The following is a 47,874-nucleotide window of genomic DNA, read 5'->3' on the forward strand; positions in this document are numbered from 1 at the left end:
GTCGCTTCTGGAGCGTCTTGATCTGCTGCGCGAGTTCCTTGCACTGGGCGATCGCGGAGTCCGCGCGCTGCTCGGCGCGCTCCAGGCGCTTCGCCTCGGCCGGGGTCATGCTCATGCGCCGTCGCCGAGGAGGAATCCACCGCCGGTGACGATGATCTCCGCGATGACCAGCAGGTTGCGGTGGGTGCCGTAGCGGATCTGCAGATCCTGCGAGACGAACGCGCGGCGGGCGCCCTGTCCCTCGTCGACGGTGCCGCGTGCCTCGGGGTCGCGGGCGAGCATGCCGATCGCCTGGTCGACGAGCGCGGCCTGGGCTTCGGTGAGGGCGCGGTACTCGTCTCGGGCCTGGACCGACAGCAGGGCTTCCAGGGCGGGTGAGGGTGCGGCAGCGTTCATGGGGTGCAGTCTCTCAGATGCCGCGAGGCTGGTGTCACGGTCGGCGATCGTCTTCACGTGGTACATGCCGGCCGGCTCGTACAGGCCACCGTGTTTCGCACGTACCCGCTCCGCGGCTTGCTCGGGGAGTGCGCCCACGACCAGTGGGGGAGGGTGGCGACCTGGGGTGGTGAGGGCCGGTACGGTGCGTGACGAGCAGGTATCTGGTCACGCAGTTGCTGTTCATGGGATGCGGCCCTGGGTGAGCTGGTCGAGCTGGGGCCGCATGGACTGCAAGGCCTTGATGACAGCGGCCATACCGTCACGGTGAACCGGCACGTAGCGGTGACGTTGAACTCTCGGGCCGGGATAATGGCGTCGGCTCCACGCTGCTGCCTGCTCTGCGGGGTCTTGGCGCGTCACGCGATCCAGTGGGGCTTGTACGAATCCGTCCCATTATTTACCGAAGGCGACGCTTTCGTCACTCTATGGCAATACAGATCGGTGCAGTGCGACACCTCAGGCGCCGCGGCGGCGCTCTCTATTCTTCGCCGCGTGTCGTCTTCGCCCGTTTCACGGGATCCTGCGGCGTGGTCATCAGGGCGATCACCTGCCCGACGCCTCCTGGTACCGCGGCTTCGGGGGCTTCTGCCCTCCGCCTTCGCCGCGAGGATGTCCTCGCGGGCCTGCGTGTAGGCGCGACTGCTCACAGCTTGACGTCGTTGTTCTGCCCGTCTGCGAGCTCGTTCAAGAGGTCTGCCAGGTTCCCCTTCCGCCGCCCTTCGGCGTAGCGCGCGAGCGTCACGACGAGTTCGAGGAGATGTCGTTCTTCCAGGTTCCGGTCGAGGAGTTGCCCGATGGCCGCAGGGTCGTCGTACGGCAGTACGGAGGAGGTGCGGTCGCCGATGACATCCTCGTTCTCGTCATGGGGACGCTGTGTGAATGGCTCCGTGTCGACAGGCCGGGCAGTGTCGGCCGCGGCATGGCCGGTGGCCACAGTGCCGGCGATGCGGACGAGGGCGTCGCCAATGTGGCTGCGGAGCGTCTCCGCGCGTTCGGCATCGTGGTCGGTCGCACGCTGCACGGCCTGTTTGGTGAGGCGGCGATTGATCGCCTGGAGGTCGCTGAACGCTGCTGCCATGCGGCGCAGGTCGCTGCCGGTGCTGTCGTGGTCCGGGGAACGCGGGGGCGGCGCGCCTGGTCCTGCCGTTGGCTCTCCAATTGGAGAGCTGGCCGTGCTTGAGCTGCTGGAGGGCTGTGAGGTGGCCGTGGCCGGGTGCTCGGGCGCCGCTTGCTTGTTCTCCGGAGTCTTGTCTTCGGGAGCGGCTGCCTCGTCGTGGGGGCCGGTCAGGATTTCTTTGACGAGGCTCTGGATATCGGCAGGTTGGGTGGGCTGGGGGAGGGCAGGGAGTTGCCGGACGACGTGGTGGAGGATCTTCGCGGTCACTTTGCCGGTGCGTGCGACCGTGTCGTAAACGGCGACTGCGGCCTGTTCCCCGAGTTCGGTCAGCTCGCGGACCTGTGACTCGCGTGGCCGCCACCCGAGTTGGGACAGGGACTCGCCGATGGGCCACGCCTTGATGAGGCGGTGCATGTTCGGCTCGGAGATCTCCCAGTTCGTCCAGACGAAGTCGGCGAAGCTGGTGAACCCTTCGTTGCGGTGGAGGTTGCCGCGTGCCATCGTCTCGAGGCTCTTGCCGGCGACCCAGAAGGCGTTCTGCAGGTTGTTCATGCCTGCTTTGCAGGCGGTGAGGGCTTCCTGCTCATGCGGAGCGAGGGCTCCGTCCCCGGAGGGCGATTGCGGAGCGGGGATTGATTCCAGGGTCGTGCCGACGGGTGCCTGTACGACGACGGAGGCCTTTTGTCGGACGGCGGGGATGCCACCGCCGAGCAGGCCGGTGCCGGCTGGCAGCAGCTGTCCCGTATCGGTGTCGTCGTCGAAGCCGGTCATGGAGCTGCCCTTTCGCAGGAGTTGAGGATCTCGAGGTTGAGGCGCCGCATGTCGGCAGCCAGGGACACGATCGATTCCGGGACGACGTCAGCGACGGTCGCCCGGCCGGCGGCGACGTCGTAGCTCTTCGCGCTGGACGCGAGGAGCTCTTCGTACTCGGGGAACAGCAGGCCCTTCTTGCGGGCGTTGCGGGCCGGCTTCTCTCGGTAGCCGACGACCGTCGACAGGATCGGTGTCGACTGCCCGAGCTCCCGGCGTATGTCCTCGTGGACTTCCGTGTGCATCGACGTGGCGGTGGGGTGCGAGGCGTACAGGAACGCTCCCGCCACCCGCAGTTGTGGGTTCACCTGCCGGCGCACGGCCTTGTAGTTGCGAGAGATCCGCCGGATGCCCTTGATCGACGATTCGTCGGAGCGGGTCGGCACCACGAGGTGACGAGAAGCGCCGAGGGCCAGTTGCTCCAGGGAGTCGTTCTCTGGTGCGCTGTCGATGACGATCCGGTCGTACCACGGCGCCAGCGGGGCCAGTGCGTGTGCCAACGACAGCACCACGGACGTGCCTTCGGTCATGATGCGGTGCATGAGTAGGGGGACGAGCTCGCCCACTGCCTCGCCGCCTGGCACCACGTCGAGGTTCGGACGTACTTCGCGGATGGGCGCCAAGGGGAGGCGTTCGCTGATGGACCGGTACAGGCCGCGGCCGTCGAGGACACTCGGGCCCTCCGGGTGAAGCCCCCGGTCGAACTCCGTGATCCCGAGGTCGTCGTCATCCTGGCTCGTGACGCACACGAACAGGGTGCGCATCCCGTCGGCCGCACAGTGGCCAGCAAGGTGCGCGCCGATCGTGCTTTTACCGACCCCGCCCTTCCCCGTGCCGACCATGATGCAGTTCTGCGGTGGCTCACTGGGCTCCACGGCGTCACTCAGCACCGGCCCCTCCTTCCGGTCTACTCAACTCTTCACTCTCCAATTGGAGAGGTTGGGAGCGAGCTTCATCTCTGCGGAATCCTGGCATACGCCCATACCTGCACGAACGGTCAGTCTGGGCTCTCCAATTGGAGAGCCCGAACCGACGCGGCCGAGGGCCAGGGCGAGCGCAAACTCCCTCCAAGAGGCGGCGCCCAGTGGGCGGGGCCGGCGTTACCGGAATCCGGACCGGACAACCACCGCCAGCCGCTGACCCGCCATCGAATCTGCTGACCCACTTGCTGACCCAGAGCCCGAAACCACGGGCCAGGCCGAGCGGACTGCCGTTGGTGTCGCTCGGGTCAGCGGCGCGCAGCCTCCAACAGCCGGAGGGTCTCTTCGGTCTCCGCGTCCATGGAGGCGCCGAGGTCCAGGAGGAGCGCCTCGAGGTCACGGATGGCCTGCTCCAGCTCCTCCTCGGCTCCGAGGAGGGACAGCGCTCGCAGCCGGATCCGCCAGAGACTTTCCACCTCACGTGCGGCCTCCAAGCCGCGCGTTGCCGCCCACAACGCTCCCCTGGGGTCCCGGTCGGCCAGGCGCCGATCGCCGAGTGCGGTCGCGGCGTCCACGATCTTCTCGATCATGTCCTGAGTGAGGTGCTCTGCCCACACGTAGCGACGGGGCGGGACCCCGGCGAACGGGCGGCCGCGTACCAGCTCCAGCGCCTGTCGCAGTAGCCGTTCCACCGGCGCGTCCGGCGCTTCGGCCTCGGACCGTAGGCGCTGGAACTCGTGCCAGTCGCAGTCGACACCGGCGAAGCGCAGCCGCTTGTCCGGCTGGCTGCTGATGTGGGGGAGATAGTGGGCGCCGTCGGGCCGGGTGCCGAGCCAGCGCCGCACGTCGGCGACCCGGGTATTGCGGGTGTCCCGCTGGACGCGGCCGCCCGGAGCGAGGACCTCGTCGATCTGGTGCCGGTCGGCACCCGGGTGGAGAGCGAGCCACGCGGCCAACTCCAGTGCCGTGCCGTGCCGGTTGGAGGCGATGGTTCCCTCGGCGCCGTCGAGATCGACGGGCCCCAGCAGCAGCACCATTGGTGCGGGCGCCGTCTCGTCTCGGTCTGGTTCGGGCCTGCCATCGGTGGCGTCGTGTCCGGCCAGTAGTCCGTCCACCGGTGTCTCGTGTGGTGTTTCGTCTGCGTCGGGCTCGGGGACCCGTGCGCTGACGCGCGGCGGGGTGACGAGTGCCGGCAGCACGGTGTCGGACGCTGATGCCCCTGCCGGTCGGCGGCTGGCAGGTGGGGCGAGCGCACTGTCGGTAGGGCCCGGGGGAGTGGAGTCCGTTGCTTCCTCGAGGAGCTTGCCCGCTGAGTCATCGGCAACAGGCTCGTCGGTCGGCTCGCTGTATGGGGCGAGGGGAGCGGACGCGTGGTCTTCACCGTCCGGCACTTCGACCAGGTCGTCGTCGAGGTCGACGAGTTCAGCCAGAATACTCGGGGGCCGAGGCTCCTCCTTCGGCGCCGGCACGAATGCCACCGACTCCGCCCCACTCTCCTCTGCGTCCTCGGGCAACGCCGTGTCCTCGCGATCGACCGGCGGTCCGAACCGCTTGTCATCCGGGAACGCAGGCCCCGTCACCGTGAAGACCGGGCGTTCAGGCGGCGTCGGCGAGGCTGCGGCGGGAACGTCGGTGGGGGAGTCGGCAGTGAGGGCAAGTTCCATCACGTCCGCGTAGTCGTCGTCCGAGCAGGCGGCCAGGTGGCAGGTCAGCGTCGTAGCCGGCACGGTCACGGACGGGGAGTCGGTGTCGACCTCCCACACGCCTGCCCCGTCACCCGCGAGCGGTCCCATGCCGCTGGTGACGATCGCGACCGCCGAGCGCGGTGTCGCGCCGAGCAGGTCGAGTAGACGCGTCGAAGCCTCGGGGTCCGCACATCCGTCGAGGTCAGCGAGGACCACCATCGGCCACAGTTCACCGACTTCGTCGTCGGGCCGGGCCGCCGCCAGCCCGTCGGGCCCGAGAGCCGCCAACACTTGCTGCTGCTCGTCGTGGTGAGCGGCCACTGCCTGCACCGCGTCGCCCAGCGAACTGTGCAGAGCCACCCGGTCCGGGGCCAGGATCGTCATGCCTGGCGCGGTGTCATCGCCGGCGACCAGCACGTCCATCTCACCGGCGAGCGGCGACAGCGTCAGCGCGATGCCGAGCGTGCGCAGGACCTGCTCACGCAGGCTGCCGGTGAGGTGGATCGCCCCGACTTGCTCGAGGTCGACCAGGACGATGCCGCCGTCGCCGTCCTCGCCCAGCGCGACGAGGGCCGGGAACGGCGGGTCAACGTCCCGTAGTTGGGCCTCGTCCAGCAGTTCGGTGCCGTCGGCTGGGCACCACCACACCTGATGCTGCTCCGGCTCGGCGGTGAACGGCGCTACCGGCGGCAGCGGTTCGGTGAGGTGGAGGCGGGCACCTTCGGCGCCGAGCTGCACGGCCGCCAGCTCCGGGAGCGGCCGCGCGTCCTCGGCGAGCTGCAGGGCAGCCGTGCGCAGAGCAGCGTCCAGGTGCTCGAGCTCGGCGTGAGCATCGATGCTGCGCAGCGCGCGTTCGGTGTGGGCGGTACGGCCTGTCGGCATGGGGATGGAGCGGCCAGGGCGGCGGCGCCGCTGCTGCATGATGCGGCGGCGGGCCAGCATCAGGACGATCGCCCCGGCGAGCACGCCGGCGCCGGCGAGGGCGACGATCCCGGTCGTTGATGAATCCTCGGTCTCGGAAGCGGTGTTGGCGGTGCGGGGGTCGCTGTCCGACTTCTCGGTGCGCGGTGGAGCCGATGCATCCGGGGACTGCGATCCCTCCGGCGGCGCGGTGGCGGGCGGAGAGCTAGCTTCGGGCGTCGCCTCCGCTCGCGGAGGCGACGCATTCTCGGCCGGTGGAGCATCCTCCTCTTCCTCAGGCTCCCCTTCCTCGGCGGCGCTGTCCTTGTCCTGCTCCCCGCTTTCGCCGCCGTCGGATGGCGGCGTCTCAGGGGCCTCGTCTGTGCCGTCGGTGCCGGAGGGGTCTTGGCGTTCGTCAGCGGGGGCGTCCGGGCTGTGCTCGTCGCCGCCGGCGGGTGTGGGGACGACGAGCTTCTCGCCGGGATAGATGAGATCGGGGTCTTCGACGACGTTCTTGTTGGCGTCGGCGATGTCCATGTACCGGGTGGGATCGCCTATTTCGCGGTCGGTGATGTCCCACATCGTGTCGCCCGGCTTCACGACATACGTCTGGTCCGATTCCTGGCTGCTTGCTACGGGCGTCTCCTCGAGGAGCCGCGGGTCCTCGGCGTTCTGCGGGGCCGGCCCACTCTCATGTGCGGCGGCCGGAGTTTTCCCGCTGGTGCGGGCGTCCGCGGGCAGAGTGATGTGGGTCCCCTCGGGTAGGAACTGGTCGCCTGCGGCGAGTTGCGGGACGCCGGGGTTGAGCGCGGCGATGTCCTTCCACCGGGTGCCGTCACCGAGGTACTGCTCGGCGAGGTCCCAGGGCAGTTCCGAGGGGCCGGACACCGTGTGTGTCGGCAACTGCGCCGCTCGGCTGTGGCCCGCAGCAGCAGTGTCCTTGCCGGTCCCGGCAGCGTCGGAGGTGGCGGACTGGCCGACGGTCTGCTCGGCGGTGGCGGCGACGGCCGGTCCGGCGGTCGTGGCGGACGCGGTCGCCGGCGCGAGGAGCACGATCCCGCCGATGAGGAACGAGGCGACGGACTGCATGCCGCCCAGCCCTTTGAGTCGGGGTGCGGAACGGCGGCGGAGCACGGCGACGAGTTCCACTAGCACGGAGAGCGCGAACGCTCCCCATGCCGCCCATCCGATGCACGTCAGGACGACGAGGAACAGCGATCCGTCGTCCTCCTTCAGTACCAGGTCCAGGCCGCCGGACAGTTCCGTCGGCTGATGGCCGACCGCCAGCAGCAGGTAGGGAACTCCGCCGACGAGCGCGGCCAGGACGGCGAGGCCCAGGAGTCCGCGCGCGAGGTTGCCCAGGGTGCGCAGCACGGTGGGGGAGTGTGGGGCCATGGGGTCAGCCTCCGGCTTCGGTCTGCAGGGTGGCCGTGGCGGTGCCGGTCACGGTGATGGTGGCCTTGCCGACGAATTGGGCGAAGGAGGTGTCGTAGGTGTCGGTCACGGTGACGGTGAGGCTCTGCCCGCCGTCGGTGATCTCCGCGTCGCCCTGGACGCCGGCGTTGGCGAGGTAGTCCTGGGCGGCGCCGACGGCGGCGTCCGGGTCGATGGTGATGGCGGTGCCTTCGACGGCCTGGCCGGGGTCGATCTGCTGGCCGGCGGTGCGGGCGGCTTCCTGCGCGAGAGAGGTGGCCCGGTTCGCGGTGTTCAATGTCCCGCCGCCGTCGACGAGGAGGCCCATCACCATCAGGATCGCGACGGACGACAGGGCGAAGAACGTGGACATGGACCCGCGATCCGCCGACAGTTGTGCCCGGAGCCAGGCTTCCGCCCGATGTGTCCTGGTGATCACCCGCGCCCCCGGTAGGTGTCGATCGGGCTCGTCCACGACGCGGTGAGCGTCTTGGCGCCCGGCAGCCCCGGCAGGCCGATATCGGTCAGGTCCGCGGTGCAGTCGATCGTGGCTTCGACGTTGGCGTCCACGCCGAGGTCGAGCGCATAGCCGGAGGTGTCGACGACGACGCTGGAGGTCTGGCAGGTGATGCCTTCGCCCTCGAGACTGCGGTCCGCCGCCGCTTGGGCCTCGGCTTCCGCGGCGCCGGCGTCGCGTTCCAGGGAGGCCGCTCGGGCGGCGGCGCGCGCGGCCGCGTCGACGGCGCCCTCGGCGTCGGTGACCCGCCCGAAAGCGATCATGAGGAGCAGCAGGGCGATCATGACGGGAGCGAGGACGGCCGTCTCCACCGCGTAGGAGCCGCGGTCCGCGTGAAGCGCGGCGGTGCGCCGCCGGAAGACGTTCACGGGGCGGTCCAGCGTTCGACGGGACCGTCGGCGTGCTGGACCACATCGAGGGTCAGTCCGGGCACCAGGGTGGCGACGCTCCCGCGCACGGTGATGCGGACCTCCTGCGCCGTACTCCCCTCGGGAGACACGTTCGCGCCCCGCACACTGCCGCCGAAGCGGTCCAGGAACGTCTGCGCCTGAGCGACGCCGTCACCCGGACCGGAGCCGAACTGCCGTCCATTCTCGACGCCTTGACGGGCGGCGGACTGGGCGACCTTACGCGCGTGGAAATACAGGCCGACCTGGACCGTGGTGAGGATCAGGGCGAGGACGACGACGGCCAGCACCGCGAACTCGACACTCCCGAACCCCCGGTCCGAACACCGCGACCTGCGGTGCAGCCACACGGCGCGTCTCCGCCACGGTTGCAGCCCCACGTCCCCCCTCTCCTTCCCTGCTTCTGTGACGCCAGCGCTGGTTCAGGCGCCGTCGATGATCCCGATCTTCTCCAGGAGCTTTCCTCTGATTGCGCCCACCAGGACTGCGGCCATGAGGAGCACGCCCCCGGTGATGATCGCGAGTTCGGTGGATGCCATACCGGCGTCCTTGGCGGCCTTCAACTGCGCCATGCGCCCCTGCACCAACGTGATCATGGTCTGGATGTCCACGAGCGAACCTTTCAGCTTCCGAGGATGGTGATCGTGACGGGGATCATCACGAACGTGAGCATGAGGATGACTCCGGCGGTCACCGGCAGGACCATCGCGGCACTGGCCGCGTTCGCCTGCGCTTTCGCGTCCGACAAGATGGCGATCCGCAACTGCCGCGCCTGTGCCTGCAGCGTGGTGTAGACGGCCGCGCCGTCCCCGGCGAGCGCCAAAGTGTCGGCGGGGCGGGTGAGTTCGGGGATGTCGAGTTCGTGCCCGAGGCGGCTCAGGGCGTCCCAGACGGTGACCCCGGACAGGTCCGCTTCGTGGAACACCTGCCGCATCCGCACGAAGATGAACCCGTCACCGACCTCCGCGGTCTCGGTCAAGGCCTGCGCGGCACCGGAGTTCGCGATCCGAGCGAGCGCCACCCGATCGAGGTAGGAGGCCACGGCATGCCGTACGACGAGTCGTGCGGCGGCCGCATCCCGGGCGACGTCCTGGCCGGGCCAGAACCAGAACAGCACCGCCAGCGCCAGCGACACCACGACCGGTACCGCGAACGGGAACGGCGCACCGGCCAGCGCCGACAACGCCTGCAGCAGCTGCGGGAACAGCAGCCCGTACAGGGCGAACAGGAACCGCTTGCCGAGGTGCGCGGCAGGGCTGATACCGAGCAGGTCCAGGTCCCTAACCGGCAGGGTGATGCGGTGACCGATCTCGGACAGCAGCCGTGAACCGACGCGTTCCTGGAACCCGCCCTCCGCGACCGGGCTCGCACCGGGCCGGGAGAGGCTGGCGCCCGTGGTGCCGGCGTCCAGATGGTCCAGGACAGTGGTCAGGTCACGACGGGCCGGCAGCGCCGCCCATACCGCCAGGCCGATCAGCAACCCGGCGACAGCAGCCGGCACAACGGCTTCGACAGGAACGGCGATCATCGGGCGGCTCCCAGGGCAGTGCGGGTACCGGCCGGCAGCGGGTCGATCAGCCGGGGATCGGGCCGGGTACGGGCGATACGCCGCAGCCACATCAACGTCCAGCCGAACAGGCCGCCGAGGACGGCCAGAACGATCTGCCCGACCGGTGACTGGTACCAGCCGGACCACGCCTCGTTGAGCATGCAGCCCATCACCACCACGCAGATCACGACCGACACCATGCGCGACGACTTACGGACCTTGGCCCGGTCCGCCTCCACATCACGCGCATCCGCGGCCTGCTGGTGAATGGTCGCCGCCATCGCCTCGAGTGCCGCCGACAGCCCCGGCCCCTTGTACACGGCGTGGCTCTGGAACAGCAGCACCACATGGTCGCTGACACCGTCCGCGAGTTCGTCCGCGAACACCGCGAACGCGTCGCTGGCGTCCATGTCCGAACGCAGCCGCCTGCCGAGTCCGCGCACGTTCACCGAGATCGGAGCCGGGGCCGCCTTCGCCGACGCCTGGATCGTCTGCGGCAGACTGACACCGGCCTGATGGACGCCCGCCAGGTGGTTGAGCCATTGCGCGAGCGCTTCCAGCCGCTCGATGCGCTGCGCCGCAGCGGTCCCGGGATTGAGGATGAACGGCAGCGCCAGCACGGCGGATCCGGCGAGGAGACCGTGCACCGGCCACCCCGTCCACAGCCACACGCCCAGCGTGACCAGGCCCGCCGCGGCGACCATGTGCCGCCACCGGCGCTGCCATTGCTCCGGCAGCTCCGCACGGGCCCGCGCCAGCCGCCCCGACAACCGGGACGCCGGCGCCGACGGGTCTACCACGCGCCCCCGGGACTCCCGTGCGACGGCCACACAGGCCACCACCACCAACACAGCGCAGCAGGCAGCCACCAGAGCGAGTTGAGACGTCGTCATCGGCCCCCCACCGTCTGCATCGGACCGAGCCACGCCCCGAACGGGTTGTCGGCGAGCCACTGCCGGTTGAACAACCCGGTGCGCTCCAGGTCGTCGACGAAGGACGGCATGTGCCGGAACACGGCACGCGGTTCGCCGCGCTGCGGGCAGAACAACTCGGTCGTGACCGGGCGCCCGCCCTCACCGACGACGTCGTGGACCTCGTGGATGTGCGAGACGTACCGGTGCTTGCGGCCCCCGAGCGCGGTCTCATCCAGGTAACCGAGGTAGACGATCACGTCGATCGACGAGGCGATCAGGTGGTGCGCGGCCTCGGTGGCCATACCGGCATCCGTGCACAGCTCCACCAGCCGGCTGATGATGGCGTGCGGCCTGCGCACATGCAGCGTGCACATCGACCCCGACCCGCCCGCGGACATGGCCTGCAGCATCGGCTTGATCTCCTTGCTGCGCACTTCACCCACGATCACGCGGGTCGCGTTGTACCGCAGGGCCGTGGCGAACATGTCGGAGAGCGTGACTTCGCCGGCGCGCTCGCCGGCACGGACCTCGCCGTTGGACTGCCGTGCCTCGAACGCGAACGTGACCGGCCCGGGCTTGGGGCCGGGCTCGTCGAGGTACAGCTCGCGGTCGGACTCCAGGGTGACCAGCCGCTCGGAGGAGGGGATCTCCCGGCCCAGACTCCGCAGCAGCGATGTCTTGCCGGCGCCCATGTCCCCCACGACCAGCATGTTCATCCGGGCGTGCACGCACGACGTCAAAAACCGCTCCAGTATCAGGTTCAACGACCCCCACTCCACGAGTTCGTTGATGCCGGTGTTGCGGATGCGGTGCTTGCGGATGATGACCGACGGACGGCTGGTGAGCAGCGATGCCGTCACCCGGGACCCGTCCGGCATACGGAAGCCGACCATCGGGGTGGCCTGGGTCAGGGCGCGCTCACCGTGACCGGACAGCCGGGACATCCGGTTGACCCACGCGACGAGTTCCTCGTGGCTGTCGGCGACCCGCTCGATCGTGCGCCGCGGCCGGTCGTAGTACTCCACGTGGGCGCGCAGCCCGTCGACCATCACGTCCTCGACACCGTCCTCGTCGAGGAGAGTCTGCAGCCGGCCGCCGCGGAACATGCTGTCGAAGACCGCTGTCGCGATCGCGATCTCCTGATCCGCGGTCAACGGCCGGTTGCCCTGCGCATACAGCGCCGCCCAGTCGGCGACCGCATTGCGGGCCAACGACCGTGCCAAGGCCCGCCGGTCCGGATCCTCGTACAGCTTGTCCGGGTCCTGGGCACTCAACTGCTTGGACACCGCGGCCTGGATGTCCTCGATCACGTCCCACCCGACCGGGATCTCACCGGGCATACCCGCCAGTCGCGGAGCCGGCACTGCCGACGGGCCGGGCGCCGCAGGGGCAACGGGCCTCGACGGCGGGGGAGTAGCGGGCACCGCGGGCGGCTGGTCGGTGCGCGGGCGCTGCCCGATCCGGCCCGCGAGGAGACCAGCGATGTCGACGGGACGGCTCGTGCCATTGGCGCCGGTATGACTCTCAGCCACGTGCGCCGCCCTTCTTGCTCAACTGGTTCAGGAAGCCCGCCAGGTACGGAGTCGTCGGCCGCGGCGGGTACTGCTGCTGGACCTGACGCCGCGCCGTGAACGCCTCGACCTGCTCGGTCGCGGTGCGGGCACTGCGCATCAACGCCCCACGGGTGAACCCGCGCGGCGGCCGTCCCCCAGACGCGAAATACGAGGCCGCCGCCTCATCGCCCGGCAGCGACGCCAACACCGGCGCCTTCAGCGCCTCGGTGACCTGATGCGCGCGATGCGGGCCGTCCCCGATCAGGAGCAGCCCCAGCGCATCCGCACCGGACCCCCGCTCGGCCAGCTCGGTACGCAGCGGATCGATCACGTGGCGGGCCAGGGTGAGGGACTGCTCCGTGCCGCGCACCACGAGCAGCACCAGGTCGGCCTGTTGCACCACAGCAGCCGGCGTCAGTGTGCCGTGCAGACGGCCCTCCTCGAGCGCGATCCGGCCGGCATCGACGTAGATGTCGTACCCGGCCTCGTCCGCGAGGACATGCAGCACGTCCGACAGCACCGGCCAGGTCCGGCTCAGCGCGCCGGCCTGGGCCGGATCGGTCAACCCGGGCAGCAGCTTGCGCTGCCCCTCCAAGTCCATGGACCACAGGTGGTGCGCGAAGGCGTTGGCGAGCGCATCGTGCCCCGTCCGCTCCGCAGCAGCCAGGTAGTACAACCCGAAGCCGGCGCCGACCTGCCCCTCCAGGAACCCGGCGCGCACGGTCCCGCCCGCCGGGTCGCACTCGGCCAACAGGGAGGGACGCTTCGACGCCAACGTCAGGGCGAGTGCGCTGGTGGTGACGCCGCACGACTTCGCGGACACAAGAGCGGTGACGGGCACGACTACTGCCCCCGCGGTTCACGCACGAGGGCGATACGGCCCTGCGCTGCCAACGTCGCCAACTGCGGCCCGTTCCCGTCCCCGACGGCGAGATTCACAACCACAGTGCCGGAAGCGTCGGGACGGGACACAGTCACCACCGACGCCTCGAACGGCGTCGTCTGGTCATCCCCGCCGTCCTGCCGGGACGAGGACGCCCCCTGGCCCTGAGCGGGTGTGGTGACCGCGAGTACAGCGTCGCCCGGCGCGAGTGTCCCGGCCGGAGCTTGGCCGCGCTTGATCTGGACACCGACCTGCTGCTCGTCATCGCCCAGGCCCGTTCCGGACGCCAACTGCGACTCGATCAGCAGCCCGCCCTTACGCAGATCGACCGCCGGACGCTTCCCGACCATCGACGCCTTCCGGTCCGCCGGCACCGGCGCCAGCGCAGAGTCCGCAGACACCTCCGCGGTGACCAGGTCTGCATCCGTCAGCGCCCGCCCGGCCGGAACATCCCGCGCGATAGCCAGCACTCGCGTGCGGTCGCTCGCCGAGGTGACGGCCGCTGCCGCGCCGAGGCCGGCCACGACGGCCAGCACCACGCACAGCGCGACTACCGACCAGCGGCGCTGAGTTCGGGCCGGCGCAGGGGTGGTGATGGGAACGTCAGGGCGCGTGGGTGCAGCCGGGCGTGGCACCGGCGGCGCGGCGGGGGAATCCATGCTGAATTGCCTCTCGGGGGTTGGACAGGTGCTAGTTGAGGACCTGGACCTCAGCGACGTTGATGTCCACGGCGTTGTCACGGACCTCGGTCAACTCACCGGCTTCGCCACTGCCCGTGACCTGCCAGTCGATCGACCAGGTGGACGTCGCCGTGACATGGAACTTCCCGGACGCGGTCGAAGACGACGGCTGCTCGTACCGGTGCCCGCAGTCAGGCGACGGCTTCTTCCCGTACGCGGTCTTGTAGGGCGTGCCGGCCGTGGTGCACGTGACCGTCTTGCCGTCACCCATGTCCCAGTCGATCCTCGAGACCTTCGCGGTCGCCGTCACGGTGACACCGCCCGCGGAAGCGGTCGCGACGTTCGGCCCGTACGTCTCCGGCCCCGTGTCGGTCCACAGATAGACCGGCATACCGACCACACCCTTGCCACCCGGCTTCGGTGTGATCCCGATGTCAGCGCCCCGCAACAGCATCTTGTCGACGGCCTGTTGAGCCAACTGCGCCGGGTCAACTTCCTCCTCGGGCGCTCCAGCCGCCCAGAACGCGGTCGGCGGGGGCACACCGATCTGCCCTGTGGCGTACATCGCAGGGCAGACACGGTTATAGATCGCTCCATCGCCGGGCTTGTGCCCATCCCATACGTCACTGCCGGCGGGAGGCTGAGGGTCGGCTTTTAGCACCGCGCACGGCGGCGGAGCCGCCTTTCCCCTCCCTTTAGCCTTGCTCGGCTTTCCAGGTTGAGCGGCTTTCTCGGGGGGAGCTGCTTCTTCCTCGGCGTCACACACGATGAACGTGTCTTGCGCGTTGCAGCCGCCCCCTTCAGGGGGAGCGGCTTGAGCGGAGCCGACGGGCACCGTCAGGGACAGACAGAGAGCGGCTGACAGCGAGCCGACTGTGGTCAGCAGGCGCGCTGGTGCGGCGTGACGCGCAGAATCATCCACTTCTTTCCCCACTTCTCCGCCTTCACCGTCGTCTCATAGCGCTTGAGTTGCGCATCGGGCAGCGGCACGTTCTTGCCGCTTTCTCGGTACACGCGAGTCCATTTGGCGGTGTCCAGGCAGTCCTTGACGTCTGCGCGCGGGACCTCGCGGGTCATGTCGATGCGCGTCACCGATGCATCGCTGCTCGGCTGCCCTTTGGCGACGACACCGCGGTCACGCATTCCCATCAGGTCGCTTTCGGCGCGGGCGAGGGCGTCGAGCGTTGCGTACTTCTTGAGCTTCGTGCCCTTGCTGGTGCCTTGCTGGTATGCCCTTGCCTGCTCGACCCACATCGCCTCGTACGCGTCCAGGACCGCCTTCTTGTCGGCCGCGTTCGGGTCGCTGCTCTTCGACGGCTCCGCCGGGGCCGCGGATGCTGACTTGGTGGGTGGCTTCGAAGATTTGTCGTCCTGCCCGGAGTCCTCGTTGCTGCATGAAGTGAGCGCCGCGACGGCGCTGCAGACGGCTGCCAGGCTGATGACCTGAGCCTGGATGCGACGGCGGCGAAGACCACCGTGATGATTCGTGTGGTGACGCCACATGGTGTGCCTCTCGGGGGTTGGGCAGGTGCTATTCGCGGATCTGGACCGGGGTGACTTTCCTGTCGGTGTCTGCCTTGGACGCGTCATTCGCGTGGGATCCTGCGTCGGCTGCGAGGCCGTGTCGGCGTCGTCCGATCGAGGTGTGAGGTCAGCACTTGACCTCCTAGTTCTTCTCCTCGAGAACCATCCACCCGTACTTCGGCCACTTCTCGGCCGTGACAACGGTGATGTACCGGAGGAAGCGGCCTTCGGGCAGGTCGGCTTCCTTCTTCGTCTTGCGATCCAGGAGCTTCCAGTCCGACACATCGGAGCAGAACTTCGCCGTGGCCTTGGGAACCGTGCGGTCGAGGTCGAACGACGCATTTTCCAGCTCCGCTCTGGGGGTGCCCGACGTGCTCTGTCCGGCCTTCTGCAGGACCCGCATCTGGCCCTGTGTCGTGGCGAACGCGACGCCGGTGGCGTAGAGATTCACCTTCGTGCCCTTGGTGCTTGCCTTGCCGTAAGCCTTCGCGAGCTCCTCCTGGTACGCGTCGTACCTCGCCGAAAGCTCGCGCTTGGCTGTGTCTTCCGGGCTCGTGGGCGTCGGCGAAGCCTGGGGCTTCGTCGCCTGTGGGGTCTTGGAGGGGGCTTCCTTCGAATCTGCGGAGTTGCCTAGGTCGTTGCTGCAGCCGGCGATGAGGAACACCGTGCATGAGGCTGCGGCCATAGCCGTTGCTCGACGTGTTTGCAGGTCTCGTTTGCGAAGTGTGTTGCTACGTGGGCACGCCTGCGCGGCCATCGTCCCTCCCCGTTTCGCAAGTGCCGTGGTGAATGAGTGCGCGGGTGTTGCCTGCTGTCGTGTGTCGGTGTGTTCTCACTGGTCCCACGCGGTTTCTGTCGCCCCACAGGCTACGCGTGGATCTATCAACACCACAGCCTGTGCAGGGAGTTCACCGCATTGTGACGGGCGGGAACCTGTGCATTCTGGGGCCAATCGATCTCGTTGGTCGACGAAGTCGGCCAGCATTTGAAATGCAAACAATCGAATACCCTTCTTACGTGATGCTCGAGTCCTTGACCGCCTGGTGATGTCCGCGGCTTCACGTTCCGCAGCACGGCCGCCGTCTCGCCCGGCGACCCTCCCGTGAGTGACGGAGCTTGCAGGCCACTTCCCGTCACCTCTTCGGAGCGCACCGCTGGCGGACTCGGCGGGCGATGTGTCACCCACACCAGGGATCGGCACACCGGACCGCATCCTGCTGTCCGCGCGTTGTGGGTTTCGGCGGGAAGACCGGTATACGCATCACTGCTACCTCGTGATGTCGGGGCGGCATGCTGCCGCGTTCACCTACCGCAAGGACCCCGGAGCAGCGAAACGTGACAGCGGCGCGCAGGGAAATCTGCTCATGGCCAGACCTTCGTCGTTGCGGAGCGGTCCCGCAGGTCACAGGCACCGTTGCTCAGCGGAACCGGGAGCCGCGGCGCTGCTCGAGGATGGCGAACAGGGCGAGCATGAGCGCGGTGGCGGACAGTGCTGCGGCGGCGAGGACGATCCACGAGATGGGCTTCGAGGCTGAGGCGGCGGGGACGGTGTCTGGTGTCTCGTCTTTCGCTTTGCTGGCGGGCTGCTTCGAATCGGTGTCGGTGATGGGGACGTTGGGTGTGCCGGGCTTGAAGGGCTCGGCTGGTTCGGGGGTGACGCCGGTGCCGGTCTTGATGGTGAGTTTCAGTGGGAGGACGGTGCCGCGGCCGGGGTTCTTGGAGGTGATGCCGGCCTGGATGTAGTAGGTGCCGGACATGTTCGTGGGCTTGTCGCGGTCCTGCAGGGTGCCGGCCGAGCAGTCCGCAGTGACGTTGCCGCCCTTGCGGGAGGATTGGAGGTGTTTGTAGATGGCGGCCTTGTCGTGGTCGGCCTTGCACTGGTCGGGTTGTCGGGCCGGGTTGTAGATGCGTACGCCGAGGTGGTCGGGCTTGTCGCCGATGTCGTAGCCGGCTGGGAGCGTGGTGGCTGCCGTTACGGTGAGGGACTGCCCCGCCTTGAGGTGGATCTTGTAGAAGTACAGGTCTCCGACGATCAAGTCGCCTTCGAGGGTGCCCGGTTGGATGGCTCGAGCTGAATTGAACGAGGCTCCGCCACGGAGTGCTTCGCTGTCCTCGGCGCTGACGGCCGGGGAGGCGGCCGTGCCGAGCATGAGCGCGGCGGCGAGGCTGGTCAGGGCTGCGCGGGCCCCGGTCCGGGTCGGTGTCACGGGGTCCTCCGGCGGGTGACGGCGGGGCGGATGAGAGCGGCGAGCAGCAGACCGCCCAGGACCGCCGCGGCGATCGGGAGCGGCCGCATCAGGCTGTCGGAGGACGCGCCGGCGTTGCGGGCATCCGAGGCCGACGTGTCCGGCGTGCTCTTTCCGGCCTCGGCTCCTGCGTCTGTGGCGGGTTTCCCATCGGGGCCGACGGCCTGGCCTTCGACGCCGACGGAGAGCTCGACGGGGTGCTTCTTGGCTGCTGCCTGGACGTCGTTGACGACCTGTGCGCACACGAGCGTGGAGGCCTTCTTGTCGGGCATCTGCCCCCACGTCATACGGTCGGTGACGACGCCGGTCGAGATCACGTTCGCCCAGAACGACTCCATCTGCTGCTCGTCGGCGAACGGCCGGCTCTCGCCCGGCAGATGGAGCCGGGCCCGGACGTAGGAGGCGTTCTCGTACGGGCCGTCCGGGATGACCGCGGAGCTGAAGCGCAGTGCCTGGCCCGGCCGCACGCGAACCTTGTACCAGTGGGACTGCCGGTATTCCATGGCGTCCTGGTACTGACCGGGTTCCAGGACCGGCGCCGACTCGCATGACTCGGCGCCGTGGACCTTGGTGCCGGACACCGCGTACGGCGTCAGTGCGCGTTTCACTGACCCGGCCAGTTCGTCGCCGAGTTCGTCGGCGTCGCCGGCGTCGACGTACTCGCCGCCGGTGGCCTTCGCGATGCACCGCAGCTCGGCCCGTGCCTTCGCGCCGACCTTGAATCCGACGGTGTCGACCGTGAGGTCGATGCCTGCTCCCTTCAGGTCTCGGGCGACGTCGCAGGCTGTCGGGGGCGCGCAGGTGTCCTCTCCGTCCGAGACGAGGATGATGCGGCGCGGCCCGCTGTCTCCGAGGTCCTTCGCGGCGGTCTTCAAGCTGCTGCCGATCGGTGTCATCCCGACCGCTTTGATCCCACGGACTTCGGATTTGGCCTTCTGCCGGGCTGTGTCGTCCATCTTGGCGACGGGGGAGAGGAGTTGGGTGTCGCGGCAGCCGGACCCGGTGTCCTCGCCGGGATATGTGGCGCCGTAGACCCGCAGCCCGAGAGCGGTGCCCTCGGGCACGTCATCGAGCAGTCCGGTCACTGCCGACTTGGCCGCGGCCAGCCGAGACTGCCCGCCGGCGTCCCGCTCCTTCATCGACCCTGATGCATCCAGCACCGTCATGATCTGCGGCTGCGGCTCCTCCGCCGCGACCGCTGAACCAGCCGCCAACGGCAGCCCCAGCAGCGTGGCCAGGGCTATCAGTGCGATGCGTACACGCCGTGCCTTCACTGGGCACCGCCGAAGGGTTCGTGCGGCTCGTCGGCTGCGGGCCCGGTTCCGGGGCGAGGCCAGACGGTGATGACGTCTCCGTCCAGGGTCACCCGACGGCCTGGGAAGGCTGCCTGGACCTGGTCGAAATCGGGTAGATCGAAGGGCCGGCCGCCCTTGACGACCACCGCGTCGCCTTCCCAACTCACCTGTTGGGTGTCGGGCGGCCACATCTCCCGTGCCGTGCCGATCGCCTGCACGGGTGGCCCGGCGGTCGCCTCTTCGTTGTTGTGAAGTCCGTTTCGCGGCAGTGTCATCACAAGCGTGTCCAAGTCAGGAGGCGATCGGGGGAGTTGAACCGAACCGTTGGTTCGCAGAAGAGAACATAATATTCACTAGAGCAAATCTCAATAGGGTTCTGTCATCCCGCACCACCTGGGACCCGGAGCATCACCCGCCAACTCCCGGACTCGGAGCCTCGATGCCCTCGGACGTCCCCTCAATCTCCCGGACAACTTCGGCCGCACCACCGCGCGACTCGGCCCCGAGCTCACTGCCCGACTGCACCCCCGCACCCGCCACGTGAAATCCTCTGTGCCGCGCACGCCCGCATCACCGACCGCCGAGCAACCGCGTGAGCGCGTCCCTTCGGCACCCACCCGGCGGGATGCAGCGCGCCAGCACGCGGCAGAGCAGACCTGACAGGAACGGGGCGGAATGACCAACCACGCGTTCGCCGGCCGGTACGTCCTGGCCGACGAGATCGGCCGCGGCGGAGCCGGCGCCGTCTGGCGGGCCTGGGACCACCGCCGCCACACCTACGTGGCCGTCAAACTGCTCCAACGCCACAAGGCACAAGACCTACTGCGCTTCGTCCGCGAACAGAGCGTCCGCATCGATCACCCCCACGTCGTCGCTCCCGCCACGTGGGCTGCCGAGGACGACCAAGTCCTGTTCACCATGGACCTCGTCGCCGGCGGCTCACTCGAAAGCCTCGTCGGCGACTACGGCCCCCTCCCACCCCGGCTCGCCTGCCTCCTCATCGACCAACTCCTCGCCGGCCTCGAAGCCGTACACGCCGAGACGATCGTTCACCGCGACATCAAGCCCGCGAACATCCTCCTCGAGGCCACCGGCACCGGCCGCCCTCACCTGCGCCTCTCCGACTTCGGACTGGCCTGGCGTAAAGGCGAGCCACGCCTCACGCACACGCACCAGATCGTCGGCACACCCGGTTTCATCGCGCCCGAGCTTCTCGACGGAGACGATCCCCACGCAGCAGCCGACGTGTTCAACGTCGGCGTCGTCGCACTGTTCCTCCTGCAAGGAACGGCACCCGACACCAAGCAGCTCGTCCGGGAATTCGATCATGCCCGGGGCGTTCCACCGGCGCCCGCCGGCATCGACGACCGGCTCTGGCAGGCCCTCGGCCCGCTCCTTCACCCCGATCCCGCTTTGCGTATCCAGTCAGCAGCCCAAGCCCGCAGCCGAATCGCTGACACTGCCGCGTACCTGCCAGCCGTCGACCACCACACCGAGCCGATCGACGTGTTCGATCAACTCGGGCCGCTCCCAGGAGGCTTCGGCCCGGACGGCCCGACCCCACCAGCCGACCTGCCTCCACCCCCGGTAGAGCCGAACACCCCAGAGCTGGACCCGACTCCTCCGGAGTCGAAGACCACCACCTACCACCTCGCGCCGCCGCAACCCACCACCCGGCACCCCGACGGTCACGAACGGCGCGGCCCCGATCCTCGAATCCCCGGCGCTCCCGCGCACCCACCATCTCCCGAGCAAGACCCGATCGGACCTGAGAAGACGGTAGGCGCGCCTGCGCGACTCGTCCTCCTGGCCGTTGTTGTTGCAGCGGTCGCTGCCGGCCTGTGGGCGCTCGCCTTGATCGGCACCTGAGCGCTGCTCGGACGGAGCGTGCAGGAGCGGTGCTTGAGGCGTGGCGTGCCCCCGGCGGGCCGTGAGTGTCAGTGACTCGCCACATCCTCGGGAGATGGCGCGCCGTGTTCGCACAGCACCGGCGGCCCGCCCAGGGAGTGGTGATCACCAAGCTGGGGCAGATCGGCTTGGAGCGGCACCCGGCGGGGCCCAACGTGCAAAGGAGAGCGTCCACTTGACCTATGAGCCTCACGACTTGCAGGTGACCTACGACCCCTCGAAGGGGTGGTCCCACTTCGTCCTGTACACCGAGCCCACCCGAGGCATCGTCATGGGCGGGCTCAACGCCACGACGACCATCGAGCCGACATCCGCCTATGCCCACGAGTGGCGCAACCGGCTGGAGCGATGTGATCCGAACCCCCTGCACACAACCCTCGTCGGGAACGAGGAGATGCCCAAGCTGTTCCACCCATGCGTGTACGAAGACAAGGAGAGCCCTTCGGCTGTCGCGGGAGATGGCTGCCTCTGCCGTCAGACGTGGGTAGACCCCGAATTCGGATCCCCGGTCGTCGCAGAGCACTACCGCACCGTGTCGGGCAACATCGAGCACTGGAAGTACCGGACATACGCCCCCCTCGACCTCCGTCCCGGAGATACCTTCGCTTCCCTGATCGTCGATGATGGGATGCAGTTCTGGGCGAGAACCTCCCACAGGCTGATCACACCTCTGCCGCAGGAGTCCGGACACGGCTACGGAGTGGGCTACAGCGGATCCGGGCCCCGCGCACTGGCGCAATACATCCAGAGGCTCATTGAATCCGACGGTGAAGACACCGCTGCCGGCGACCGTGACAGTGGCAGTCCCGACCCGAACATCCTCGCCTGGGCGTCGAGCAAGCGCACTGTCCGAACTCTCGAGCTCTCGCTCAACGAGCTCAGAGCGATCCAGCACGGCTGAGACAGCCGGTGTCTGGTGATCTGACCAGCATCCGCCGGTACACAGTCCCTCGACACGACCGCCAGTGCTCGCCGATTTGGGGCAGGGTGCTGGCGGTCGGCGTCGTGAGGGGATGCCCGGTCACGGCCCGCGGCGGCGGAAGGCCGACCAGGCAGGTCCCCCTCCAGCGGTCGGGGCGGCTTCGCTGCTGACCTGGCTGAGCGTGCTGGGCCGCACGGCGTGGTCGCCGAAGCGGGCGCGAGCCTGGTCGGAGGCCTCCTCGATGCGGCGGCGTTTGTCGTCGGCGGGGTCGAGGAGGAGTTGGTGTGTGGCGTGTTGGGCGTTTGTGAGGTGTTCGGCGCGGAGCGTGATGGTGCGGACGCGGGCGCGTTCGAGGGCGAGGCGGGTGTAGAGGTCGTAGGCGGTGGTGGTGAGGGTGGGGGAGTGGGCGGTGAGTTCGGCCAGGGTTCGGGTGCGTTGGGTGCTGGTGCCGTCGGCGTAGACGACGGTCAGAGAGAGTCGGGCGGCGACCTGGCCGCTGGTGCGTAGGCGCAGTCCGAGCCGTTCGGTGAGTCCGATGAGCGCGCGGCGGTGGGCGTGGTGGTCGAGTTCGTCGTGCGGGAACGACCACGTGGCGCCAGCGGATTGGGGTGCGGCCGCGGGGATGACGGGGCGCGGGTCATGTCCGCGGGCGCGTTCGTGAAGGGTGGTGGCGGTGGTCTTGCCAAGGATGCGCTGCAGGGTGAGCGCGGGGACGTCGGTGAGGTCGCCGATGCGGTGGATGCCGTAGTCGGCCAGAGTCCGGGCGGTAGCCGGCCCGACTCCGAACAGGGCCGCGACAGGCTGCGGGTGGAGGAAGCCGGCGACGGCGTCCGGGGTGGGGTCGATGATGGTGCAGTGGCCGGGTGCGGTGACGGCGGCGGCCATGGAAGCGAGCATGCGGTTCGGCCCGGCCCCGATCGTGGCTTGCAGTCCGTACAGCGCCGCGAGCCGCAGTTGGACCAGGAGCGCCAGGTCGCGTGTGTCCCGGTCGAAGTACCGGTGTGCGCCCGTGACATCAAGATCCGCCCCGTCGGGTGGCAGAGCCTGGACGAGCGGGGTGATGTCCCGCAGCAGCGCGAGGGCCTGCTCGTACGTGTCCTGGTCGGCGGGGCCGACCCGGTAGAGGTGGATCCGCAGGACGCTCTTGGTGCCGGCCGCTGGGCAGCTCATCGGCCGGTCACCCGGCCGATCCGGGGCTGCGGTGGCCGAGGCGCCGCAGGTCGGCGGAGCGGCTGCCGGCAGGCTGCAGATCGCTCCACGCCGCCAACTGCGCGCCAGCCGTTCCGTCGGTCAGAGTCCGCCCAGCAGTCGGGGTGGGTTCGGGATGTGCGGGGGTCGGGGCGGGCTGAGTGTGGCCGAGCAGGCGTAGGGCTGCTTCGGGGCCGTGGTCGCGGCGTGCGGCGGCGATGTCGTCGAGGTTCCAGGCCATGCTGCCGACGACGGTGCGGCGGTTGCCGCGTCGGGAGACGGTGCCGCGGACGAGGAGGAGCCCGGAGTGGAACACGGTGTGCGCGACGGCTTCGTGGCTGTCCTCGAAGAAGGCGAGGTCGACGAGTCCGAATCCGTCCTCCAGGGTCACGAAGATGACGCGCTTGCCGCTCGGGATGGGTGGGGTCTGGGTGGAGGCGCGGACGCCGGCGACGAGCACGTGCTGGCCGGCGTGCAAGTGCTGGAGGTGGGTGGCGTCGGTGGCGCCGAGCTCGCGCAGGAGCCGGTGGTGGTGCTCGAGGAGATGCCGCGTGACGTCGACGGCCAGCACGTCCAGCTCTGCGTCCATCACGTCGCGGCTCGTCATCGCGGGCAGTCCGGCCGGGCCTGCGGTCACCGGGCCGGTATCGAGGGGGAGTTGCCCGTCTGCGGTGGTGCGTTGGCGGGTCTGGCGGTGGAGCTCGGTGGCCTGCAGCAGCAGGTCGCGCCGGTTCATCTCGCCGGTGAGTTTGTCCAGGGCGCCGATCTGGACGAGGCGCTGGGCGAGCGGCAGGGAGGGGCGGGCACGCTGCCACAGATCCTGCAGACCGGCATACGGGCGGCCGGCGTCGATCCGTTCGGCCTCCGCGTCGGTGATGCCGCGGACCGTGGACAGTGCGAGCCGCACCGCCCACCCCTGTGTGGCGTCGTCGCTGGGCTCCACGGAGTGGAACGGCCGGGAGTGGTTGACGTGGACGGGCAGGACGGGGACGCCGTGACGGCGGGCGTCGTGGACGAGGACGCGGCGCGGCCACATGCCGGGGTCGTGTTCGAACAGGCCGGCGTAGAAGGCGGCGGGGTGGTGGGTCTTGAGCCACGCGGACTGCACCGCCGGTACGGCGAACGCGACCGCATGCGCCCGGCAGAATCCGTATGCACCGAACTCCCGGATGGTCGCCCACACTTCGGCCACGACCTCGGTGGTGTAGCCGCGTTCGGTGGAGGTGCGGGTGAACCAGGTGCCGACGTTGTCGATGCGGTCGGGGTCGGCGAGGGCGCGGCGGGCGACGTCGGCGGCCGCCCGGTCGCAGCCGGTCATTTTCGACAGGATGGCCATGATCTGTTCGTGCCAGATGACGACGCCGTAGGTGTCGTCGAGGATCGGCGCGAGATCGGGATGCGGATAGTGCGGCCGCTCAAGTCCGTGCCGGGCGGCGATGAAGCGGGCCGGCATTCCGCCCGCCACGGGGCCGGGCCGGAAAAGTGAGATGTCGGCGATGACGTCCTGCATGTGCTGCGGCTGCAGGCGCGCGATCAGGTCCTGCTGACCGGACGACTCGATCTGGAAGCAGCCGAGAACGTCGCCGCGGCGGATCAGGTCGAACGTCGCCTCGTCGGCGAGGTCGACATGGTCGGGGCTGTCGAGGTCGATGTGCCGGCCGGTCGTGCGACGCACCTCGGTGACGCCGTGCGCGAGCGCGGACTGCATCCGCACCCCCAGCACATCCAGCTTGAGCAGGCCGAGTGCTTCGACGTCTTCTTTGTCGGCCTGGACCATGGGGTAGCCGCCGGGGGTGGGCTGTACCGGGAGCCGGTCGAGCAGGGTGGCGTTGGAGAGGATCACGCCGCACGGGTGCATCGCATATCCGCGGACCAGGCCGTCGAGGCCGGCCGCGAGTTCCCACAACGGCCCGAACTGCTCAGCCCCAGCATGAAGTTGGCGGAGTTCGGGGAGTTCGCGCAGTGCGTGGGGGATGTCGACGGCCCGGATGTGCGGAAAGGATTTGGCGATGCGGTCGACGGTCTGCGGGGTGATGCCGAGTGCGAGGCCGGTGTCGCGCAGCGCGTGCCGGGCCCGGTAGGTCTCGGGCATGCCGGTGACCGCGACCCGCTCGGCCCCGAACCGGTCGAAGATCTTGTCGTACACGTCGAGGCGGCGGGCGGACTCCACGTCGATGTCGATGTCCGGCAGGGACGTCCGACGCTCGGACAGGAACCGCTCGAAGAGCAGCCGGTGCTCGAGGGGATTCGCGGTGGCGACGAACAACGAGTGGTTGACCATGGAGCCGGCTCCGGAGCCGCGGGCGGCGACCCGTACGCCCATGGCCCGCACGTCGGCGACGACCTGGGCGACGGCCAGGAAATACCCCTCGTAGCGCAGCCTTGCGATGACGCCGAGCTCGTAGTCGAGCTGGTCGAGCGCCCGCCGGTCGGTGTCGAGGCCGCGGGCGGTCATGCCGGCCTCGCACCGCTGCCGCAGCAGCCGCATCCCGTCCCCCGGCTCGTCGCCCGCGCCCACGACGTGCGGCTCGGGAAAGTGCGGACGCCCCACCCCAAGGCCGGCGGCGTCCAGCCGGCACCGGGCCGCGGTCTCCTCCGTCTCGCGCAGCAGACGCGCGGCCCGCTCGGGCCCGTCGCCCGCGGCCGCCGCGATCCGCTCCGCTACCTCACCCATCTCCGCTGGTCCCTTGAGCCAGCGTTGCCCGCAGTCGAGCCGGCGCCGGTCCACCGGCCGCAGCAGCCGCCCCGCATCGAGCACGTCCGCGAGCCGATGCTGGCCCGCATCCGCGTAACGGACGGCGCCCGTCAACACCGCCGGCACACCGGCTTCGTCGGCGAGCTGCACGGTGCGGCCCGCCAGCCGCAGCGACCCCGGCCCGGTCCCGTTCAGCCCGTGCCACACCACCTCCAGCCCCACCCGCGCCCCAGTACCGGCCAGCTCACGCCACGGTGCCAGCAGCCGCCCCGCCACATCCGGGCGCCCATGCGCCAGAGCACGCACCGGCTCCGACACCGGCCCGAGCAGCACACACAATCCCTCACCGACGTGCTCGAGCAGCGACCCCCACGACGCCACCGGCACTACCCCCGCCGACGTCCCCACCTGAGCGGCCGACACCAGCCGGCACAGCCGCGCCCACCCCGCCACCGACTCGGCGAGGACGGTGACCCGCAACGGCGCCTCCTCGACATACGCGCCACCACGGGCCGGCGCCCGACGCCGCTCCCGGCTTCCCGCGGCGGGCTCGGTGGTGGGGGCGACGGCCAGGTCGACGCCGAGGACCGGCCGCACCCCGTGCACCGCGGCCGCCTGCAGGAAGCGGACCGCGCCGGCGACCGTGTCCCGGTCGGTCAGCGCCAGCGTGCTCATACCCCGCTCGGCAGCCCGGCGGACCAGGTCCTCGGGGTGCGAGGCGCCGTAGCGCAGCGAGTAGCCGGACGCGACATGCAGATGAGTAAATCCGCCCATATCGCACCCCCACCCCGCACTGCACTCTCCCTGGCCATGGCCGAATCCTTCCCGATTTCGAATATCTGTTCGACAAAGGTAGCGCGTGAAGCCCTCCGACACGAACGGGACAAACGTGGATTACCTCGACCGAGTGATCAGTCGCCGGCCCCCGCCCCTGTCGGACCCGGCCGGTACGGTGCTGGTCGTGATGGCGGGACGCGAACAGACCCGACTCGTCCTCCTGCGCGGCACCAGCGCCTCCGGCAAATCACCCGTGGCGGCCGCAGTGCGCGAGAAGGCCGGCCGCAACTGCCCTTCCGCGGCCCGACGGGGCGAGGCCGGCCGGCTGCTCACGGACGCGCAAAGTCACGGCTTTGCGCGTGGTTCGGCGGGGAGCGAGGTCAGTTGCAGCCGCTTCGCGTCCTGGGTTGCTACGGATGCGTGAAGTCAGCTATGTTCTCGGCTCGTTGGGCCGGTGAGTGGCGGCCCCGGCCTCGATTGGCCCATGACCGGTCGGAACACACGGCCCGAAGGTGCGCTGCATCTCCACCGTTAAGTCACCCGCGGCTATCGGCGTCGTCGGGTCATGGGACCGCACGCCAGAATCGAGTCCGCGATGGTGAAGAACCACGCTCGCAAGAACGCCGCCAAGGCCCGCCGTGCCCGGACCGGCGAAAGTCTGCAGAAGGCCCTAAAAGCCGTCCGTCGCCCTATCCCTGCAGGGTCCGAGCCGCCGTCGGAGTACCTGTACTTCCCTGTGGCCCTCAGGCCCGAACTCGACGGCACTGCCCCGTGTCAGGACTGCGAGGGCACCGGTCTGCACGGCGGACTGTCGGGAAAGGTCGTTCCGATGGACCTCGAACGCAGTCGCCCGGGACTGGTCCTAGTCGCCTGCTCCGCCTGTGGCGGCTGTGGCCGAGCCGACCACAGCGACTGCCCGCCGCTGCACACCGGGGACGATCCACACGCTACCGCCGCCTACTTGGCCAGGCTCCGGGTGGAGGCACGTGACGACTCTCCTGCGCCGACCTGCGCCGCCTGTCACGACCGGGAGTTCCTTTTCGAGCTCGGCATCGTCGATGCCGAGCTGATCGAGGACACTCCAGAGATCGCCAACTACAAGGCCCGGGCCCACGCCATGGGTGAAGAGGACGATTCCGGCCTCCCCGATGGCTACAGTCTGCACATCCCTAGTGGCCTGCAGTACCTGATCATCCCCTGCGCTTGCGCGCCGGAAAGCGAAGCGCAGGTCGTGCCGGCCGCCGAACTGATGACGGCGGCCAACTGACAGCCAGGGTTAACGCTCAAGCGCCCCCGCCTCGGCGTAAGCCGAGGCGGGGGCACCCATGAAGGCTGTAGGTAGGCAGCTCCTCGCGAGAGGGGCCGAGGTGCTCGCGAACCTCGTCCGAGACCACCGCGGCACCACCCGCAGTTACTACCTCGACGTCGCCCTCGAGGAGACGTTCACCCGCCACGACTACCTGGCCCACGTCACCGAACAGCACCTGCGCAAACTCGGCGCCGGATCCCAGCCATCGACCGCTGACGACGCCAGCAGCATCCCGCCCTCGACGCGCGCGAGACGGTCTCGGCCGCCGCGCCGCGGTGAACCCGCCGCACTACGCTGGAGCTGCTGCTCGGGGCTGTCGCGGAGGTACCTCATGCGCCCTGTCTGGTCCGGAGCGATCTCGTTTGGCCTGGTCACGATCCCGATCAAGGTGCTGCCGGCCACCGAGGACCACTCGATCCGGTTTCACCAGTACCACCTCGAGGACATGGGTCGGATCCGCACTCGCAAGGTCTGTGAACTCGATGACAAAGAGGTCGCGAACGCGGAGATCGGCAAGGGCTACGAGCTGTCGAAAGACACCCTCGTCGCGGTCAGCGACGCCGAGCTCGACCAGATCCCGCTCCCGACCGCGAAAGCGATCGAGATCGCGGCTTTCGTTCCGTACGAATCGATCGACCCCATCCGCATCGGCGACGGCTACTTCCTGCAAGGCGACGGGCAGGTCGCGGCGAAACCGTACGTCCTGCTGCGCAAGGCCCTCGAGCGCTCCGAGAAGGCGGCGATCGCGAAGTTCGCGTGGCGCGGCCGCGAACGCCTCGGCCTGCTCCGCGTCAAAGGCGACACCATCGTCCTCCACGCGATGAAGTGGCCCGACGAAGTCCGCTCCCCGGAGTCCCTGGCCCCGAAGCCGGTCGACGTGACCGACGACGAGATCGACCAGGCCATGCAGCTGATCGAGTCGATGGCCTCGGACGGCATCGCCGATCAGGAGTGGGCCACCGACCGCTACACGACGGCTATCGAGGACGTCCTGGCGGCGAAGGCTGAAGGGAAGAAGCCGCCGAAGCCCGAGACAGGGGAAGAGCCGGCCGGACAAGTCGTCGACCTGATGGCCGCGTTGCAGGACTCCGTACAGAAGGCCAAAACGGCCCGCGGCGAGGGAGACGAAAACGCCACCGTCCACGAGATGCCGAAGAAGAAGACGGCCGTGAAGAAGTCCACCGCGAAGAAGACGGCCGCGAAGAAGAAGCCGCCGGCGAAGAAAGCGGTCTCCAAGGCACGCAGGGGCGCGTGACCGCACGCACTTGGCGTGCCCGTCACCCGACCTCGGCGGAGTCCGGCTCGTGGACGTGCTTGAGGCGCATCCGCGCCTCCACCAAGGAGCGTCCTGACAGTCCATCCCAGTTGGGATGCGTGGACACGGCCTCCGCAGCCTTCCGGGCCTCTTCCGTCAGGCGCTGCATATCGGCGCGCTGCTGCTCGCTGTAGCCAGGCGAGTCGTCACGCCGCGGGGCCGGCCTTTCCCAGCCCTCCATCGGGTCCACTGACCACGGCAAGTCCCTACTCAACTCGGTGAGGGCGGCTTGCGTACGCCGCAGCTCGTCCTGTGCGCTCAGCAGATCCTGGCGGGAAGTCATCACTACTACCGCCTCGGCAGCGGCATCAGCGGCATCAGCGGCACTGCGTACTGACCGCGGAGACCGATCGGCAGCGGCGCACCACACGTGGCAGCAACTGGGGCGGTGGGAGCGAGGCTCCTTTTACGTCAGCTTGACCGAGCGGGCGCAGGCCAAAGGTCGACTTACAGTGATGATTCAGCCAGAGGAAACGGTCATTTCAGGTAGCTGCGCGGAGCGCGTGAGAATCACGTGAATAACCCAGCGACACGAGAGGTGCGCCCCGGTGCCACGCCCTGCGGTGAGACGACGGGCTTCCGTTCGTACCTTTGGTCTACGCCAAGTCGGCGCATGCGTAATGAAGTTGCAAATCCCGCACGGGGTGAGCGTGCTTCCATTGCCGCGCAAGAGGCCGGATGCCGTCACGGCCGCAAATCAGTCAAAACGAGCTCGCCTCGGGCGTCGCTTTCACCTCCGATCGAGGTATGGCTGAAAATCACCACAACCATCAGCGAACGCCTGTTCGGTCGTGTGCGTTGCGTGATGGAGTGCGTGAGCCCAGTGACCGTGGGGGTCACTGGGCTTTCACATGTCTCTGAGGAGAAGCATGTCTTCACGCACCACAGGAGTACGGCTCAGACGCAGTCAGATCACCGCCAGACGCTCCGCAATCGCGCTCGTTGTCGCAGGTGCACTGGCTGCTGGGGCGATACCGGCGGCGATGGCCGCGCCGGGCGAGCCCGACAAGCCGGTGTCGGTTTGGGGCAAGAACGGCGACAAGGCGAAGATGCCGGCAGTGAAGGTCGGCAAGAACCAGGCGCCCAAGGCCGTGGGCGAGAAGCAGCCATCGGCCGAGGTGGCTGCCTGGCGCGCCGCGCAGAAGGATCGGGCCTCTACGGCGACGGACAAGCGCAAGCGGGCCGCGAAGGCTGTTGCCGCGGTCGTGCCCAAGGGCCAGGGCGATGTGCCCTATCACCAGATCTCGGATGTCCGGGTCACGGACTCTCTGGTGGCCCGGATCAACTACTCGACCGGCAACCTGATGCTCGCCGGCACCGACCTCCAGGTCGCCGGTGTCGGCCAGTCGCTGCAGCTGACGCGCACCTACAACTCGCTGGAAGCGCCGTGGGGGAAGATGTCGCAGCGCTGGTGGCAGAACTACGAGCGCTACCTGCAGATCGAGGACGACCAAGTCGTCCTGTACGACGGGACCGCGGGTGCGGTCACGTTCACGAAGAAGGCCGACGGTACGTACACCACGGCCAAGGGCTACCGGCTCGACTTGAAGAAGACCGACAGCGGCGAGTTCACGGTCACCGAGCGCGGATCCGGCACCAAGGACACCTACAGCGCCTCGGGCACCCTGCTCAAGATCACTGACCGCAACAAGGGCGAGGTCAGCGTCGAGCAGCACGACGACGGCGCCGACCACACCGGGTTCCAGCTCACCGACAAGCGTTCGGGCCGCTTCATCGACCTGACGAAGACGGATGCGTCGCAGTGGCAGGCCAAGGACAACGCCGGCCGCACCGTGGTCTACGACCTCAACGAGGCCGGCGACCTGACGAAGGTCACCGACACCGAGGGCAAGGCGACCGAGTTCGGCTACGACTCCGACCGCCGCCTGACGAAGATCACCACCCCCGAGGGGCGGGTCACGGTCTTCACCTACGACAGCGACAACCGCGTCACGTCGATGAAGCGCGCCACCAACTTCGACGGCTCCGGCGAGACCGGCCCCACCTACACCTACACGTACACCGCGGGCGAAGGCGACGCGGGCACCACGAAGGTGTCAGACCCCGCCGGGAACACCACCACCTATGCGCATGAGGCCAACGGCGAGATCACCAAGGTCACGGACGCGCTTGGCAAGAATCGCGAGTCGACCTACGACGCCAATCTCAACCTGGAGACGGCTGTCGACGCCATGGGCGTAGGTGGCGCGCCGGGTAACGTCACCGCCTATGGCTGGGACGACCGTTCCAACGCCACGTCGTTGAAACTGCCCACGGGTGCCACAACATCGCTGACTGGCTACAAGACCATCGCCGGCGCCGACGTTCCCGGCAAGATCACGTCCGCTGACGGTGTCGTGGTCGATTACACCTACGACTCCAAGGGCAACACCACCAAGGAAACCGTCGGCGGTGCTGAGGGTGGTACTCGCACCTTCGCCTACAACCCGGCCGACGCGACCTGTGGCGGGTTCGAGGGCCAGCGCTGTGAGGTGAAGGACGCCAACGACAAGGTCACCAAGTTCAATTACGACTCCAAGGGGAACCTGGCGAAGGCGACCCCGCCCGGTCCGGTGGGTGAAACGACTTACACCTACGACGAGTTGGGCCGTGCGGAGACCGCGACCGACGGTCGGGGTATCAAGTCGGTGTTCGTGTACGACGGCCGGGACCGCATCACCAAGGTCTCGACCACGAACACCACGGTCACCTATGCCTACGACGGTGACGGCAACCTCAAGCAGCGCTCCGACTCGACCGGGGTGACGAAGTACGACTTCGACCCGCTCTCCCGGGAAACCGTGCGCACCCTGCAGGACGGCTCCCAGACCGTGTTGGCCTACACGGCCGAGGGCAACGTCGAGTCCTACACCGATCCGTCCGGCGAGGTGAAGTACACCTACGACAAGGTCAACCGGCTCGTCGCCCTCACGGACGCGCAGGGCAAGAAGACCGGCTACGAGTACAACGCCAACGACGCCCGCACCAAGACCAGTTACCCGGGTGGGACGGTCGAGACGGTCACGCGTGACAAGGCCAACCGGGCCGAGCGGATCAAGGCCACCTCCGCCAAGGGCACGCTGATTGACCTGGCCTACGACTACTCGTACACCGACGGGGGCGCCAAGAAGGACGGTACCCAGATCCGCTCGGAGACCGACGCAGTTGAAGGACTCAAGCGCGCCTACGAGTACAACTCCGCGGGCCGGTTGACGTTCACCAAGGAGACTGAGGGCTCGACCACCGCGAACAGCTGGCTGTACTGCTACGACAAGGCCGGCAACCTCACCTCCCAGGGCATCAAGGCGGGCTGCCCCGGCGGCACCACCTACGACTACAACGACGCTTCACAGATCACCGGCAAGAACGGCGACTCCAACGGCTGGTCCTACGACGAGACCGGCAACGAGACCGCCGGTGCACCGACTCCGGAGACTGCCCGCACGGATGCCACCTGGAGCGACCACTCGCAGCTCACCGGGATCACCCAGGGTGGTAAGGACTACAAGGCCCGCTACGGAAGCACGGACAACTCCGAGCGCATCCAGTTTGGTGACACGACGTTCCACCACGGCCCGGTCGGCCTGTCCTCGCAGACATCTGGCGGCGTGGACATGGACTTCACCCGTGAACCCAACGGCAAGGCCAATTCGTTCCGCACGGAGACCCCGACGCGTTCCGAGGGCACGTACTACTACCTCACCGACGCCGTCGGCAGCGTGAAGGCGGTCGTCGACGACCAGGGCGAGAAGGTCAACACCTACTACTACAGCCCCCGCGGGGTCACCGTCCCCACCGAAAAGGTTCCCCAGCCTCACCGCTTCGCCGGCGGCTACCAAGACCCCACCGGGCTGTACCACCTTTCCGCGCGCTACATGGACCCCCGCACCGGACGCTTCACCCAGCAGGACCCGTCCGGCCTTGAGGCCAACCCCTACCTCTACGCCTCCGGCGACCCCACCAATAGGATCGACCCCAGCGGGCTTGCTTCGTGGTCCCTCGGTGGAGAGATCTGCTTCTTCATCTGCGTCGGTGGCGGATATGCGGAGAATATCGACGGCAGCGAGGGAGGCGGGTACTTCCGGATCGGGCTGGGTACGCCCGGGGGTGGTTTCAGTTCGCAGATCAACAGCGCCGACATTTCGAAGGGTACGGACGGTTGGGGATACGCCAACTGCAGCGCAATTGCCGCCGAGGGTGAGGTCAACCTGGGCGGTAGCGGAGCTTCGGTTGGCGGTGGCGGCAGTCTGAGCACTCCAGGGTGTTCAGTCGGAGCCCACGTTCAATTCTGACCAAGCAAACCCGAGCCGGGGTCGCGAGGAATCGCGACCCCGGCTTCCGGAAGGGACGTGTGTAATGGCAGCGGAGGGATGGGAGCCCTCGACCAATTTTTTGATCGCTTTCTTCGTAGCGTGGATGCTGGGGTTCGGGTTCGTATGCCACAGACTCTGGGCGGGCTACAAAAAGAGAAAAGGGATTAAGGATAATGGGTCCGAATAAGAAGATCGGTGCGAGGTGATGTTTGAATGAACGTGGCAATCGGACTGATGATGATCGTGGCGGGCGCCGCATTCGCCATTTCCGCGAAATCATTGGAGAGGATTAATGCGTCCAGCTCAAGATTCCTCTTCGGTGAGAACCGTGGCAGAAAGGCTTCGGCGGCACATGCGTGGGTGTTCCGGGTGGCGGGAGCCCTCTTCTGCATCATAGGGATCTTGATCGCGGCGGGGGTCGTAGAGTTGGCCAGTCATCGATGAATCAATCGAAGATCGAGTCACGCCATTAGACGGCCGCGAAGAAGTCCACCGCGAAGAAGAAGCCGCCGGCAAAGAAGACAACCTCCAAGGCACGCAAGGGCGCCTGACCGCACGCAATTGGGCGGTTCGGGCGGTGCCGCCTGTCGTCAGGCGGCGCCATTCACCAGGCAGGCAGGACAGACCGGGTTCGCGTGGGTCCCGTACCGGGTGGTCAGGCCTTGGCAGCGCGCGCATGGACCGATCTGTGATGGCTGACAGCCGAGGATGAGTGCCGCGCCTCCGGGGTCTGTGCGGGGGGCGATGCGGCGGGGCGAATCGGTCATGCTTCGAAATCTAGCTGACCGGACCGCTACCCGACGGAGCAGCGTCCCAGGGGCCAAGACGGAGGCTGCCTACCGCAGCGGTGACCGATGTGATCACCTGGACGCTCGATCGAGCTGTCGACGGGCGGGGGCAGGCGTGGACCGGGCGAGGATCAAGGACGGACAGCGGCCTGTCTCCGCCAAACAGATCGACAGCGAACCCGTCTGGTACACCAACAAACACGAGTTGATCTGCTCGACCTGCGATGCCGCGGTGCACGGCACAGGCACGTACGTGAAACGCAACGGAGCCAGCTACCGCGCACACTTCGCTCTCAACCCCAACGCCCGGCACGCACAGAGCTGCCCGCTCAACCCGATCGCAGTCATCACCTCGATCGCGCAGGGCGCGCAAGGCCTGGCACAGGTCGACGACGGCGTCCTCAAACTGACTCTCCCGAGCGACGTCAAGGCTCTGGCCCCTGGCCCCGTGGATATGCAGCCGCAGCTGCCCCCACCGGGCGTCACCGCCCAGCAGATCGACACGGTGCCGCCCCCGCTGCCGCCCTTGCTGAACTGCGCCGCGAAGATAGCTCGCTTCCTCCAGCTCAACGCGTTCGACGACAAGCTCGTCGCGAAGTTCAAGGTCCAGCCCCACGGCCGCAAGAGCACGATCCCCTGGGGGCGGTTCTGCTACGGACCCACCGCCGCCTCCTACGGGGCACTGATGGAGCGTCTCGTCTCGACCGGCGCCAAGACAGCACCCTTGTCACACCCGGTAGCCGTGTACGGCACCGTCCAGCGTGTCCGCCGTGACCGCAGCGACCGACCCTTCGTGTACCTCGCCGACCACACCGACCTCGACGGCAAAGAATTCGAGGTCGTACTGCGCTCCATGCACCCCAGCCTGATCGAACCGCTCACCACCGGCACACACGTCCTGGCTATCGGAACCTGGAAGATCTTCCCCGGCAGCCGCACCCCACAACTGCGCCTCTTCGCCAAAGAGGCCTGGCAGATCGCTTACTGGCACACCGACGACCACATCGGCACCGCCACGCAACCGACCAGCCCACCCGCACTCACCGATCACCAACGCGCAACCGAGCGGTCCACCCCCACCCCGGCCCGGCGAACCCCATCCCCCGCGATGGCGCCGGGCCAACGCCGCACTACGCCTCGCCCGCGCCGAACGCCACCGCCCGCAGCACCACACAAGTCCGCCCCGCCCGCGACCAGGCCCTCGACCGGTGCCAACTCGGCCGGCGATCTGCAGTCTGCTCGAGCTGCGGAGCAAGACCCGCAGGTGCCTCCGGCTCCGGCGGCCCCCGAGGCACCGCCGCAACCCGTTCGTCCGCCCCAGCCGACATCACCGCCGCCAGTCCCCCCGCGACGTCGTCGGCGCACGGGCCTCGCCGGCTGGCTCAAGCGCCGCAGAGATCGCCGCAGCTGACACTGCATCAGCCCTTGAGCGAGTCGAAGCCGCGAAGGCCAGGGAGCGCAAGTTCCAACGGACGGCCAAGGAGCAGCCACCCACTGACCAGTTGGCGAAGAGCCCAGAATTTTCCGCGGAAAATCCTGCCCGGACATGGCCGCCAGCGCAGCACGCACTCCGGAAAGGCCCGATGCGAGGAGGCGCCTGCGTGGCCGAGGCCCGCTGACGCGTGGGTCTCAGCGGGTGGCGTCGTGGGGCCACAAGACGTGTACGGGGGTGCCGGTCTGGTGGGCGTAGGTGACGACGTCGGCGGTGCCTCCGTAGCCGCGGGCGGGTTGTCCGTCCCACACGGCGAGCAGCTCGTCCACGAGGCCGACGAGGATTTCGGAGCCGGCCATGTGCGCGGCGGAGTCGGAGTCGGTCAGGCCCGTCTCGTGGACGTCGGCGGCCGCGGCGAACAGCCGGTCGTAGGTGGGGTGATGCTCGGCGGGGAGGCTGTTGCGGTAGGCGGTGGCCGGCACCACTACCTCGAGGCGCCCGCCGTGTGTGAGGACGGTTTCAGCGAACCAGCTGTCGGGGCCGTCAGCGATGCAGGAGATGCCGACGAGTTCGGCGGGGTCGTGACCGGTCACGGCCGCATCGAGCAGGGCTCGGACGTGTTGCTCGACTTGCGGGGGCAGTCCGCGGTGTCCGGTGATCCCCACGCGCATGGTGTTCTCCTACAGGTAGATGCCGTGCAGCTGCTCGTCGAACTCCCTCACCGCCTTGGGCGGTGAGGTGGTGGTGAGGCTACGGCGTACGGCCCGGGCGCGTTCGACGATCCGGCCGGACCGGTAGTGGATGCCGGTGTCGAGCGCGCGGGCGGCGAGGGTGAACGCGGTGTCGGGCCGGCCGGCGGCCAGGTGGCCGGCGGCGATGTCGAGGACCAGGAGCGCGCGCTGTTTGGCGTGGCCGGTGGCGAGCGCCTCGACATCCCTGTCGAGAACCCAGCTGGGCAGGCCGAGCCGAGCTCCGCACGTGACCCGGGCTGCCGCGACCTTCTCCGGTGTGAAGTTGAGGACCCAGGGCCAGGGGGGCTGTTCCTCAGGTAGCGACTCGGCGGCGGTGTGGCTGGTGGTCAGGGACCGGTCGGCCGCGTGCCGGTCGCCGGCCGCTGCGTGGCCGAGGGCCTCGATCGAGGCGAGCCAGGCTGTCGCCACCGGCGGGCACCGGTCCGCGAGGGTCCGGCGGGCCCGCCGGACAAGGTTCAGGGCCTCGGGGCCGTTGCCCGCGTACGCCTCGAACTGCCCCAGACTGCCCACCTGGTAGGCGGTGAGCAGCGGGTCACCGGCCGCTCGCGCGGCCTTGACGGCGGAGCCGTACCAGGAGCGGGCCGAGCCGTGGTCGCCCATGTCCCACGCCAGCCAGCCGGCGAAGCTCGATGCCTCGCTGCCGACGGCGGCGAGCCGTTCGCGGTCCGGACCGGTTGCTGCGGCGGTGGTGGTCTGCACGAGCCTTAGGTGGGCCCGTACGACCTCCGCCAGGTCCCGCGACGGGGTCGTACTGTCGAGCCGGCGGTACGCGGACGTGGACAGGCGCAGCGCCGCGGCCTGACCGGTGCCGGCATCGACGGTGCCGTGGGGAAGGACGGCCAGGGCGGGCGCGGCGGCCGCGGCCGCCGCGACACCGAACAGCTTGCGTCGCTCCACGTCGTTCTCACCTGCCCGCTGGCCCTGGCCTGGGCGCCGCTCCGCGAGCCCCACCAGTGCCGGCGGGATCCGAAGATGTGCGGACGCCGCTGCCAGGATGTCCGTGCTGTACGTGCCCGTGCCGCGCTGCTCCAGCCGGGACACCGCGGACTGCGACATCCCGAGCACGCCGGCCAACTGCTGCTGGGAGATCTGCTGTCCCTCGCGGGACAGCCGGATGACCCTCCCGTAGTCCCCGCTCCGGGATGCCTCCCGGACCGCCGGCGTCTGGTTCACGGCACCCCTCCACGCTACGAGCCCACGCCGCCCCGTCGCCCTGCCGGTACCCGCCGGGCGGGTAGCCGTATGCAGGCAGCGCATGCGTCATGGTCCCACAGCGCACACGGTCGTTGACTGTCTGTCAGTGCAGCCAACTCCGTCAGGTCGGCGGCGAGTTGGACGCACTGGCGGCCGTCCCCCGCACCCCGTAGGGCGGACGGCCGCCCCCATCAGCTCCGCCGCCCACCACGAGCGCGAGGCCGCGATGACCCCGATGACTCCACAGCGCCATGCGCAGCAGCATCCCGACAGCGTCAGCAGGACTGTGCGGGGTGCCTGATGAGGACTCCTTCAGATGCCCCCGTGATCCGCTTCGAGTCGCTGAGCATGCGGCAGCGACAGGGCTCCTCCTGCTGCTGGTGCAGCGGCACACCCGACGCCCGCTTCCCCGTCCGGATACTGCGCGCGGCCGGCGTTCGCCTGTACGCCTGCGCGTGCTGCGCGGGCATGTACGGCCTCGGGCCGACCCGCTGACCTCCCCCAAGACCACGCTGCCTCGACCGGGGCAGCGGACTGTGCACCACCGATCGGAAGGACTGCTCATGCGCACCTTGCACCAGCCGCGACCGAATGATGCGGCGCCTCTCGTCCCGTTCGCCGCCCGTGCCGCTGCCGAGCCCGCCTTGATGACGACCTCCGCGCAGGGGGTCCGCTACGACGAGACGCGGCAGCTGAACGTACGGGCCGACGGCTCCGCCTGGCACACGGGACCGCTCGCGGCCTCCTGCACCGACACCAACCAGGACGGCCAGGGCGACGACGTCGACGACCCGTACTACGCACCCGCGTCATGACCGCGGCCGCCCGCCCGGTGCTCGTCGTCGCCGAACAGCTGGACGCGGCCGCGGACATGGTCGTCGACCAGCTCAACCGCCGCGACGTGCCCCTCGTCCGGATCGACGCCGCCGACCTCCCCCAGCAGGTCACCCTGACCGCCACGCACGACGGCGACCGGGCCGGCTGGGACGGAGTCATAGACGACGGGCACCGGGCGGTGCGGCTCTGCGACATCCGGGCCGTCTACTGGCGCCGGCCCGGGCGCCCCGTGATCGACCCCGCGGTGGCTGAGCCGTACCGGACCTGGGCACAGAACCAGGCCGACGCCGCCCTGCTCAACCTGCTGTCCGCGCTGCGCGCCGTGCCGTGGATCAACAATCCACACCATGACCGGCTCGCCTCCCACAAGCCGCAGCAGCTGGTCGCCGCCGTCGAGTGCGGACTACGCGTACCGCGCAGCATCGTCACCAACGACCCCGCCGCCGCCCGCGCGTTCGCGAAACAGATCGACGGACCGCTGGTGTGCAAGCCGATCCTCGGCGGCCGACTCCCGTCGGTCGACGGCGGCCGACCGTTGATGGTGCCCACCCACCGCGTCTCGGTCGACGCTCTCGACGACAGCATCCGCACCACCGCGCACCTGCTGCAGGAGCAGATCCCCAAGGCGTTCGAGGTCCGGCTGATCGCCGTCGGCGACGCCGTGTTCGGCGCGACCATCCACGCTGCATCCGACCGCGCAGGAACCGACTGGCGCACCGATCCCGACCACCTCACCTACGGCACGATCCCGGTGCCGCAGGACATCGCCTCAGCCTGCCTGCGCCTGATCAGTGTCCACGGGCTCGCGTTCGGTGCGATGGACTTCGCGGTCACGCCCGCCGGAGAGTGGGTCTTCTTCGAGAACAACCCCGCCGGCACTTGGGCGTGGGTCGAGAATCACACCGGCCTGCCGATCGCCGCCGCCCACGCCGACTACCTCACGCAAGGAGTTCTCCTGTGACCCCCTGGCCGGACAACAACACCGCCGTCGCGTTGCGCGCGAAGCTCGCCGAAAGCCTCGACCCCACTGGCTCCAGCGACTGGCGCCTCGCCTTCGAGACCGTCCCGCGCCACCTGTTCGTCCCGCGCTTCCTCGAACAGCGCGACGGCACATGGGAACCGGTGCGCTGGGGCGATGCCGGGTTCCTCGAGGCCGTGTATGCGGACGACGCGCTGACCACCCAGGTCGACGCCCACAATCTGCCGACCAGCTCATCGAGTCAGCCGTCCGTCATGCTCGCGATGCTCGACGCACTCGACGCCCGCCCCGGCGACCGCGTCCTCGAACTGGGCACCGGCACCGGCTACAACCTCGCCCTGCTCGCCTCCAGGCTCGGCGACCAGGACCTGGTGAGCATCGAACCCGACACCGGCCTCGTCCAGGACGCGATCACCCGCCTCGGACAACTCGGCCACCGGCCACGCATCGTCGCCGGAGACGGCACCCTCGGCTACCCGAACAACGCCCCCTACCAGCGGATCATCGCCACCTTCGCGCTCCCCGCCGGCATCCCCCGCGCCCTGCTCGACCAGCTGGCCCCTGACGGCGTCATCGTCGCCCCGCTCGGCCACGGCATCGTGCGCCTCGTCCACCACGGCGACGGACACGCCACCGGCCAATTCCTCCCCAGTGACGTGCGGTTCATGACAGCACGCCACACCTCACCGAACGGTCCGGCACTCGACGCCGCCCGGCAGGCACCGGCACGGACCTCCACCACCACGCCGGAGAGCCTGTTCACCGACCGGATCGGGTTCCCTCTCTCACTCGCCCTGCCCCGCCACACCACCTGCTCGTGGAAGAACCCCGCCGGCCAGATCGAGGCCGTCGCCATCTGGCTCCCCGACGGCTCAACCGCCCTCGCCGACACCGACGGAACCGTCCGCCAGACCGGCCCACGACGGCTGTGGGACATCGTCGAAGGCCTCGCGCAGCGACTGCCGCAGTCCGTGGAGCGGCACGACGTCCACCTGACCGTCACCCCCACCGAACAGACCGCCACACACACTCCGTCCGGAACCCACTGGCCCCTGGCCAAGCACTGAACGGGATGTCCCCCGGTGCCTATGGGGAACCTCCTGGGCTGCGGAGGAGGGGCGACCGCGTCGCGCATATCGTGTGCGATCTCGATCGGCGACCCAGCAGGTCAGAATTTTGACCCGGACCCCGGGTCAAAATTCTGACCCGCTCCACGCCGAACATTGGATCCCGTCCCGATTGGCCCGCCCGTAGACCTGGGCTGCGGTGATACCCACCTCGGCCGCGGCCTCGCCGACCGGCATTGCGTGGTCACGGATCATGCCGATCACGCGTTCACGCGCCTTGAGGGGGAACGCCGTGTCCGAGCTGGCCACGGCTCGCACCGGCACCCCAGCGGGTACAGGCCGATCGGGTCGTACCTGTCGTGATCCAGCGTCCGGTTCACGTCCTGCCGGGCCAGCTCCGGCGGCTCTCTGCCCATCCCCTCGCACCGCGAGCCTCGCCTCGAGGTGCCCCTCACCGGCTTCGGTGAGCCGGTGGTTCTGCTCCTCCTGCTGATTGATTGATGGCACCATCTAGTGATACCGGGAATCGGTGTCTATTCTGGTGGCATGTCGATAACGTCAATGACGCTCCGCGTCCCCAACGAGATCGCTCCCTCGATCCGCCACGCCGCGGAATCCGCCGGCATGAGCGTCAACGCCTACATCGTTCAGGCTGCCCGCCGTGCCGCGACCCTGGATGCCGCGCAGCAGCTCGCTGCGCTCGGTCTCGGCCAGGACCTGGCGGGCGAGGGCGACAGCCTGTGAGCCACGATCTCCGACGCGGCGAGGTCTGGGCCCTACCCGACGGCCGCGATGTCCTGATCGTCTCTCTCACCGACCTCGACAAGGCCTACGGTGCCGTCCTCGCGCTCGTGCTCCACCCCGCCGGCCGCTACCCCGACACCGCGATGTCCGTCGTGATCACCGATCCGATCGAGTGCACCGCGGTCGCCGTCAACCTTCAACAGCTTCGCGCCCAGCGCTTCGACGACGCGACCCGCCGCGGCGCTCTCGACCCAGCTGTCATGGCCCGTGTTGATCAGGCCCTACGCGCCGTCCTCGACCTCTGAACACTGAACCGAAAAGGGCGGCCGCGTAGGCGTCACTCCACCTCCGCTGATGGAGCCGAGAACACGTCGACACCGTGCACGGTGGGCAGGTCTCGGCGTGCTCGTGGGGTTTGGTGGTGCGACCCCAGTGATGCCCCTTCCGGCGGCCATTTGGGGTCACGCACCCGCTCTTTGCGGGCGGCCGCCTCAGGATGCTGGGAGTGGATGGCGTGGTGCTGTGTCGTGTGCGTAGGAGGCCACTGGGGCGAGGGGTGCTTCGGGGTGGTTGTGGAGGCGGTGCATGAGCGTGGAGACGAGGTCGATGCATCGGCTGGCTCCGGTGGCGCGGGCGGCGTCCAGGGCCGCGCGGGCGGCAGCGGCTGCGGCGGGGGCGTCGTGGGTGCGTAGGGCGCCTTCAGCGCGGTAGGTGAGGAACACGGCTTTCGTGCGGGTGCGGCGAGGGTCGAGTTCGGCAAGGCCGGTGCTGATGACGGTCTCGGCGCGGGTGGGGTCGCCGAGGTCGAGCCAGCAGCGGCCGGCGTCGGCTGTGAGGTCGGCTGGGCTCATCCAGGCCACGGCGGCGGGCGTTGTATCGGGGCATATACGGTCGAGTTCGGTCTCGGCGGATGCGAGGGCGGTGGTGGTGCCGCGGTGGTCTTGCAGTACGGCGCTGGCGCGGGCGCGGCGTACGTCGAGGAGGGAGCGTACGGCGGCGGAGTGGGTGCGGGTCCGGGCGTGCTGCAGGACGTGGATTGCGTCGGTGGGGCGGTGTAGCCAGAGGCCTTGGTAGCCGAGGTCGGCGAAGGCCACGGCTGCGAGGTCGCGGTCACCGGCTTGGTGGGCGGCGTGGGCGGCGGCCTGCCAGTGTCGTTGGGCGTCAGCGTGCCGGTCGGCGTCGAAGCGTAACCAGGCGGCGGCAAGGGCGAGTTCGGCGGCGACTGTGTACAGGCGTCGCTCGGTGGCTGGGCTGTGCGCTCCGGAGAGGAAGTCGATGGTGGTGGCGAGGTGGGCGTCGATGAGGCGGGACACCTGGGGATGGTGCGGTCCGGTCGCATGTGCGCGCAGTTCGCTCGCGCGGTCCTCCAGCCACGTCAGGAGTTCCGGGTCGATCGTGTGCGTGTCGAGGGCGCGGTCCAGATGTGCGGGTTCGATGCGGGCCCAGTCGGCGGCCATGTCGACCAGGGCGGTGCTGCTGATGATGAGGAACGATCGGCGGTCCATGCGGTGTCGCTGCACCTCTTCCAGGGCGGCTCGGCTTCCCGACGGGGTGAAGGGCGCGGGCTGTTCGAACGCGGGCAGCCAGTACGGCCAGCCGAGCTCTCCGACGGCCGCCCGCGGCACGTCGAGGACGTCGGCGAGGAGTTCCTGGCTCTCGAGGCTGGGCACGGAAGTACCTGATTCCCAGCGCCAGATCCGATTGCGGTCCGTGCCGCTGCGCAGCCCCAGCTGTCTCGCTCGGGCGCGAAGCAGGCGGGCGAGATCGGCCATGGACCAGTGGTGGCTACGGCGCGTGTACGTCAGCGGGTGCCGGTCGAGTTCCATCGCCTCGTCCTCCTCGCCGCGCCTGCTCGGGGCCGTCTCGTTCACCATGCCCCAACCTGCGCCGTGGTCAAGCCAGTTCGGGCCAGCGCGCACACAGCAGGCACACAGTCATCCCCTGGGCGCCCCCGGGGGCCGGTGATGTGCTGGCCTTCGCATGCCGCACCGACGCGGCCGCTGGTTGGAGGCACCCATGGATCTCCTCGTCACCGGCGGAGCCGGGTTCATCGGCTCCCACTTCGTCAAGCACCTCGTCCAGGCCGAGGACGTCACCCGCGTGACCGTCCTCGACGCCCTCACCTACGCGGGGCACAGCGAGAACCTCGCGACTGTGCTCAGCGACAAGCTGCGGTTCGTCCACGGCACCATCTGCGACCGCCCCTTGGTCGACAAGCTCGTGAGCCAGTGCAGCGCGGTCGTCCACTTCGCGGCCGAGTCGCACGTCGACCGGTCGTTTTATGAGGCCGGCACGTTCGTGACGACGAACGTGCTGGGCACGCAGACCCTCTTGGACGCCGCAGCCCGGCACGGAGTGGACCGTTTCGTGCACGTCTCCACCGACGAGGTGTACGGGCCGCTGCTGACGGGCGCAGCGCGCGAGGACGCGCCGCTGCGCCCGTCCGTCCCGTATGCCGCGTCCAAGGCAGCCAGTGATCTGGTTGCTCTGTCGTACCACCAGACCCACGGGGTGCCGGTGTGCGTGACCCGCGCCTCGAACAACTACGGCCCGTACCAGCACCCGGAGAAGATCATCCCGTTGTTCATCGCGCGGCTGCTGACCGGCCAGAAGGCGACGCTGCACGGCCGGGGCGAGCACGTGCGGAACTGGCTGCACGTCGACGACCACTGCCACGGCGTCGAGGCGGTGCTCCGGCGCGGGCGCCCGGGCGAGGTCTACAACCTCGCAGGCGGCACCGACCTCTCGAGCCGTGAACTCACCGACCGTCTGCTGGCGTTGTGCGGCGCGACCTGGGCCGACGTCACCTACATCGAGGACCGCCCTGCGAACGACCTGCGGTACGCGATGGACTGGAGCAAGGCGGCCCGCCACCTGGGCTACCGGCCGATCTGCGGCCTGGACGAAGGCCTCGCCGACACCGTCGCCTGGTACCGCCGTAACCCTGACCGGTGGGCGCCCCTCCTCCGCGCTCCCGCCGCCGGTGTGTCGTCCGTCCGGGTCCGCCGGAGCGCGCCGTGACGCGGCGGATCCTGGTGACCGGAGTCGGCGGCGCTCCGGGATTCGACCTCGCCGCGAGCTGCCGCGATCTCGGGAACACGGTCATCGCCGTGGATTGCGATCCGCACGCGCCCGGCCTGCGCATGCCCGGCGTCGAACCGCACCTCACCCTGCCCGCCGCAGATGCCGGATATCGGACGGCGCTGCTGCGTCTCGTCCAAGAGTGCCGGCCGCACGCGATCCTCTCCACCGTCGAGCAGGAGCTCGGCCACCTGCTCGCGCTACGCCGACCGCTCGCCGATTCCGGCGTCACCACCTGGCTGCCCCCAGCCGCCGCGGTCGAGGCCTGCACGGACAAGGCGCACTTCGCCCACGTCCTGGCCGTGCACGGCATCCCGGGCCCCGTCACGCTGCTGCCCGACGACGTGGACCAAGCCCCGGACGGGCTGCTGGTGGTCAAACCCCGCAGCGGCCAGGGCTCCCGCCACGTCCACCTCTGCCGGAGCCGGGAGCAGGCCCGGGTTCTGTGCAGCCTGATCGGTGAAGCGATCGTGCAAGAGCACGTCACTGGAACGGAGTTCACCGCCGACTGCCTCGTCGACCGTGGCGGCCGCGCCTCGGTCATCCTCCGCCACCGGCTCCTGGTCAAGGGAGGCCTCGCCGTCGTCTCCCGCACCTTCACCGACGCCGGCGCCGAGGCCTGCGTCCGCGCGGTCCTCACGGCGACCGGACTACGTGGCGCCTGCTGCGTCCAGGGGTTCATCCGCGGCCCTCACGACGAGCCCTCGGGGAGCAGCGGCCCGGGGCGTGTGGTCATCACCGAGGCGAACGCCCGCATCGCCGGCGCATTCACCACGTCCGTCGCGGCAGGCGCCGACTACATCGGGGAGTACCTGCGCGGCCTGTTCCACCACGACGTCAACCACAACCGGCTCACCTACCGGCGCGACGTCACTCTCACCAAGTACCAGGCGACGCTGACCAGTACGCAAGGAGCCCCGTCATGATTCCCTCACCCACGGCAGCGGGAATCGCCCGCAACGCGAGTCCCTACCTCCACGGCGGCGAGGAAACCGCCCTTTGCCAAGCGCTGCGCAGCGGCCAGTACGGTCACAGCGAGCTCACCGACACCTTCGAGCATCGCGTTGCCCGTCTACTCGGCGTCGAGGACGCCGTCGCCGTCGCCTCCGGCACAGCCGCACTGCACCTTGCGCTCCTCGCCGCCGGCGCCGAACCGGGCACGGAGGTGGTCGTCCCGTCATTCACCTACTGCGCGACAGTCCAGGCGATCGTCGCCACCGGCGCTCATCCCCGTTTCATCGACGTCGACCCGGACACCGGCTGCATCGACGACCAGCACGTCCTCGAGGCCCTGACCGGCAACACCCGCATCGTGCTCCCCGTTCTCTACGGCGGCCGGCCCGTGGACCTCACCGCCGCGTCGCCGGTCCTCGCGGCCCGGGGCATCACCGTCGTCGAGGACGCCGCGCACGCCTTCGGCTCCCGCCACCCCAGCCGTGTGCGGGTCGGCGCGACTGGCGACCTGACGTGCTTCTCCTTCGGTCCCATCAAGAATCTGACCTGCGGGCAGGGCGGCATGATCGTGCCCCGCACCCGTACAGAGGCCACCACCTTGCGCCGCCTGCGCGGCCTCGGAGTCGTCCAGTCACCGACACGACGCGCCGAGATGACCAGCTACACCGTCGACGGATTCGGGATGCGAGCCCAGATGCCGTCTCTCAACGCCGCGATCGGCCTCGCCCAACTCCCGCACCTGCACAAGATCGAGACCCGCCGCCGATCGCTCTGGCGCACCTACGCGGACGCACTCCGCACCGTCGACGGCATCACCCTGGTCGACGTCGACATCGACCACGCACTCCCACATCTGTGCGCCGTACGCGTCGACTCGGACCGCCGGGACCCAGTGTTCTCCCGGCTCCGCGGACGCGGCATCGCAATCGGCACGCACTACCCGCCCAACCACCTGCAGCCCGCCTTCCGGCGGTGGCACCGCGCGCTCCCCAGCACCGAGCAGCTCGGCCGAAAAATCCTCACCCTGCCCTTCCACCCGCACCTCACCGAGCAGGACATCGACCACGTGACCACCGAACTGGCCCACGCTCTCGAGGCGACCCGGTGACGCGCCCGCGGCGTCTGCTGACCGTGTGCCTCGGCAACCACTGCCGCTCGCCACTCGCCGCGGTGATCCTCGCCCACAGGGGCGGTCCACACGTCGAGGTCCGGTCCGCCGGAATCCGCGGCAAGTGGGCCGGACACCCGGCCCATCCGATGATGACCCAAGCTGCCGCCGACCGCGGCTGGGACCTCACAGAACACCGCGGCGTCCCCCTGACCCCCGCACTCCTGCAGTGGGCCGACCTCGTACTCGCCATGGACACCGCCAACCTGACCGCCCTCAACGCGCCCGGCGCGCCGGCCGCCCCGCATACGACCCGCTACCTCGACGGCCGGGACGTCCCCGACCCGTACGGGCAGGGACCTGACGCATTCGCTGCCGTCGTACGACTCCTCGAGGACGGCGCCGCCCGCCATCTGCAGTGACGACGCGCGACGGTCAGCCGGCTGCGGCAGCCAGGACGACGTCGACGAGCCGGTCCGCCGCATCCGGTCGGCCGTGCGCTCGGGCCGCGGCCGCCATCGCCTCACGCCGCGCCCCGTCCGTCAGGAGCGGCTCGAGAACCTCCCGCAGGCGATCTCCTGACACGTCGCCCTCCAACGCGACGGCAGCGCCCGCCTGTTGCAGGTGCCGCGCGTTGTGGGCCTGCTCGTTGCCGGCCGACGTGGCAAGCGGCACGAAAACCGCTGGCTTGCCCAACGCGGTGAGCTCAGCAAGCGTGCCCGCCCCGCTGCGGGATACCACCACGTCCGCGAGCGCCAGAATGTCGGGCAGCTCCGGGCCGACGAACCCTGTCACGAAATACCGGCCCGCGAAGACGTCAGGAAGCCCTGCGCCGCCGGACTGCAAGTCCTCGACGTTGCCCGGTCCGCACTGATGGATCACGTTCGCACGCTCCAGCAGCCACGGAAGCGCCTCTCGAATCATGCCGTTGATCTGCTGTGCGCCCTGCGCCCCGCCGGTCACGTACAAGGTCGGCAAGCGCCGGTCGAATCCGGCGAGGCCGGGCGCAGCGACTGCCTTGTCCGCCCGGCCGGCCAGCACCTCGGGTCGCACGGGGTTCCCGGTGACCACCGCCGCTGGGCGGACGCTCGATGGCAGCAGCGGCAGCGTCGCCTCGGACGACACCGCGATCCGGGTCGCAGAACTCGCCAACTTGCGGTTCGCGAGCCCGAGTCGCACCGTCTGCTCGTGCAGCACCAACGGCCGCCCACACATCCGCGCCGCCAGCCCCGCCGGCACCGCGACGAACCCGCCGGTAGCCAGGACGACATCGGGACGGAACCGGCTGATTGCCTTGCGGGCCTGCGCGACGCCCAGCGGGACTCGAGCCATGTCCCGGACGTTCGCCGGCGACACCATCTTGAGCGGATTCGACGAACGTCGGATCTTTCCTGTGGGGACCGCGGTGAAGGCGATGCCTTCGGCCGGGGCGACCCGTGCCTCCAGACCTTCCGCCGTGCCGATCCACAGCACGTCGAGCGCCCCACCGACGGACGCCATCCGAGCCTGCAGAGCTCGCACCGCGGTCAGCGCCGGGTACGTATGCCCTCCCGTACCGCCGCCCGTGACGACGAGCCGGAACGAGGACGGAACATCAGGCGAAGCAGGCTGCATCCGCCGCACACTAGCGCAACCCGGGCTGCCCCCAGGCGGTGCCGTG

At 69.2% G+C, this 47,874-nt stretch carries 42 protein-coding genes and 1 pseudogene; 17 read left to right on the forward strand and 26 right to left on the reverse strand.

All coding sequences use genetic code 11. The features are described from left to right. Window positions 1-111: 111 nt before the first annotated feature. The 19 genes from DSC45_RS34280 to DSC45_RS34375 form a co-directional block, all read right to left on the reverse strand. Window positions 112-396, reverse strand: coding sequence for a hypothetical protein (locus tag DSC45_RS34280; protein WP_162929426.1), 285 nt, complete (start codon window positions 394-396; stop codon window positions 112-114). 685 nt (window positions 397-1,081) lie between these two features. Next, window positions 1,082-2,326 carry a hypothetical protein gene (locus DSC45_RS34285; protein WP_205571493.1) on the reverse strand — a complete coding sequence of 415 codons (1,245 nt, stop codon included), beginning with the start codon at window positions 2,324-2,326 and terminating at the stop codon, window positions 1,082-1,084. Continuing rightward, a complete protein-coding gene (locus DSC45_RS34290) occupies window positions 2,323-3,255 on the reverse strand; it encodes a ParA family protein (RefSeq protein WP_119295957.1) in 933 nt (310 codons plus the stop codon). The genes DSC45_RS34285 and DSC45_RS34290 overlap by 4 nt, the downstream gene beginning before the upstream one ends. Before the next feature lie 338 nt (window positions 3,256-3,593). Next, a complete protein-coding gene (locus tag DSC45_RS34295; protein WP_162929427.1) occupies window positions 3,594-7,265 on the reverse strand; it encodes a LysM peptidoglycan-binding domain-containing protein in 3,672 nt (1,223 codons plus the stop codon). Window positions 7,266-7,269: 4 nt separating this feature from the next. Next, the gene (locus DSC45_RS34305) at window positions 7,270-7,656 is read right to left on the reverse strand and encodes a pilus assembly protein TadG-related protein (RefSeq protein WP_119295959.1); all 387 of its coding nucleotides are present in this window, start codon (window positions 7,654-7,656) and stop codon (window positions 7,270-7,272) included. Between the two features lie 62 nt (window positions 7,657-7,718). Beyond that, window positions 7,719-8,168 carry a TadE family protein gene (locus DSC45_RS34310; RefSeq protein WP_119295960.1) on the reverse strand — a complete coding sequence of 150 codons (450 nt, stop codon included), beginning with the start codon at window positions 8,166-8,168 and terminating at the stop codon, window positions 7,719-7,721. Next, the gene (locus DSC45_RS34315) at window positions 8,165-8,587 is read right to left on the reverse strand and encodes a TadE/TadG family type IV pilus assembly protein (protein ID WP_240435008.1); all 423 of its coding nucleotides are present in this window, start codon (window positions 8,585-8,587) and stop codon (window positions 8,165-8,167) included. The genes DSC45_RS34310 and DSC45_RS34315 overlap by 4 nt, the downstream gene beginning before the upstream one ends. Window positions 8,588-8,629: 42 nt before the next feature. Continuing rightward, a complete protein-coding gene (locus tag DSC45_RS34320; protein ID WP_119295961.1) occupies window positions 8,630-8,818 on the reverse strand; it encodes a hypothetical protein in 189 nt (62 codons plus the stop codon). 11 nt (window positions 8,819-8,829) lie between these two features. Next, complete coding sequence (locus DSC45_RS34325) at window positions 8,830-9,735, reverse strand: type II secretion system F family protein (RefSeq protein ID WP_119295962.1); 906 nt, start codon at window positions 9,733-9,735, stop codon at window positions 8,830-8,832. Continuing rightward, window positions 9,732-10,649, reverse strand: coding sequence for a type II secretion system F family protein (locus DSC45_RS34330; protein WP_119295963.1), 918 nt, complete (start codon window positions 10,647-10,649; stop codon window positions 9,732-9,734). Before DSC45_RS34330 ends, DSC45_RS34325 begins: the two co-directional genes overlap by 4 nt. Then, a complete protein-coding gene (locus tag DSC45_RS34335; protein ID WP_119295964.1) occupies window positions 10,646-12,010 on the reverse strand; it encodes a TadA family conjugal transfer-associated ATPase in 1,365 nt (454 codons plus the stop codon). Before DSC45_RS34335 ends, DSC45_RS34330 begins: the two co-directional genes overlap by 4 nt. 184 nt (window positions 12,011-12,194) lie before the next feature. Then, window positions 12,195-13,064: a P-loop NTPase family protein gene (locus DSC45_RS34340; RefSeq protein WP_119295965.1), complete on the reverse strand. Its 870-nt coding sequence runs from the start codon at window positions 13,062-13,064 to the stop codon at window positions 12,195-12,197. 2 nt (window positions 13,065-13,066) lie between these two features. Further along, the gene (locus DSC45_RS34345; protein ID WP_119295966.1) at window positions 13,067-13,765 is read right to left on the reverse strand and encodes an SAF domain-containing protein; all 699 of its coding nucleotides are present in this window, start codon (window positions 13,763-13,765) and stop codon (window positions 13,067-13,069) included. A gap of 31 nt (window positions 13,766-13,796) precedes the next feature. Continuing rightward, the gene (locus DSC45_RS34350; protein WP_240435009.1) at window positions 13,797-14,351 is read right to left on the reverse strand and encodes an ATP/GTP-binding protein; all 555 of its coding nucleotides are present in this window, start codon (window positions 14,349-14,351) and stop codon (window positions 13,797-13,799) included. A gap of 314 nt (window positions 14,352-14,665) precedes the next feature. Continuing rightward, entirely contained in the window at window positions 14,666-15,289 is a 624-nt protein-coding gene (locus DSC45_RS34355) for a hypothetical protein (RefSeq protein ID WP_119295968.1), read from the reverse strand. 163 nt (window positions 15,290-15,452) lie between these two features. Then, a complete protein-coding gene (locus DSC45_RS34360; protein ID WP_162929428.1) occupies window positions 15,453-15,974 on the reverse strand; it encodes a hypothetical protein in 522 nt (173 codons plus the stop codon). Between the two features lie 754 nt (window positions 15,975-16,728). After that, window positions 16,729-17,517, reverse strand: a complete 789-nt coding sequence (locus DSC45_RS34365; RefSeq protein WP_119295970.1) for a hypothetical protein — start codon at window positions 17,515-17,517, stop codon at window positions 16,729-16,731. Next, window positions 17,514-18,830: a vWA domain-containing protein gene (locus DSC45_RS34370; protein WP_119295971.1), complete on the reverse strand. Its 1,317-nt coding sequence runs from the start codon at window positions 18,828-18,830 to the stop codon at window positions 17,514-17,516. Before DSC45_RS34370 ends, DSC45_RS34365 begins: the two co-directional genes overlap by 4 nt. Beyond that, window positions 18,827-19,126 carry a hypothetical protein gene (locus DSC45_RS34375; RefSeq protein ID WP_119295972.1) on the reverse strand — a complete coding sequence of 100 codons (300 nt, stop codon included), beginning with the start codon at window positions 19,124-19,126 and terminating at the stop codon, window positions 18,827-18,829. Before DSC45_RS34375 ends, DSC45_RS34370 begins: the two co-directional genes overlap by 4 nt. 400 nt (window positions 19,127-19,526) lie before the next feature. Here DSC45_RS34375 and DSC45_RS34380 point away from each other — a divergent pair, with 400 nt between their 5' ends. Then, window positions 19,527-20,720 carry a serine/threonine-protein kinase gene (locus DSC45_RS34380; RefSeq protein ID WP_119295973.1) on the forward strand — a complete coding sequence of 398 codons (1,194 nt, stop codon included), beginning with the start codon at window positions 19,527-19,529 and terminating at the stop codon, window positions 20,718-20,720. Between the two features lie 214 nt (window positions 20,721-20,934). After that, the gene (locus DSC45_RS34385) at window positions 20,935-21,660 is read left to right on the forward strand and encodes a hypothetical protein (protein ID WP_119295974.1); all 726 of its coding nucleotides are present in this window, start codon (window positions 20,935-20,937) and stop codon (window positions 21,658-21,660) included. 120 nt (window positions 21,661-21,780) lie between these two features. On the opposite strand, the gene DSC45_RS34390 is transcribed toward DSC45_RS34385, so the two are convergent. Both DSC45_RS34390 and dnaE read right to left on the reverse strand, forming a co-directional pair. Then, a complete protein-coding gene (locus DSC45_RS34390) occupies window positions 21,781-22,851 on the reverse strand; it encodes a DNA polymerase Y family protein (RefSeq protein ID WP_119295975.1) in 1,071 nt (356 codons plus the stop codon). 7 nt (window positions 22,852-22,858) lie between these two features. Further along, on the reverse strand, window positions 22,859-26,338 hold the full coding sequence (dnaE, locus tag DSC45_RS34395; RefSeq protein ID WP_119295976.1) for a DNA polymerase III subunit alpha: 3,480 nt from the start codon (window positions 26,336-26,338) through the stop codon (window positions 22,859-22,861). A gap of 190 nt (window positions 26,339-26,528) precedes the next feature. Between dnaE and DSC45_RS34400 the strand changes: the two are divergent. The 3 genes and pseudogenes from DSC45_RS34400 to DSC45_RS34410 form a co-directional block, all read left to right on the forward strand. After that, window positions 26,529-26,630: pseudogene (locus DSC45_RS34400) on the forward strand (kinase); the annotation flags it as partial. 306 nt (window positions 26,631-26,936) lie between these two features. Next, window positions 26,937-27,608 carry a hypothetical protein gene (locus DSC45_RS34405; protein ID WP_119295977.1) on the forward strand — a complete coding sequence of 224 codons (672 nt, stop codon included), beginning with the start codon at window positions 26,937-26,939 and terminating at the stop codon, window positions 27,606-27,608. Window positions 27,609-27,981: 373 nt separating this feature from the next. Then, window positions 27,982-28,905: a non-homologous end joining protein Ku gene (locus DSC45_RS34410; protein ID WP_119295993.1), complete on the forward strand. Its 924-nt coding sequence runs from the start codon at window positions 27,982-27,984 to the stop codon at window positions 28,903-28,905. A gap of 22 nt (window positions 28,906-28,927) precedes the next feature. Here DSC45_RS34410 and DSC45_RS34415 read toward each other — a convergent pair whose 3' ends face one another. Next, complete coding sequence (locus DSC45_RS34415; RefSeq protein ID WP_119295994.1) at window positions 28,928-29,248, reverse strand: hypothetical protein; 321 nt, start codon at window positions 29,246-29,248, stop codon at window positions 28,928-28,930. A gap of 766 nt (window positions 29,249-30,014) precedes the next feature. Here DSC45_RS34415 and DSC45_RS34420 point away from each other — a divergent pair. Both DSC45_RS34420 and DSC45_RS34425 read left to right on the forward strand, forming a co-directional pair. Next, the gene (locus tag DSC45_RS34420) at window positions 30,015-33,257 is read left to right on the forward strand and encodes an RHS repeat-associated core domain-containing protein (RefSeq protein ID WP_240435013.1); all 3,243 of its coding nucleotides are present in this window, start codon (window positions 30,015-30,017) and stop codon (window positions 33,255-33,257) included. A 924-nt stretch (window positions 33,258-34,181) separates the two neighbouring features. Then, window positions 34,182-35,477 (forward strand): OB-fold nucleic acid binding domain-containing protein, encoded by a 1,296-nt coding sequence (locus DSC45_RS34425; RefSeq protein ID WP_119295979.1) that lies wholly within the window; start codon window positions 34,182-34,184, stop codon window positions 35,475-35,477. A gap of 218 nt (window positions 35,478-35,695) precedes the next feature. Here DSC45_RS34425 and DSC45_RS34430 read toward each other — a convergent pair whose 3' ends face one another. Both DSC45_RS34430 and DSC45_RS34435 read right to left on the reverse strand, forming a co-directional pair. After that, complete coding sequence (locus DSC45_RS34430; protein WP_119295980.1) at window positions 35,696-36,169, reverse strand: hypothetical protein; 474 nt, start codon at window positions 36,167-36,169, stop codon at window positions 35,696-35,698. A 9-nt stretch (window positions 36,170-36,178) separates the two neighbouring features. Continuing rightward, window positions 36,179-37,423: a helix-turn-helix domain-containing protein gene (locus tag DSC45_RS34435; RefSeq protein WP_240435010.1), complete on the reverse strand. Its 1,245-nt coding sequence runs from the start codon at window positions 37,421-37,423 to the stop codon at window positions 36,179-36,181. 345 nt (window positions 37,424-37,768) lie between these two features. On the opposite strand from DSC45_RS34435, the gene DSC45_RS35970 reads away from it, so the two are divergent. The 6 genes from DSC45_RS35970 to DSC45_RS34465 all read left to right on the forward strand — a co-directional run bounded on the left by DSC45_RS35970 (window position 37,769) and on the right by DSC45_RS34465 (window position 41,376). Beyond that, on the forward strand, window positions 37,769-37,939 hold the full coding sequence (locus DSC45_RS35970; RefSeq protein ID WP_162929429.1) for a hypothetical protein: 171 nt from the start codon (window positions 37,769-37,771) through the stop codon (window positions 37,937-37,939). Window positions 37,940-38,007: 68 nt separating this feature from the next. Continuing rightward, entirely contained in the window at window positions 38,008-38,259 is a 252-nt protein-coding gene (tgmA, locus tag DSC45_RS34440) for a putative ATP-grasp-modified RiPP (protein ID WP_119295982.1), read from the forward strand. Continuing rightward, complete coding sequence (gene tgmB, locus DSC45_RS34445; RefSeq protein ID WP_240435011.1) at window positions 38,256-39,242, forward strand: ATP-grasp ribosomal peptide maturase; 987 nt, start codon at window positions 38,256-38,258, stop codon at window positions 39,240-39,242. The genes tgmA and tgmB overlap by 4 nt, the downstream gene beginning before the upstream one ends. Further along, the gene (locus DSC45_RS34450; protein ID WP_162929430.1) at window positions 39,239-40,327 is read left to right on the forward strand and encodes a methyltransferase domain-containing protein; all 1,089 of its coding nucleotides are present in this window, start codon (window positions 39,239-39,241) and stop codon (window positions 40,325-40,327) included. The genes tgmB and DSC45_RS34450 overlap by 4 nt, the downstream gene beginning before the upstream one ends. A gap of 546 nt (window positions 40,328-40,873) precedes the next feature. After that, entirely contained in the window at window positions 40,874-41,071 is a 198-nt protein-coding gene (locus tag DSC45_RS34460; protein ID WP_240435012.1) for a toxin-antitoxin system HicB family antitoxin, read from the forward strand. Further along, window positions 41,068-41,376 (forward strand): hypothetical protein, encoded by a 309-nt coding sequence (locus tag DSC45_RS34465; RefSeq protein ID WP_119295986.1) that lies wholly within the window; start codon window positions 41,068-41,070, stop codon window positions 41,374-41,376. Before DSC45_RS34460 ends, DSC45_RS34465 begins: the two co-directional genes overlap by 4 nt. Before the next feature lie 186 nt (window positions 41,377-41,562). On the opposite strand, the gene DSC45_RS34470 is transcribed toward DSC45_RS34465, so the two are convergent. Further along, window positions 41,563-42,945 carry a helix-turn-helix domain-containing protein gene (locus DSC45_RS34470; protein ID WP_119295987.1) on the reverse strand — a complete coding sequence of 461 codons (1,383 nt, stop codon included), beginning with the start codon at window positions 42,943-42,945 and terminating at the stop codon, window positions 41,563-41,565. 142 nt (window positions 42,946-43,087) lie between these two features. Between DSC45_RS34470 and rfbB the strand changes: the two genes are divergently transcribed. From rfbB to DSC45_RS34490, 4 genes are read left to right on the forward strand one after another with little or no spacing between them, the layout of a single operon-like run. Beyond that, on the forward strand, window positions 43,088-44,092 hold the full coding sequence (gene rfbB / locus DSC45_RS34475) for a dTDP-glucose 4,6-dehydratase (RefSeq protein ID WP_119295988.1): 1,005 nt from the start codon (window positions 43,088-43,090) through the stop codon (window positions 44,090-44,092). Then, a complete protein-coding gene (locus DSC45_RS34480) occupies window positions 44,089-45,078 on the forward strand; it encodes an ATP-grasp domain-containing protein (protein ID WP_119295989.1) in 990 nt (329 codons plus the stop codon). Before rfbB ends, DSC45_RS34480 begins: the two co-directional genes overlap by 4 nt. Further along, entirely contained in the window at window positions 45,075-46,214 is a 1,140-nt protein-coding gene (locus DSC45_RS34485; RefSeq protein ID WP_119295990.1) for a DegT/DnrJ/EryC1/StrS family aminotransferase, read from the forward strand. Before DSC45_RS34480 ends, DSC45_RS34485 begins: the two co-directional genes overlap by 4 nt. Then, on the forward strand, window positions 46,211-46,636 hold the full coding sequence (locus tag DSC45_RS34490) for a low molecular weight protein-tyrosine-phosphatase (protein WP_119295991.1): 426 nt from the start codon (window positions 46,211-46,213) through the stop codon (window positions 46,634-46,636). The genes DSC45_RS34485 and DSC45_RS34490 overlap by 4 nt, the downstream gene beginning before the upstream one ends. 13 nt (window positions 46,637-46,649) lie before the next feature. Here the strand turns inward: DSC45_RS34490 and DSC45_RS34495 are convergent, their stop codons facing one another. Then, on the reverse strand, window positions 46,650-47,828 hold the full coding sequence (locus DSC45_RS34495; protein ID WP_119295996.1) for a UDP-N-acetylglucosamine--N-acetylmuramyl-(pentapeptide) pyrophosphoryl-undecaprenol N-acetylglucosamine transferase: 1,179 nt from the start codon (window positions 47,826-47,828) through the stop codon (window positions 46,650-46,652). Window positions 47,829-47,874 lie beyond the last annotated feature (46 nt).

Origin of the sequence: Streptomyces sp. YIM 130001 (assembly GCF_003574445.1) — a bacterium.
Lineage (GTDB): Bacteria > Actinomycetota > Actinomycetes > Streptomycetales > Streptomycetaceae > Streptomyces.

What these genes read in the sequence shown, in the direction of transcription:
- DSC45_RS34280 (WP_162929426.1), bottom strand. Translation starts at nt 396, where the DNA reads ATGAACGCTGCCGCACCCTCACCCGCCCTGGAAGCCCTGCTGTCGGTC.
- DSC45_RS34285 (WP_205571493.1), bottom strand. Translation starts at nt 2,326, where the DNA reads ATGACCGGCTTCGACGACGACACCGATACGGGACAGCTGCTGCCAGCC.
- DSC45_RS34295 (WP_162929427.1), bottom strand. Translation starts at nt 7,265, where the DNA reads ATGGCCCCACACTCCCCCACCGTGCTGCGCACCCTGGGCAACCTCGCG.
- DSC45_RS34305 (WP_119295959.1), bottom strand. Translation starts at nt 7,656, where the DNA reads ATGTCCACGTTCTTCGCCCTGTCGTCCGTCGCGATCCTGATGGTGATG.
- DSC45_RS34325 (WP_119295962.1), bottom strand. Translation starts at nt 9,735, where the DNA reads ATGATCGCCGTTCCTGTCGAAGCCGTTGTGCCGGCTGCTGTCGCCGGG.
- DSC45_RS34330 (WP_119295963.1), bottom strand. Translation starts at nt 10,649, where the DNA reads ATGACGACGTCTCAACTCGCTCTGGTGGCTGCCTGCTGCGCTGTGTTG.
- DSC45_RS34335 (WP_119295964.1), bottom strand. Translation starts at nt 12,010, where the DNA reads ATGCCCGGTGAGATCCCGGTCGGGTGGGACGTGATCGAGGACATCCAG.
- DSC45_RS34345 (WP_119295966.1), bottom strand. Translation starts at nt 13,765, where the DNA reads ATGGATTCCCCCGCCGCGCCGCCGGTGCCACGCCCGGCTGCACCCACG.
- DSC45_RS34350 (WP_240435009.1), bottom strand. Translation starts at nt 14,351, where the DNA reads ATGTACGCCACAGGGCAGATCGGTGTGCCCCCGCCGACCGCGTTCTGG.
- DSC45_RS34355 (WP_119295968.1), bottom strand. Translation starts at nt 15,289, where the DNA reads ATGTGGCGTCACCACACGAATCATCACGGTGGTCTTCGCCGCCGTCGC.
- DSC45_RS34375 (WP_119295972.1), bottom strand. Translation starts at nt 19,126, where the DNA reads ATGACACTGCCGCGAAACGGACTTCACAACAACGAAGAGGCGACCGCC.
- DSC45_RS34380 (WP_119295973.1), top strand. Translation starts at nt 19,527, where the DNA reads ATGACCAACCACGCGTTCGCCGGCCGGTACGTCCTGGCCGACGAGATC.
- DSC45_RS34390 (WP_119295975.1), bottom strand. Translation starts at nt 22,851, where the DNA reads ATGAGCTGCCCAGCGGCCGGCACCAAGAGCGTCCTGCGGATCCACCTC.
- dnaE (WP_119295976.1), bottom strand. Translation starts at nt 26,338, where the DNA reads ATGGGCGGATTTACTCATCTGCATGTCGCGTCCGGCTACTCGCTGCGC.
- DSC45_RS34405 (WP_119295977.1), top strand. Translation starts at nt 26,937, where the DNA reads ATGGTGAAGAACCACGCTCGCAAGAACGCCGCCAAGGCCCGCCGTGCC.
- DSC45_RS34410 (WP_119295993.1), top strand. Translation starts at nt 27,982, where the DNA reads ATGCGCCCTGTCTGGTCCGGAGCGATCTCGTTTGGCCTGGTCACGATC.
- DSC45_RS34415 (WP_119295994.1), bottom strand. Translation starts at nt 29,248, where the DNA reads ATGACTTCCCGCCAGGATCTGCTGAGCGCACAGGACGAGCTGCGGCGT.
- DSC45_RS34420 (WP_240435013.1), top strand. Translation starts at nt 30,015, where the DNA reads ATGCCGGCAGTGAAGGTCGGCAAGAACCAGGCGCCCAAGGCCGTGGGC.
- DSC45_RS34430 (WP_119295980.1), bottom strand. Translation starts at nt 36,169, where the DNA reads ATGCGCGTGGGGATCACCGGACACCGCGGACTGCCCCCGCAAGTCGAG.
- tgmA (WP_119295982.1), top strand. Translation starts at nt 38,008, where the DNA reads ATGCGCACCTTGCACCAGCCGCGACCGAATGATGCGGCGCCTCTCGTC.
- tgmB (WP_240435011.1), top strand. Translation starts at nt 38,256, where the DNA reads ATGACCGCGGCCGCCCGCCCGGTGCTCGTCGTCGCCGAACAGCTGGAC.
- DSC45_RS34460 (WP_240435012.1), top strand. Translation starts at nt 40,874, where the DNA reads ATGTCGATAACGTCAATGACGCTCCGCGTCCCCAACGAGATCGCTCCC.
- DSC45_RS34470 (WP_119295987.1), bottom strand. Translation starts at nt 42,945, where the DNA reads ATGGTGAACGAGACGGCCCCGAGCAGGCGCGGCGAGGAGGACGAGGCG.
- rfbB (WP_119295988.1), top strand. Translation starts at nt 43,088, where the DNA reads ATGGATCTCCTCGTCACCGGCGGAGCCGGGTTCATCGGCTCCCACTTC.
- DSC45_RS34485 (WP_119295990.1), top strand. Translation starts at nt 45,075, where the DNA reads ATGATTCCCTCACCCACGGCAGCGGGAATCGCCCGCAACGCGAGTCCC.
- DSC45_RS34495 (WP_119295996.1), bottom strand. Translation starts at nt 47,828, where the DNA reads ATGCAGCCTGCTTCGCCTGATGTTCCGTCCTCGTTCCGGCTCGTCGTC.